We start from the raw sequence: 55485 nt of genomic DNA, 5'->3' as shown, positions 1-55485 counted from the left end.
ACGCCGCCTGTCACCCCGCCTGTTACTCCGCCTGCCCTAGCCTTCAACGACATTCGGGGCAACCGCTATGCGGCCGACATTACCCGAGCCGCTAGTTTGGGGGTGATATCTGGTTTCCCTGAGGACGGTACCTTTAGGCCCAACGCTCCCCTTACCCGTGAGCAGGCTGTCTCTGTGATGATGGAAACTGCCAGAGACGTGCTGCCGACTTCGGTGCTGGCCAACCTGCCCCAGTCGGTCTTTAATGCCCCCTTCTCTGATGTGGCTGCCAATCGCTGGAGTGCGGTCAAGATTCAGCAGGCCAAGCAACTGGGCATTGTTACGGGGGATGCTGGCACTGGCAACTTCCGGCCTACCGACAATGTCTCTCGGGCCGAGCTGATGGCGATGGTTTATAAGCTGGCCCTCGTCCGGGCGAACGCGGGCGCGGGCGATACCACCAACACCAGCCCGGTTCCGGGCATCGACCAGACCACCAGGGGCATCATTCCCAACATCAGCAACCCGCCTAACTTTACTGATATCAGCGGTCACTGGGGTGAGGCTACGATCAGGCAGATGGCGGCCTTCTGTGCGATCGCAACCCCCCTCAATGAAACCGGCACCAGCTTTGCGCCCAATGCCAATGCCCTGCGCGATTACACGGCGGCAGTAGCTGTGCGGGCCATCGACTGCCCCGCCGCTCGACCTCAGTAGGGCAACACCTGCTAGGGGCTGTCATCAGTTAACTGTTAAATGCCCAGAATCAAGGTTTACAGCCCCTAGCCTGTTCTTGAGGTCGGGCGTGGCAAGGCTTGACCTACCGGGCTTTTGGCCACAATTGGTGATACGCCCTAGGGCAGAGATAACGCGTTAAAGCTAGGGTGAACTCCTGTGGGGGTTCACCCTTTTTTGTTGGCGGCACCGCTAGCGCACTGCGAACAGCAGCCCGTAGCGAATCAAACCGCTCTGCAGCCCCTGGCGCATAGGACCCAGCGCCAGCGCTCCCTGCAAAGTACCCGGACCGGCCTTGATTAGCCCCGCCAGTCCCTCAGGCGTTAAAGCCGAGGCAATCACCTCATCCCAGAAAGGGGCCACCGCTAGCGACCAGTCGGCGCTGTGCAGGTGGCTAAACCCGCAGCTGTGCGCGATCGCCTCATAGTCAGGTAAAGCAATCACGTAGGGCAGGCCGTAGACCTGATAAATCCAGCTGAGCTGCTGCTGCTCTAGCCAGGTCAGTGGCCCCGCCAGCGAGTTAGTGGGGCGATGGCACCAGGTCGCCAGCAGCAGCTTGCCCCCGGGCTTCAGTACCCGGTAGCACTCCTGCAAAAAGGCCACCTTGTCGGGCATGTGCTCGCCACTTTCCATCGACCAGACAAAATCAAAGCTTTCGTCCGCAAACGGAGTGTGCAACGCATCGGCCACCTCAAAGCGGGCGCAGGGGGGCGTGTCCCCGCCCAGGTTTGCCGCTGCCGCTCGTTCTGTCGCTCGTCGGGCCTGAAGCGGGCTAAGGGTAATCCCCGTTACCCTGGCATCAAACCGAGTGGCTAATTCCAGCGCACTGCCGCCAATGCCGCAGCCGCAATCCAAAATATCCGCAGCCAGGTCAATGCCCGCCCAGCTCAGGCATTCATCAATCAAATCAATCTGGGCCTGGCGGCGATTTTTGCGCTGACGACCGTTGGCACCGTAGTAGCCGTGGTGCATGTGCTCGCCCCAGATCTGCTCCCACAGTCCCGACGAGTCGTCATAGAACGTCTGAATCTTTTTGTACAGCGCATTGGCCATGGTCACTCAAGCCTGAAAGAACACTGCTCCTGATCGGAGCTAGCGGTTAAATCTTGCGGCATAGTGGTCGAGAGCGTCAACTCGTGGAATTATAGGGTTGCCTCATCCCCCCTAGCTCCCCGGATGCCTTGCTCATGCAGATGACGGTTCCTCGCACCATATGTTTTGGCTTTCTCGTATTGATTACCCTCGGCACTCTGGTGCTGTTTCTACCTATATCTACCACCAATAAGGGGTGGGGTGACCCTCTAGTAGCGCTGTTTACAGCTACTTCCGCCGTTTGCGTCACCGGGTTAATTGTGGTAGATACTGGCACCTACTTCTCGGCCTTTGGCGAAGCAGTTATTCTGACGCTGATTCAGGTAGGGGGGCTAGGCTACATGACCGCCAACACCTTTTTGGTGCTTTTGCTGGGGCGACGACTGGGGCTGCGCGAGCGACTAGCCATTCAACAGTCGATGGATAACGCCGCCCTGGCCGGAGGCAAGTCGCTGATTATCTCTATCATCGCCATGACCCTTGTCTTTGAGCTAACCGGGTTGTTCTGCCTTTACCCAGTATTTAGCCGAGACTATGGGCCAGCTTATGGCCTGTGGTTATCGGCGTTTCACAGCATCAGTGCTTTTAATAATGCCGGTTTTAGCTTGTTTGAAGACAACCTGATCGGCTATGCTCTCAACCCCTGGGTCAACGCGATTATTACAGCTCTAGTCATCCTGGGCGGCATTGGCTATCAGGTAATTATGGAATTTCTCGCCTGGCTACGCAACCGGGTTCAGGGCAATCGCTGCCGAGGCCTATTTTCCCTTAACTTCAAAGTTGTTACCAGTACCACAGCGGTGCTGCTGGCCGTAGGCACGCTGGCCTTTTTCGTCATCGAGTACCAAAATCCAGGCACGCTGGGGCCCGTAAGCCCTCAGCACAAGCTGCTGATTGCCTGGTTTCACTCTGTGATTGCTCGTACCGCTGGGTTTAATAGCATTGACATCGGGGCGATGGGAAACGCCTCGCTGTTTATCATGATTGCCCTCATGTTTATTGGGGCCAGCCCCGGCAGCACGGGCGGTGGAATCAAAACCACCACTATTCGTATTTTGATTGCCTGTACCCGAATGGCCCTACAGGGCAAGGAGCAGGTGCTCTGTTTTAGGCGGCAAATTCCGACCAGTCGAGTGTTAAAAGCGATCGCGGTCGTTGTAGGGTCAGCCTTGGTCGTTGTTGTCGCCACTGCTCTGGTTGCCGTTAGCAACCCTACCCTAAACTTTATTGAGATTCTTTTTGAATCAGTTTCAGCCTTCGCTACCGTCGGAATTTCCACCGGCATTACCGCCGATCTGTCGGATATCGGCAAATACGTGATTATCTGCACCATGTATCTAGGCCGAGTAGGAGTGCTATTGTTTATGGCTGCTCTATTGGGCGACTCCAAACCCTCCGCCATTCAATACCCTGAAGAAGAACTTTTGATTGGCTAAAATCCCTCAGCCCTAAGCCGCAGCCTTAGCAAAAAGGGGAGCCATTGGCTCCCCTTTTTGTGTTTGTGGATGGGCTGGTGTCTGTTGCGAGCGATCGCTGAGGCGCTGGCGCAGGGTTTGCTGACGCTTTTGCAGCTGTCGCTGGCGGGCAGTGCCGCCCCGACCCTTATCGTTGCGGCCCGGCTTGCGAGGCGACTCCCATCGCTTTAGGTGTTGTGCCATAGCTAAACTCTGTACCTACAGCCTCAATGCTAACTTCCCCAACGGTAGTTGGCTACCCAAGGAGCCGGCGTCTGGGGTCGGGAAAGACCACTCATAAATGAAATGAAAAAGCAATGAAAAAGCTCCCCATGAAACCACGGGGAGCTGCTCAACACCAAGCCCTAACGGGCAGGCATGGAGTTACTTGACAGAGACCTTGCCGCCCGCTTCTTCGAGCTGCTTTTTAGCGTCTTCGGCATCTTCCTTGGTAACGGCTTCCTTAACGGCCTTAGGAGCCGCTTCCACCATTTCCTTGGCTTCCTTCAGACCCAGACCGGTCAGGCTGCGCACCACCTTAAGAACGGCAATCTTCTTGTCGGCGGGCACTTCTTCAAGCACGACGTCAAATTCGGTCTTCTCTTCCTCGGGCTCAGCTGCCGCTGCGCCGCCGCCACCCATCATGCCGGGGGCCATCATCATCATGCCGCCGCCTGCGGAAGCAGAGGCGTCAACACCAAAGGCTTCTTCAATCTGCTTAACAAGCTCAGAGGCTTCCAGCAGAGATAGAGACTTAAGCTGTTCGAGAATTTCGTCAGTTTTAGCAGACATAGTTACCGATTAACTCCTGGTTAGAAAAACAATCAAACGCAAAAAACGTAAGAGACGAACCTAGGCTGCATCTTTTTCGGATACCGCCTGAATAGCACGAGCCAGAGATGCAGGCACCTCTTTGACGCCCACTGCCAGTTGGGTCGGCACGGCATTGATGCCCACCGCCACGCGAGTCGGCATCGCCTTAATGGCCCCGGCCAGACGAGCCATAAGCTCTTCCTTGGTGGGCAGTTCGGTGATGGCCTTAATCTGGTCTTCACTGAGGGCTTGACCTTCCATGACACCGCCCCGGAGGGTCGTTTTTTTGGTGTCTTTTTGGAATGCCTGGTACTCCTTGATGGCTCCGCCAAAGTCTTCTTTGACCAGCACAAAGGCTGAAGAATCTTTGAGGAACTCGGTGATGGGCTGCCAGTTATCGTTGCCCTCAACCGCGATACGCATCAGCGTATTTTTTGCGATTTTGCACACCGCGCCCTTGGGCCGCAGCCGGTTACGCAGGTTGCTAATCTCAGCCACAGTGAGACCTTTGTAATCAATTACAAAGGCTAGCTGGGCGTCGTCAAGCAGCTCCTGAATCTCAGTTACCAGCTCTTTCTTGTCTGCTAGGGTTCTCCCCATATCGATCTCACCTCCTTTTGGTTGGGGATAGGGAAACTTAATTGCCCCATCCAGGACTTGGCTGTGCTGCTGTCAGCATTGACCAAAAATAAACCCCGACAGACATGCCGGGGTTAGACCAACGACCGGATGTGCTTTGCCCAGGGCAAAAGCACGTCGGTCATTACGTCAACCTCGGCAGGATTTATGCAGCGCTTGGCTAGCACCTGCTGTCTACGGTCGTCTATGCGGTTTTAGGGATTATTTCAGCCTTCTAGTCTCCTGGTTGGTCTGGGGTAAAACTTGGTTTGCCTGGGCTCGTTTTGTATGAATAGCTGCCTAGGCGGCGTCACTCATCTTGAAATCGCGCAGGGCGTTAACATCCAGGCGAATGGCAGGACCCATTGTAGAAGTAATGGCCACCGTACGCCAGTAGCGACCCTTGGCTCCAGAAGGCCGGTTGCGATCGACGCTCTCCTGGAGGGCTTTGAGATTGACCATCAGATCGTCAACGCTAAAGTCCGCCTTGCCAAACATAACATGAACAATCCCGGTTTTGTCAGCACGGTACTCTAACTTGCCGGCTTTAAACTCGCTAATCGCCTGGGGCAGATCAAACGTAACAGTGCCACCCTTGGGGGAGGGCATTAGGCCACGGGGGCCAAGCTGACGACCCAACTTGGCTACCTGAGGCATGACGTCGGGAGTGGCAATCAGGATGTCAAAATCCATCATGCCCTTCTGAATTTCGTCGATGAGTTCTTCAGAACCCACTAGGTCAGCCCCGGCAGCAGTAGCCTCAGCCACCTTCTCGCCCTTAGCAATAACGGCAACTCGAATCGTCTGCCCGGTTCCCTTAGGCAGAATAACCGTTGTGCGCAGCTGCTGGTCGGTGTACTTAGGGTCAATACCCAGACGAATGTGCGCTTCTGCTGACTCGGTAAACTTAGCGGTAGCCGTTGCTTTGAGCAGCTCCAGGGCTTCTAGGGGCTCGTAGAGACGGTCCTCTACTTTGGCCTGGGCTTCCCGCAGGCGCTTAGATACTTTAGCCATTGTGATCTCCTTGGGGTCAAACGAAGCACTGCCTCTTCCCCGTAATGTGAACAGTTAAACATTAGTTGAAAGCAAGGCTCGGCCTAGTCGCCGACGGTGACGCCCATGTTGCGAGCAGTACCTTCAACAATATTCATCGCGGCCTCAATGTCGTTGGCATTGAGGTCAGGCATTTTGGTCTCAGCAATTTCTTTGAGCTGGGCCCGGGTAATAGAGCCAACTTTTTTGGTGCGGGGCTCGCCCGAACCGCGCTCAATACCGGCAGCCTTTTTGATCAGAACCGAGGCAGGAGGGGTTTTGAGGATGAAGGTAAAGCTGCGGTCTTCAAAGACCGAAATCTCAACCGGTATCACTAGGCCCACTTTGTCCTGGGTTCGAGCGTTGTACTCTTTGCAGAACGCCATAATATTCACCCCGTGCTGACCCAGGGCTGGGCCGACAGGGGGAGCCGGGTTAGCCTTTCCGGCAGGAAGTGCCAGCTTAATCAGCGCTACAACTTTCTTAGCCATTAATTAACTCTCTTTTTCCACTTGGTTGAATTCCAGTTCTACTGGTGTGTCGCGTCCAAAGATGGACAGCAGCGCCTTGAGCTTGCTGCGCTCGGGGCTAACTTCCACCACCTCGCCCTCAAAGTCTTTGAAGGGACCCGAGAGGACGGTGATCTTGTCTCCAGGGGCCATATCGACCTTGACCACCGGCTTTTGCTCTTCGGTACGCTTGAAGATGCGCTTTACCTCACTCATACCGAGGGGCATGGGCTTGACGTGGCCACGACCGCGACCATAGGCCCGACGCTGCTCAGCACCGACAAAGTTGATGACGTGGGGAGTGTTTTTAACCACCGACCAAGCTTCATCATCCATGTACATGCGCACCAGAACGTAGCCAGGAAAGACTTTTTCGTCAATATTTTGACGGGTGCCGTCTTTGCGAAGCTTAATGGCTGGAGTTTGAGGAATTTCAACCTGAAAAATGCGGTTGACGACATCTAGGGTGTTGACGCGCTGTTCAAGGTTGAGTTTGACCCGCTTTTCACAGCCAGATGCGACCTGCACTGCATACCACCGAGCTTTGCGCTGGTAATAGCGGGTTGCCTCGCCTTCGTTGCCCTCTTCTGTGACAGGCCCAGCGCCTTCCGGCGATGATTCAACCTCTAGCTCATTATCTAAAGGCTCATCGAGAGGAGCATCGTCGTAGTTGAAATCTTCAAGCGCCATTAGAATACCTGCCCCGAAATCCATCCAAATAGTCGGTCAACCAGATAGATCAGGGTTGCGGAAAGGCTAACCATGAGAATGACGGCGGCAGACTCGCTAATCAGCTGCTGCCGACTTGGCCAAACCACTTTGCCCAACTCTTCTTTGGTGCCCTGCAGAAAGGTGCCGACGTTAAAGCCTTGCTCGGCAACCTGGGTATCTGCGGCCTTACCCTTAGACTCTATGGCAGTGTCTTTTTTAACCACTGGTTTGGCTCCTGTTGGCGCTTGTCCGAACTGTCTAACTAGAAGGATGAATTGGTCACGTTGACCTAACTAAGCAAAAGAGCGAATTTAGTAACTAAGCAGTAACTAAACTCCCTGGCCTGATTAACAGGTGTAAGGCAGTGACAATGCCCGCCGCCCTGGACCGTTTTAGAACAAAAACGCCAGCTACTTTAGGCATTGTCGTCGCCACACCTCAGCGCGCCCTGGAGGACTCGAACCCCCGACATCGGGTTTTGGAGACCCGCGTTCTACCAACTGAACTAAGGACGCATGGAGCCAGGTGTTAGGCACCAAAACTTAGCTATACCCAATTCTAGTTGATCGGGCGGTCAAAACGCTGCTTCAGGCGGGTAGCCTTACCAACGCGATCGCGAAGGTAGTATAGCTTGGCCCGACGAGCCTTGCCGCGACGCAGCACAGTGATGCTGGCCACTTTGGGGGCATGGAGCAAAAAGACTCGCTCAACGCCGACTCCCTGGAAAATCTTTCGCACCGTGATGGAGCGATTGATGCCGCCGTTGCGCATGGCAATGACGGTGCCCTCGTAGGGCTGGATCCGCTCTTTGCCACCCTCTTGAATGCGCACGCCAACACGAATGGTGTCGCCGACGTAGATGGTGGGTAGATCGGTCTTTAGCTGCTCCGTCTCAATTGAGCGGATGATTTCCTCTGCGTTCATAGGGCCTGCAAATGTGCACGGTCTACGATTATAGACCATGGGGGTATTTAAGTCATAGCCTGCCGAAATCTTTTTCTGTAGTTGATCTTTTGTTGCGCTGATTGGGGCATTGTCGGGTAGCTCTGGGCATAGTGTTTATAGAGCATACGCCCCCTTCTCTCGCCCCCTCTCTCTCCACTAGACATGTCTACCCCGCCCCTCGATTCTGTGCCTCCAAGAGAGCGGCCCAGCCTCGATTTCGCTGCCCACGCTCCTGGAGAGATGCCCTGGGAGATGCTAGATGCGATCGCGGCTCCGCTGTGGATAACTGATCAGCAGTATCGCTGGATTTTTCTCAATGCGGCCTGTACCCTGCTGGTGGGTAGCGATCGCTCAGCCCTGCTGGGGCAGCGGCAGATGGATGTGCTGCCGCTGGGGGTGAGCCAGGAGGTGATGGCGGCGGGGCAGCGGGCCATGGCCAGCGGCGAAGCACAGCCTTTTGCGGTAGAGATGACCGATGCCGCCGGCGACTACCGCCGCTTGACGGCGACGGCGTGGCGTTTTTTTGCCCCCAATGGAGAGCTTCGGCTCATGGTTAGTCTGCAGGACATTGCTCCGCTGCACCAGGTGGAGCAAACGCTGCAGCGGCAGTCGGAGCGAGAACGGCTGCTGGGAGCGATCGCCCAGCACCTCCTACAGTTTCTCAACTCTGAGGACCTGCTGCAGACCACGGTCAATGAGGTGCGCCGCTTTTTGCGCACTGATCGGGTACTGTTCTACAGCGTTGAGCCGGACTACAGGGGGGTAGTGGCTGAGTCAGCCCGCAGCACAATGGCTGGGTCGATGATGCCCCAGACTGATCTGAGCTTTACCACGGCTGACCTAGTGCGCTATCGCCAGGGGGAGATAGACATTGTCGATGACGTTGCCACCGCTCATCTGCCCGCCGCCGATTTAGCTAGGCTTGAGCTGGCTCAGGTTAAGGCCTGCCTGATTATGCCGATTGTGCAGGCGGAGTCGCTCTATGGCCTCGTGTGTGCTCTCAACGGCGGCCCCCGCCCCTGGGCGACGTGGGAAATTGAAACGCTGCGGGATGTGGCCACCCAGATGGCAGGGGCGATTAAGCAGGCTCGCCTCTACAACCAGGTGCAGCGGCTTAACACCGACCTGGAGCAGCAGGTGGCCCAGCGGACCGAGGAGTTGCAGACTGCCCTTGAGTTTGAGGCGACCCTTAAACGGATTACCGATCGGGTGCGTGACAGTCTGGATGTCAACCAAATTATGCTGACGGCGGTGAAGGAGCTGACCGAGGCCCTAGAGGTAAAGGGATCGAATACATCGCTCTACGACCTGGAACAGGGCACCTCAACCATCTATTACGAATACAACAGCTCCAGCCCGTCGTACCAGGGCCGCGTGGCTCAGATGGAAGCTTTCCCTGAGGTGTACCACCAGCTGCTGGACGGGCAGTACTTTCAGTTTTGCTCGGTGGAACCCAACCCGGTGCGGGGCTATGTGGCTATGCTGGCCTGCCCCATTGTGGATGATCGCGGCGTGCTGGGCGATCTGTGGCTGATCAACGGGCGCGACTACGGCTTTAACGATATTGAGATTCGGCTGGTGCAGCAGGTGGCTAACCAGTGCGCGATCGCGATTCGTCAGGCTCGGCTGTACCAGGCGGCCCAGTCGCAGGTGGCCGAGCTAGAGCGGCTCAATACCCTCAAAGACGACTTTCTCAGCACGGTTTCCCACGAGCTGCGCACGCCAGTAACCAGCATGCGGGTGGCGCTGCAGCTGCTGGGGGTGACCCTCAACCAGGAGTTTGACCTGACCGCTGATCTGCAAAAGCCGAGGGCCGAGCAAACGCGAATTGGCCGCTACTTCAGCATCTTGCAGGAGGAGTGTGAGCGCGAGATTAGCCTGATTAATGATTTGCTTGACCTGCAGCGGCTGGACGTGGGTAACCACCCAATCCAGCCGGAGCCGATTTTACTCGATACCTGGTTAGCGAACTGGATCGATAGCTTTGTGACCCGCGCTAAAAGTCGTGATCAGACCCTACGGCTGGTTGTCGCTCCGGCTATGCCAGTGCTGTACACCGACCTGGCGAGTCTGGAGCGAGTGCTGGCAGAGTTGCTCAACAACGCCTGCAAATACACCCCGCCTGGCGAACATATTACCCTTGACGTTTCGGCCCACCCCAACGCGCCTGGCGAGCAGGTGGTCATTGCCCTAACCAATACCGGGGTCACGATTCCGGTTGAGGAAATGCCCCGCATTTTTGACAAGTTTTACCGCGTTCCCAGTGCTGACCCTTGGAAACAGGGCGGCACGGGCCTAGGGTTGGCCCTGGTGAAAAAGCTGGTGGGGCACCTGGGGGGCGATGTGGAGGTCACCAGCGAGGGGAACCAGACCTGTTTTACGATTACGCTGCCCACCCAGCTCGCCCTAGCCCGGTAGGCCCTGGCTCCCTAACCCGGTAGGCTCTGACCCGATAGGCCCCAACCCGATAGGCCCCAACCCGATAGGCCCTAACTCGATAGGATATAAGCAAAGTTCCTCATCCTACGGTGAACGCTATGGATAGCGCTGTCAATGAAACTCCGGTAGTGTATTCGGGGCAGTTTGGCGACTACACCATTACCAAGGGCGATCGCCGCGGGGTGGTGCTCTATCGGGCTGGCCTGGTGGTAGCGGCGTTAACCTTTGGGGCTGGGGCTGCGATCGCGCTTTTCTTTCCCCACAACCCGACGCTAGTGCAGGCTATAAGCGTTCTCTACACGCTGTTTTGGCTGGGTCTGGGGTTGAGTTTAGCCACTATTCATATTTACCTGGTGCCCCTGCATCGGCTGCTGCAGGCGGTCTGGCTTGGGGGGGGAGTAGCCTCTCTCGTGCTCTCCCACGGCATCGACGGTCCTTTAGCCCAAACGGTAATGCAAAGGCCTGCGGTGTTGTGGGGGGTGGGCTTTACCTTCGTGGCCCTAACCGGCATTTTCTTCAAAGAAGCTTTTTGCTTTGACCGCCTTGAGACCAAGCTGTTGACGCCACTGGTGCCGCTGCTGCTGCTGGGGCATTTAGCGGGCTGGTTGCCCCTAGGTGTGGAGCAGGGACTGCTAGCGGCCTGGGCGGTTTTGTTTTTGGTCTTTGCCCTGCGCAAAGTCGTACAGCCTATCGTGCCCGATATTGGTGATAAGTCGGTGTTTACCTACCTGAAGCAGCAGCGCTCGGCTTCCCAGAGCCCTAGCTAAGGGGCTGCCAAGACAACAGGGTACCGCTTGTCGTCTGTTTGCTGGTGCACTGCTTGATATTGGCAGAGCCTCGCTTTGACGCTGTTCATTCCATGGAACTCCCCTACGGACTCACCGAGTTCGGTACGTTACTGCAACGCCCATTCCTGACCCCTTGGGTACGCCCCCCTCTTCGGTGATGGCGGTAATGGGCTGTAGAGAAGGCTCAACCCTATCACCCCCGCATTTATACTGAAACCAGGGCGCTGAAACAACTCTGGTGCATTGAGCATGGGTTCAGAGTTGTTTGGCTGTTGGTGGCCCTGGGCTACGGGATCCTTGCCCTGATCGTCACGACCACATTAAAGCACCATGAGCACTACTATCGGCCCAGAGGGGGCCTCAACCTCTGTTAACTCAGGGGCTAACTCGTCAGAACCTTGGAGCCTGGATTCGGCTTTCCCACGCCCTGCTGGTGACTCGCTCAATGCCGATCCCTGGGTCAGGGCGCTATTTACGGTTAGCCAGCGGGCTGCCGCTAAAAAGCGATCGCCCCGCCCCCTGCGATCCCATAGCGTTCTGGGTAGCGCTTCGAGTACTGGCGTTTATCCCAAAGCTGAAGCTGAGGGTGGGGCAGCGACACCGTCTCCCTACTCCCTGGCAAACGCAGCACCTCAGCTGGCAAATCCGCTGGCTCCCCTGCGCGATCGCGATCGCCAAGCCCTGGGCGATATTTTTGCCCATGACCAGATGGCGACCATTGAAGCCGACATTCTCAATCGGCTGAGTCAACTGGTACCGGAACCGATCTGGGATGTAGAACCCTACGAGTTTTTGAGAGAGTTTTTGCAGCCTTAACCGCGTCTGCTTGCCAAGGCCGCTGCCCTGCGTTGGCGATTGATACTAATCGTTTATACCTGAGGAATACTAGTCGATTGCAAAGCAGCGGATCGTTAGGGCATTCTGACAATGGCAAAATCACTTGTTTCGCCCAAGACTTATGGCCAACAACGGCCTTATTACTCCAAAGCCCTGAGACATTCCAATGCCCAAAAAGAGAACTCAAATAGAGAACTCAAATGTTGACATAAGAGTTCTTACATTAATGCCCCTTAAACTTTTCTAAACTTAACCTTACCGCTGGCATTAGGCTTTCTTAGGATTCGGGCTATACGCTCTCAAATGGCGAATTTGATAGTGTTTAGCACGCCACGGAGAGTGTTGTATGGTTCTCAATAGACAGAAGTTTAACCGCTATGCGCTAGCCGGGGTAGTTACCACTGCTGTGGTAGCGGGCATTGCTGCTCCCAGCGCGTTGTCTCAAAATTCAGTTATTCAAATCGACGGCTCTAGCACGGTCTTTCCCATCAGTGAAGCCATGGCCGAAGAATTTATGGCCGCAAACCGTGGTGCTCAGGTCACCGTTGGAGTGTCGGGTACGGGCGGTGGCTTCAGCAAGTTTTGTGCTGGTGAGCTAGATATTACCGGGGCATCTCGTCCGATCAAATCGTCTGAGATTGAGGCCTGTGCCGCCGGTGGGGTTGAGTACATCGAAGTGCCTGTAGCTACCGATGCGCTGACAGTTGTGATCAACCCAGAGAATACCTGGGCTGAGTCTATGACCGTTGAGCAGCTCGAAAAAATGTGGAGCCCCGAGGCTGACGGCACGGTGACTCGCTGGAACCAAATTGACCCCAGCTGGCCCGACGCGCCCATTGACCTGTTTGGCCCCGGTACCGACTCAGGCACCTTTGACTACTTTACCGAAGTAATTATGGGTGAATCGGGGTCTAGCCGCGCCGACTACACCGCCAGCGAAGACGACAACATTCTGGTGCTGGGTGTGTCTCGCGATGCCAATGCCCTGGGCTACTTTGGTCTGGCTTACTACCTGGAGAACCAGGACTCTCTCAAGGCTGTGGCGATCAACGGTGTTGAACCCACCCCTGAGAATGTGGAAAATGGCACCTACGCTCCCCTGTCTCGGCCTATTTTTGTTTACGTGAAAAAGGAGAGTCTGGAGAGCCGTCCTGAGGTGCGCTCCTTCGTTGAGTTTATGCTCGATAACGCCCGTGAAATTGTGCCTCAGGTAGGCTATGTGCCCCTGTCTGAGCAGCGCTACGAGTCGATTCTAGCTGAGCTGTAAGTTGCGCTAGCTTTGCCGCGATCGCTCCTCGAGGCAGGCTTTTAGCTGTCTCAGCTCTCGAAAAGCCCTTGGGAATTAACGCCATTCCCGGGGGCTTTGCGGCGACTAATCCCGCTGCACGGCACACCCCGCGACACCTTGCCGCAACACAGTTAGTCGCTGACGCCTCATTATCTACAAAAGCTATGACGATTAGGGAATCGGTTGAACCGCATCAACTGGCTGAGGTTGACTTGCCAGAACCGCAGCGACCCCGTCCACGCGGTACCAAGTACCTCACCCAGCTCAAACGTTTAGTGGCCCCTTTGCTGGGGCTATCCCTGGGGCTGCACGGGCTGGTGCTGTTTACCCCAGTGCCCTCTCGCCCTGAGCCAGCGGCAGAAGAGGCCCCTACCGAAGAAGAGTTCGTCGACTTGTTGAGTATCAGCAGTCTGCCGGAGGCTGCACCTGAGCCGGTAGAGCCACCCCCTGCTGCTGAAACAGCTCCACCACCGCCGCAGGCGGCCGCTCCTGCGGCCCCAACGCAGCCCGTCATTCCCGAGGTCTATCCCAGTTCTCCACTGCCTGTCGCCGACTTGGCCAATCCGCTCCCCCCGGCGGAGGATGCCTTTACGGCGGCACCGCCACCGGAGGAGCCAGCGGCTTCTGTGCCCGACGACGAGGTGGTGGACCTGCTTACCCGCCTCACGCGTGGTTCTGGAGAGAGCGATTTTGACTCGACGGAGACATCGTTTCCGGCGATCGCATACCTGACGCGGGGCGGCATTGGTGAATGGTCGTCTGCTGAGCAGAGCTGCTTTTTCACCCAAATTAGCGACGCTGACTATCGCCTGCTGCCCAACGCCGCCTCACTGCGGTACCTGACTCGCAACGTGCAGTTTATCGAAACGGAAGATATTCCTCGCACCTTTTCAGCACCGCAGTTTCAGGTGAGTAAGGTAGATGGCGGCTATTGCGATCGCCCTCTGTTTCAGGTGCTGCAAGAGGGTCAGCCCTATTTGTTTGTCTCGGTGGTGGGTATTGGGGTTGGCGCACCAGGGCGGCAGGCATCCGGGCTAGTGATTATCTGGGCCACCGATCCTAGGGCCGGTTAGCGAAGGTTTACGAGCAGCCTGGTGAAGACACCCCTGCCGTCCTGGCTCTATAGCTGAATAATAGGTAGTGAGCAAGATAACGTTCTCCTCTGGTTTGGTATGACTACTCGCTTTGCCCCACCCGATCGCGCTAGACCCCTGTGGCAGACCCTGTTAGCCCCCATGCTGTTGGCTTCGCTGGGGCTGCACGGGCTGGTGCTAATGCTACCGGCAGGTTCCAGCGGCGATGCGGTGATTCCGCCCCCCGACCCTGAGCAAGACAGCGTGGCAATTACCCGAGTGCCCCCCGCGGGGGCCCCTGAATTGGAGGCGGCAGCAGCCCCTACAACGACAACGCCTGTTCCGGCACGTCAGACTGCGCCAGCGGCTGTACCGCAGCCCCAGCCTCAGCCACGGGCGACGGTGCCCAGAGCGCGATCGCAGCCGCCTCAACCTCAGGCCCAAGCACAGCCCCGGCCGCAGGCCCAATCGCAGCCTCAAACCCAGTCCGGCTCAGCCCCTCAACCCGTTGCGTCCAGCCGCCCCGCCAGCCCCGATTCCCCCGCATCAACCGCCCCCGCATCAACCGCCCCCGACGCGTCCAGCCGTCCTTTGTTTGATGGCAACCTGGGAGAACAGTTACTGGCTCACGTTGCCGCCCTCGACCTGCCCCAAGCCCAAGTTGACCAAGCAGCAGAATCAATTCAAAACCGCTTTGCCTTCAATGCCGCCGCCGTGACCCGTGAGGCGTTTAATACCAATCAGCAGCGGTGGGAAGCCGCAATCCGTCAAGACAGCGATCTCGCTGATCTCTCTGCCGAGGTCAACCGCACCGAATTGTCGACCGTCTATCCCCAGCGAGTTTGCCTGACCGACGTGCCAGGAGAAATCAACATTGGCGCGGTGGTCAACCCAGATGGGTCCTGGCGAGGCGAGCCTACTCTGCTAAGGAGTTCGGGATATGGTGCCCTCGATCGCAAGGCCCTGCAGGAGATTCAAAACCACACCTTCCCTCCAGCCGATGGCCCAAAAGCCTACGTGCTAACGGTCGAAACCACTGTTGACTATGGCCCTCGCCCCTGTCTTGACCCCAACTCAGAGGCCTAAAGCCCTAGGGGCCGTCATCAATTAGCTGCTAAATGCCCAAAATCAAGGTTTACAGCCCCTAGCCTGTTCTTGGGGTCGGGCGTGGCAAGGCTTGACATACTCGGCTTTTGGCCATAGTTGATGACACGCCCTAGGAGGCCAGCACCAGGGGCACCTGGTTGCGATCGGTCAAAATCTCATAGCCGGTTTCGCCGACCAAGACTGTGTGCTCAAACTGGGCCGACAGCGAGCGGTCGACCGTTACCACCGTCCACTGGTCTTTTAGGGTGCGGGTTTGCTTTGAGCCAGCGTTGAGAATAGGCTCGATCGCCAGCGTCATGCCGGGCCGCAGTTTCATGTTGGGCAACTGTCGGGTGCGAAAATTAAACACCGAAGGTGCTTCGTGCAGGTTGCGGCCTACCCCGTGGCCAGTAAAGTCTTCTACGACGGCAAAACCGTAGCTGGCGACGCAGTCTTCGATCGCACCGGCAATGTCCAGCAGTGTGTTGCCGGGTTTGACCTGGGCAATGCCCGCGTAGAGAGCCGCCTCGGCTGCCGTCATCAGCTGCTTGGCCTGGGCCGATACCTCGCCTACCGCGATGGTGATGCACGAGTCGCCGTGGAAGCCGTTGAAGTAGGCCCCGGTATCGACCTTGAGCAGGTCGCCCCGACGAATCACCTGACGCCGATTGGGGATGCCATGTACCACCTGGTCATTGATACAGGCGCAAATCGAGGCCGGAAAACCGTGGTAACCCTTAAAGCTAGGGGTTGCGCCCAGCTCACGAATGCGGGTTTCGGCATGGGCATCGAGGTCGGCGGTGGTCATACCCGGCTGTACCAGCGCCTCGATCTCTTTTAGCACCGTGGCTACAATGCGAGCTGCCCCGCGCATAATCTCCAGCTCAGCTTCGCTTTTTAGCTCTACCCCCCGCACCCGGCGGCTGCGCTTGGGCAGGGTCGCCTGGTCGGCTCGACCGGGAATCAGATTGGTCAAAAAGTTCATAGATGGTTCGCAACGGGATCAAGGCATTTGCCCCTTTACCAGTGTAATCTGTCAACGCTCAGGATGAATCTGCCCCGCCTTTACGGAGGAGCCTAGAGTTCGTGAATAGTCATGTTTGCTTTGCCGAATTGCTATTTACCTAATAGGTAATCTCCTCCTCGGTGTACTCGCGGGGCTCGACGTGAATGGTAATTCGGGCTGGGCCATAGATCTGCTCTAGGCGGTCTTCAACCGCTTCGGTGACGGTGTGGGCGGCCCGCAAATCGGTGGGTTTGACTATCAGGTGCATGTCAATAAACACCTGTCGCCCCAGCAGCCCCCGTGAGGCAATGCTGTGGCAGTTGACCACACCGGGCACCTGCATGACCTGGGCGTGAATGGCCTCGGGGGCGATCGCCATTTCATCGACCAGCCAGGGCAGGTTTTCGCGCAGCACTTCCCACCCGCTCTTAAACACCAGCAGCGCTACCGGAAACGCCAGGGCCACATCTAGCCAGTCCAGCCCTTGCCATACGCCAATCAGCCCCGCCAATACGACGATGGTGGTCCAAATGTCGCTCATGGTGTGGCGGGCGTCGGCCACCAAAATTTTGCTGTTGAGCGTCTGCCCCACCCGCCGCTCGTAAAAAGCGACAAAAACATTGATGCCCAGCACAACGAGCATAATCCACAAGGCGGTGGCGCTCATGGTGACCGGGTTACCCCCTGAAATAACGCGCTCTACGGCACTTTTGAGAATTTCAAAACAGGCAATGCCCAGAAAGGCCGCCACGCCCAGGGCCCCGATCGCCTCAAATTTTTGGTGGCCATAGGGATGATCGCGATCGGGCTGGGGATCGGCCAGGCGATTGGTGGTCAGGCCCAGCACATTGTTGGCGCTATCGGTAACGCTGTGGAGCGCGTCGGCCAGCAAACTCAGCGACCCCGTCAGCCAACCTACCGTAGCCTTGAGCCCTACCACCGTTAGATTGAGGGCCAGGGTAACCAACAATACCCGCTGCACGGCCCGGCGATGGTCGAGGGTAGAAATGGGGGGGCGAACGGTCATCGGTAAACCAGCAGGCGGGTACTCATACTGCAGGAACACTTAAGCTTATCCCTGGGTCTACGTTACTGCTTTGGCGGGGCTTGAAATAGTTTAGTTCTGGCTGACCTGGATAAATTATGAGCCGCTACGAGCCGCAAAAGCTCAGTTTTCGGTTTCCTAAGAGCAGTCGCTTCACCCTAGGATGGGTAAAGTTTGCTTAAGGATTCCGTAAATACCCTGAGGTATCGGATTCCAAAGCCGGGGCGGCCCGACTAGTCTATGGGTAGCGTGCGCTGTGCGATCGCGGCAGTTTGCCACTGCCATCCCTAGGCCAGCGGCCAGACCTGCTCTCACCTCCCACTGCTCCCTTCTGTACTCCCATGCAATACTGGTCTGCAATTACCCTACCCACTCTAGGGTTGACGGTGGCCCTGGCTACGGTCGTAGCCCCAGGGCTGGCCGTAGCCGCAGACCCACTGCCCCCAGGGCTAATCGAGCTAGTCGACGGCAACTCAACCTACCAAGTTGATCTGCTGCGTTTTAGCGAAGACCAATCGTGGCTGGTAGACGGTGTCGAGACGATATTTACCGATCTGTATTTTCTCAATCTCGGCAACAGCGCTGCGCCGCGTGAACTGAGGCTTGAAGACCTGCGATCAATCGCGTTTAGCCAGCCCGCTACCAACCGTCTGAGCGCCACCTTCTCTACCTTTGGAGCCAACCTCAACTTTTCAATCGACTCTGTGCTGCTGGGGAACGTGCCGGGCAGCTACCGCGCTGCTCGGCAGGAAACAATTACCCTCACCAATACCGGTACCGACTGGCTCGACGTCAGCCTGTTTAAGTACATCGACTACGACCTTCAGTTCGATGGCGTACTCGACAACGACACTGCCTCCTTCTCAAACAACACCTTCACACAAACCGACTCTAGCGGTGCCCTCGCCACCATCAGCGTCGACCAGGTGCCAACCGCGGTGCAGATTAGTCCCTACGGTCAGCTGCTGGCCCAGCTATACAATTCTCCCGCCACTGGGCTGCAACCGAACTCCGGTCCCTTTGTCGGCGATGCCACCGCTGCCTTTCAGTTTGATCGTGGCCTGGCCCCTGGCGAGTCGGTGGTGTTTAAATTTTTGATGGAGGTACAGCGCCAGGCTACGTCAAAGGCCGTACCTGAACCAGGCACGGCCTTTGCTTTTGGTATTGTGGCGGCGGGGCTGGCGCTACTGCGCCGCCGAAGCTAGCTGGCTAAACGCCAGATTTAATACTTGTTGAGATTGATGCCGGCTTCTTTAGCCATGGCATCGAGACCCTTAGACTGCAGGGTTTTGATGGCTTTAGTCGACAGGCGCAGCTTGACCCAGCGCTTGCCCTGGGGCCACCACACCCGCTTCTCCTGCAGATTGGCCTCCTGCAGACGCTTGGTGCGACGGTGGGAGTGGGAGATCGAAAAGGCGTTGTTTGCTTTCTTTCCGGTCAGTTCACAATGACGGGCCATGGGTTATTCTCCGACGGTAATCAAACGGCACAATAGCGCAGCTTCTAATTGTAGCAGAGGTTTTCCGGAGGACGACAAGGAAGCTGGCGTTATTTAAGAAAGGGCGGGGCAGGACAGTCCAGGGTGATGACTACGGCACGCAGCAGGCCCATCTCGGCGGGGGTAACGTTGTTGTCGGCCAGCACGGTGTGGGCACAGGCGTCGACTATGGCCTGCTTGAGTTTGGGGCTGATCTGCTCTAGTCGACCCAGGCTCGCGTTGATGTCGGCACTGCTGATGGAGGGCAGCTGGTTAGGAGAGGGCTGCTTTTGGGCTCCTGGCAGTTGCGAAAGGCCTAGCTTCAGGGCGTAGAGGGCATCTTCAGGGCGAGTGTGACCAGCTCGAGCCAGCAGCGCCAGCAGCGTGAGGGCATCGCCCCAGCGATCGCTCAGGGTGTCGGTCGTCGTTCCGGTAGACTGGGCCGAGCCGTCAGATAGCCGTTTGCGCAGAATGAGCTGCAGCGGGTAGTTGGCTAGCAACAGCTGGCCGCCGGGCTGGCTGAGGGCTCGGGCCGTCTGCATAAACTGCTGCCCCGCCTCCGGATCGAGCTGCTTGAGGGCGGGGATCAGCGCCTCTAGCAGCAGCAGATCTTGCCCTGGTGCCAAAGCGCGAACGTAGTTATAAAGCTGCCCAACTCGCTGTTTACAGTCGGGGCCATAGGTGGCGGTCAAATACTCGATTTGCTGAGCTTGCCGGGCGGGCTTGGTGCGCACCAGCAGGGCGTACACCAGGTCGGCGGCGCTGCTGGGCTCCTGGAGGGCGGCTTTGACCGCGGGAGGTAGCTGGGTAAGCAGCGATCGCACCTGGGTGAGCCGTTGCGCATCGGTGGTGCCCAGGGCGGTGATGAACTGACCCGCCGAGGGGGAAGCGATCGCGGTAGCCTCCTGCCGGACGGCGGTTTTCGTACTTCCCTGTAGCCCCATCACCAGCGACTCTGCGGCGGTTGACGAGGTTGACAAAACCTCTACCAGGGAGGCCCCTGCAACAGGTACTTGACCCAAGCGCCGCAGCCGCTCACGCAGGGGCGGGTGGGTGGCAAACCACCCACCCAAAAACGAAAGGGTACCGTTGGCTTCACCAAAAAACAAGTGACTGGCGGTTTCAGCCATCGGTGAACTCACCGTAGACCCCGCCGAGAGTTGCCCGATTTTGCGCAGCGCTCCGGCAATTCCCTCGGGGTTGCGGGTGTACTGCACCGCCGCCGCATCGGCCAAAAACTCGCGCTCGCGGGATACCGCGCTCTTGATTAACCGCCCCCCCAGCACGCCCAGGTAGCCGATGACCAGCATGGCCAGAGCCGCTGCGAGAATCGCCCCACTGCCTTTGTCATCCTTCGAGCGGCGCGACGAGCCATCGAAGCAGTAGCCCAGGCGCAAAATCATGCGCCCGGTAATGTAGATCAGCAGCAGCCCGTGGATGACCCCAATCAGCTTGAGGTTGAGGCCCATATCGCCGTTGAGGATGTGGCTAAACTCGTGGCCAATCACGCCCTGCAGCTCGTCCCGGCTAAGCTGCTCCAGGCAGCCCTGGGTAACGCCAATCACGGCATTGCTGGGGGTATAGCCTGCGGCAAAGGCGTTGATGCCCGGCTCGTCGTCGAGCAAATAAATCGCCGGAATCGGGGTGCCCGAAGCCAGGGCCATCTCGCTGACGACGTTGACGAGGCGCTGCTCGGTGGGGTCTGTGGTCAGCGGATCGAGCTGCCGTCCGCCTAGCCCCCGGGCAACGCTGTGGCCCCCCTGGCTGAGCTGGGCCATTTTGACGGAGCTGCCCACGGCCATAAAAGCCACGGTACCGCTGGCGACCCAGAACAGGACTCCGAGTCGCCAAAGTGCGACGGGGCCAGTGGCTTCGGCGGTGAGAAGGGCGATCGCAACCCCGTAAAAAGCCAGAATTATGACGGCGATCGATAGCCCAAACAGCACCAGCAGCTTGGTGGTGTTGCGACGGGCCTGGTCTTGGTGCTCAAAAAAGTTCATGGCTAGCTAAACGAAACCCGGGGCACGGCCTTGACCTCTGGAGCACTCTCCTCCAGCAGTTGAGCGGGGTTAAAGTTGAAGCTGCCTGCGATCAGGTTGCCCGGAAACATCTCCCGCTGAGTGTTGTAGAGAGTGACAGCATCGTTAAAGGCCTGACGGGCAAAGGCAATCCGGTTTTCAGTCGAGCGCAGTTCCTCAATCAGCAGGGCCATGTTTTGGTTGGCCTTGAGGTCGGGGTAGGCCTCCGAGAGGGCAAAAAATCGCCCCAGGGTGCTGTCGAGTGCACCTTCCGCCACCGCTAGCTGCTGCATGGCACGGGGGTCGCCGGGGGCTTGGGCCGCCTGCCGACTGGCGCTCATAGCGGTATTGCGGGCGTTGATGACCGCTGCTAAGGTCTCTCTCTCGTGGGCCATGTAGCCCTTGACGCTCTCCACCAAATTGGGAATCAGGTCGTAGCGCCGCCGCAGCTGCACATCAATTTGGGAATAGGCATTTTGGTAGCGGTTGCGCCCCGTGACCAGGCGGTTGTAGAGATTGACAAAAAAGACCACCGCAATTAGCAGCACGGCCACCAGCAGTATCAGTACCCCCATGGGCGAGTCCTCAAAAACGGCATCGTACCGTTAGCTTGCCCAGGTGTCTGAGGCGGGTCGCAGGGGTTAAGAAAAGTTCTGGTGAAGGGTGCTAGCGGTATAGTTTTGGGGCCTTCTGCATCCTCGGCTCTCAGCGCTAGCTCCCAGGTCGGGCCAGGGGTTCGGTGGGGGGAAAGGGCAGCGGCTGGTACCACTGGGGTCGAGCCTGGGGAAAGGGGGACGGCTGACTGACCTGCTGTTTGATCTGGTTGAGGTCCTGGTTGAGCTCGCGAATGCGGCGCGAGAGCAGCCGGATGACGTTGACGGCAATACCCGGCGTTTCGTCGATCGCATCGTAGAGCTGCTGCTGGGTGAGCACTAAGCAGGCACAGGGGTCTAGAGTGGTCACCGAGGCCGATCGCGGCTCGGCATCAAATACCGACATCTCCCCAAAGCATTCGCCCTGCTTGAGCTGGGCCACCTGCTGCCCGCCAATGTGCACGCTGACCCGGCCCGACACCACAATGTACATCGATCGCCCCTCCTGCCCCTGGGTGATAATGGTGTAGTTGCCCTCGTAGAACACCTCATCCATTACCGAGGCCAGCCGCACCAAAAAGTCGTCCCGCAGCTCTTTGAACATGGAGACGTTGCGAATAAAGAGGAGTCGTTCGACGCTGTTTAACATACAGAGGGTGGCAGAAAAACCGGGCTAGCGGGATGGGCTCGGCTCCAAATTATAGGTGCTGATCAGCTGTTTGACCTGGGCCAGCACCAGGTGGTTAGAGTCTTGCTGCATAATCGGCAGCAGCTCTCGCAGGGCGCGGGGCGAGGCTACGGCCAGGTAGGCCAGCACCGCCTCGCGCACAAAGCCGGTGGGGTGTTGCAGCAGGGCCAGGGTGTGCTCAGCGGTCAGGTTCCACCGCTGCACCCGAGCCAGGTGAAAGCAGCAGGCCGTGGCCCAGTCGGACAAAAAGTTGCGCAGATCGAGCAGCTGCCGCAGTCGATCGCCCGGCGGCAGCGGTTGGTAGGCAATCAGCGGTGTAGATGTGGCCAACCGCTTGAGCTTTTCGGCGTCGGGGCGGCGATCGAGCAGCAGCAGAATCGATCGCTTGTTAGCCACATCCACTACGTTGTCAAGGATTTCAATGCCCCGCGCCCAGCTGGAGGCCGAGCCGCTGAGGCTAACCTGGGCAGCCTGGATGGCCTGGGCCGGTGACACAAATCGCAGCAGCATAAACAGGCGATCGGTGGCGTCGTTTTGCAGTCCGTTGAGGGCCTCGCGCAGCAGGTCGGCCTCCACGCCCGGCACCCGACCCGCCGCCAAATCGACCTTGGCCGCTAAAATTTGCCCGGCAAAGGCCAGCTCGGTGTTGAGCAGGTCTTCGATGCCGCCCCGCCCCAGCATGCGATCGAGGGCTCCATCAATCAGCGACGATCGCTTCACCCCCGACTCCTGGTAAAGGCTGAGCAAAATGCGCAGAATGTGGCGGCGGGTGCTGCCCCAGGTGGTAATCAGGTTTTGAATCAAAAAGTCGAGGGCGGGCAGGGTGCCAATGTTGCCAATCACCTGCCAGGCCTGGTTGCGCAGAACCTCGGGTCGATAGGTGTCGAGGGCTAGCTCTTGCAGCATGGGCAGGGCCTCGTTGCCCAGTCGGGTGAGGGCTGTAATGGCTGCCTCGCGGGTCGATTTGTACTGCAGCGCCTTGAGCAGCGACGGGTAATACTTCTTGTACTGGGTGGCGGCGATCGCCTCCAGTAGCGCCCGCCGCACCCGCAGCGACGGGTCTTGCAGCAGGTCGTCAATGTAGATGCTGAGCGATTCCATGTAGTCGGCTTCGCCTAGGGCGCGACAGCCCATCACCCGCTCGCGCTCCTCGTCGTGCACCAGCATTTTGCGCAGGGTCGCAGTGGCCTCAGCTCGCTCTTGCAGGTTGCCGCGCCGCAGCATTAGCGAAGCCGCCGTGCCTCGCACCACTGCATCGACCTCAGTCTGCAGATAGGGGCGCAGGTCGTTGATGTTGAAGGTTTCCTCCGCCAGCCACACATAGCGCAGCGCCAGGGCGAGGATTTCTGGGGCCTGGTGGGGCCGCTGCAGAACCTCCTGAACCTGGGCGGTGTAGGCTCCGCTGGGGTGCTCCAGCATAGCTTCTAGGCTCTGGCGCTGCAGCCCCGGGGGCAGGGTAGCGAGGCGCGGGGCCAAAATTTCGCCGACGTTTTTGGGGTCGATGTGGCTGAGCAGCTCAATGCACGATCGCTTGTTGGCCTCCAGACCGGGCTGCTCTAGCTGCTCAATAAAGGCGCGCTTGAGCACCCGCAGGTTGGCATCAGAGAAGGTTAGCAGACCGCGCTCGGCCCCCCGCACTAATAAGTTGAGGTAGCGCGATCGCAGCAGCACCATAATCGCAAACCACACCAGCGCTGCCACCACCGTACCCAGCAAAAACAGCCGCGCCTGCACCAGCCCCGCGCTGAGCCCAACGCGGTTGCATAGGGCAATGGTGAACAAAATTGCTATCCCTGTAGCTCCCATTGCCAGGGGCTCTGCAATGCCGCTCACCCACGACTGCACCGTACTGCGCACCTGGTCGGGGATGGGCTGAAACAAAATGGGTCGGGTGGTAGCGACCAGGGTGTAGCGCAGCCATTCATCAAAGAACTTCAGCACCACCAGCCCCACAAACAGAGCTGACACCGCCAGCCGGGTTGGATAACTCAGTACCAGGGTGACGAGTCCAATCACGACGATTACCGAGGGCAGCACCAGCGCTACCTTAAACACCCCCTCCCGCTCAATCAAACGGCTGGAGGTAAACCACTGGGTAAACAGCTCAATCAGCCCCAGCAGGCCGCTAAAGAAGCCCAAAAACGCGGCGATCGCAGCCACATCCAGGGTGGCTTCAAGCTGGTTAAAGAACTGAAACTCGATCGAAAACAGCAGCATCTGGGCCAGCACAAAGAACGAAAACAGCAGCACCACGTACTGCTGAATTGGCCCCTGCAGCCGCTGCCGCGATCGATAGCTTTCGACGGCCTCAGCATCTTCGGCCTGCCGCCGGGGTGAGTCGGGGAAGGCGTGCTCGTAGTTGCGGCTGAGGTGGTACAACGTGACCGCCCCGATCACCATCACCACAAAGGACAGCAGCAGCACGTTTTGCAGCCCAATCAGTCGCAGCAGCAGGTACACCGAGAAACCGCTGATCACGTCGGCGACCAGGTTGCCGCTGCTGATAATCGGGTAGGCCCGCTTAATTTCGCGAATGTTGAACAGCTGGTTGGCGGTTACCGACAGATTGAGGTCATTCAGCCCGTAGATGGCCTCAATCCACAACCGCATGGAAAACACCATGGGGGCGGCTAGCCAGGGCACCGTCAACCCCCAGCGAAACCCCAGGACGGGGATAGCCATCAGCATGGCGATGATCACAATCACCCGGCGCAGCGGAAACAATCGCTGCAGCCAGGAGTACACCACGCTCAGCCCCAGCCCTACCCCGGCGCTAAAAATATAGATCCAGGGCAAACTGGCCGCCCCGTAGGCCTCCAAAAATAGCGCTGCCGAGCTGACCTCAAGCCACACAATGCCCATTGAGGTAGCGGTGTAGAAGGCGAACATCAGTAGCGTGCGCTCCTCTTCCCCAGAGCGCAGATTAATGAGGTCGAGAAACCGCCCCCGCAGAGACTGGATGTCTTGAACCGGGCCAGATAAGCTCATGCAAAACGTCACGACATTGGGCTAGTGCCTCAAGGATACCCAATCTCAGGGCTGGGGGCGGAGTTTGAGGAGCTTGGGGGAGGGGTAGAGGGGATCTCTTTATAGTATTTGCCGCAGCTTTAAAGGCGGGAGCGTGAGGGCAGAGCTTTTCGAGATACCCGCTTTTCAAGATGCTTTTTCAAGATACTATTGAGGTTTGCTAGTTTTATCATGGTCATAGACCGGCGTTCGTGCTGGTGGCCTCTATAGCATTGCTCAGCATTCCCCATTTCCAGCCCTATGGTTAACCCCTCTACGCTTCCCGGTTCGGCTGTAGTCCCTCAGCAGGCCATCAAACACACGCTATCGGTACTGGTTGAAGATGAGGCTGGAGTGCTGAGCCGCATTGCCGGTCTTTTTGCGCGGCGCGGCTTTAACATCGAGAGTTTGGCGGTAGGGCCAGCGGAAACCTCCGGCATTTCTCGCATCACTATGGTCGTGCCGGGCGACGATGCGGTAATCGAGCAGCTTACCAAGCAGCTTTACAAGCTGATCAATGTGCTCAAGGTCAACGATGTCACCGATACCCCTTGCGTAGAGCGGGAGCTGATGCTGCTGAAGGTCAACGCCACCAGTACTAATCGGTCTGAGATTATTGAATTTGCCCAGATCTTTCGGGCTCGGGTGGTAGATGTGTCGGAGGATTCGCTCACCCTAGAGGTGGTGGGCGACCCCGGTAAGATGGTGGCGATTGTGCAGGTGCTCAATCGCTTTGGCATTCGTGAAATTGCCCGCACTGGCAAGATTTCGCTGCCCCGCGAGTCGGGAGTGAATACTGAATACCTCAAGTCGCTAGAGCGCAAGTTTCAGTGATTTGGGGCTGATGGCGGTTTGGATGTTGGCAGGGTTGAAACGGCTAACTTCTCAGCGTTCAGCGGTTTTAACGATTGATCTAGCCAGCGCGTGAGCGTTTTAACTTAACCGGTTTTTTTATGTCTACCCAATCCACCATTCCTGTTGTGGTCAACGGTGCCTGCGGCAAAATGGGTCGCGAGGTGATTAAAGCTGTGGCCCAGGCTGAGGATATGACCCTAGTAGGGGCCATTGACAAAAATCCTGCACAGCTGGGTGAGGACGTTGGTGAGGTAATTGGCTACCAGCCTCTGGAGGTGCCAGTCATGAACGACCTGGAGGCGACGCTGGTGGCGGCCCAGAGCGAGGGCTTAGCGGTGATGGTTGACTTTACCCATCCCGACAGCGTGTATGAGTCGGTGCGGGCCGCGATCGCCTACGGGGTGCGTCCGGTGGTGGGAACCACTGGCCTGACCAACGCGCAGATTCGTGACCTGGCCGAGTTTGCCGACAAGGCCAGTATTGGCTGCTTAATTGTGCCCAACTTCTCGATTGGGGTGGTGCTAATGCAGCAGGCAGCCCAACAGGCGGCCCAGTACTTCGACAATGTCGAAATTATTGAGCTGCACCACAACCAGAAAGCCGATGCCCCCAGCGGTACCGCTGTACAAACCGCCCAAATGCTGGCGGAGGCACAGAAATCCTTTAACGTTCCGCTGGTCAAAGAGACTGAGACAATCCCCGGTGCGCGAGGCGGGGCCACCGCCGAGGGCATTAACATTCACAGCGTGCGGCTGCCTGGGCTGATTGCCCACCAGGAGATCTTGTTTGGTTCGCCGGGGCAGCTCTACACCCTGCGCCACGACACCAGCGATCGCGCCAGCTTTATGCCGGGAGTATTACTCTGCATTCGCCGGGTGATGGCGCTCAAGTCGCTTATCTATGGATTGGACAAGGTGCTTTAGGGGGTATTGCCGACCTGAATCATGAATTTGAGGCATGAATTTCGGTAGGGTCAAACAGCTTTTAACCCTACGAGAGGCGTTGAATTTCTGATTCACACCTGTTTCCAGTAAGCGCCTTCAGGGCTGGTTGAGCTGGCGCTGCTGCCTGGACAGCTGGCGCGATCGCACCCGCCGAATCAGCGGCAGGCCGCCGAAGTAGCTCAATACCCCGGCTACGAGACCCACAACGGTGCTGCCCAGCATGAGTCGTACCGAAACCTCGGTGCCCATGTCCATCCAGCCCTTGAGGCTGTCTAGGTCTTGAAACGCCTCGGTGGCGTTGCCCCCGATTAGCCACAGCCCCACCTGATAGTTGAAGGCAAAGATGGGCACGTAGGTGAAGGGGTTGCTGACCCAGGTGGCTGCCGCCGCCATAATTCGGTTGCCCCGCAGGACTGTTGCGACCGCCACCCCGATGATGATCTGGAACCCAAACAGCGGGAAACAGCCGGAAAACACGCCTGACGCCAGCCCCCTTGCCAGCTGCTCGGGGCTGCCCTGAAGCCGCAAAAACCGCAGGTACACGTAGCGGAGCTGCCGCCGCCATTGAGGCTGAGTCATTTTGCGCATTGAGGGCTTGGAGCTAGGGATGAGTTCAATCGGGGTATCGATCGCGGCATCGGGCGTGGGCGTAGTAGTCATAGACGGGGTTACACCAGAGGCTAGGTTCCCTTGGGCGACCAGGGAAATTGAGACGAAAGGAGGGCAGGGTAGCTGCTACCGGTGGCTTGGTAGACTATCCCTGGGGGTTGGGCCAAAAAACTCAGCCGTAGAATCTTAGAAGCACGTAAAGATTTTTTTCTATTCTACCCATCAGACGAGTGCTTTATCAGGCTTACCCAGGGACTTCAGCATCACTTCATTGTTTAGAACAGGTGGCAGGATAAACGTATGGATGGCAGCAGTGCCCCCGCTCCGGCGGATTTGTTACCCCCAACGGCCCAGGGTGAGACCATTGCCGCGATCGCGACCGCCATTGCCCCTCAGCAGGGCAGTGTTGGCATTGTGCGGCTGTCGGGGGGCACCGCTGTAGCGATCGCTCGCACCTTGTTCTACGCCCCTGGACAGCAACCCTGGGAGAGCCACCGCATTCTCTATGGCTATGTGCGTAACCCTCCTACGCAGCAGACTGTAGATGAAGCGCTGCTACTGCTGATGCTGGCTCCCCGCTCCTACACCCGCGAAGACGTGGTGGAGTTTCACTGCCACGGCGGGTTGATGGCGGTGCAGCAGGTGCTTCAGCTCTGCCTGGAGCAGGGGGCGCGGCTGGCCGAACCCGGGGAGTTTACCCTGCGGGCTTTTTTAAACGGGCGGCTCGACCTGACCCAGGCGGAGGGGGTGGCCGATCTGGTGGCGGCCCAGTCTACCCTGGCGGCCAAAACGGCGCTGTCGGGCGTGCAGGGCAAGCTCGCGCAGCCGATTCGCCAGCTGCGATCGACCTGTTTAGACGTGTTGGCCGAGGTTGAGGCTCGCATTGATTTTGAAGACGACCTGCCGCCGTTGAATGAAGCCTTGGTGCGTCAGCAGATTGACCAAGTGCTGAGCGATGTTGATCGCATTTTGGCGACGGCCGAGTCGGGCGAACTGCTGCGCACGGGCCTAAAGGTGGCGATTGTGGGCCGCCCCAACGTGGGCAAGTCGAGCCTGCTCAATGCCTGGAGCCGCTGCGATCGCGCCATTGTCACCGACCTGCCCGGCACTACCCGCGACGTGGTGGAGTCGCAGCTGGTGGTGGGCGGCATTCCCATTCAGGTGCTGGATACGGCGGGTATTCGCGACGCCAGTGACCCGGTGGAGCAGTTGGGCATTGCGCGATCGCGCCAGGTAGCGCTGGGAGCCGACCTGGTGCTGCTCACCGTCGATGCCACCGCCGGGTGGACCGCCGCCGACAGCGTGCTGTACGAGACGGTCCGCGAGGGCCAGGGCTCGGCTCGGCAGGGCCATCGGCCGCTGATTTTGGTGGTCAACAAGGTCGATCTGGTGTCGGCTGAGGTGTTAGCTCGCCTGGACCTGCCGGTACTGCCTACGGTGCACACGGCCGCTGCCCAGCAGCAGGGCATAGATGCTCTAGAAACGGCAATTTTGACGGCCATTCACGCCGATCAGCTGACCCCAGGCAACCTGGAGTTTACGGTCAACCAGCGGCAGGCGGCGGCGCTGACCCAGGCCCGCAACGCGCTACACCAGGTGCAGCAAACGATCGACGATCAGCTGCCGCTGGACTTTTGGACCATTGACTTGAGAGCTGCGATCGCAGCGTTGGGCAGCATTACCGGCGATGAGGTCACCGAATCGATGCTCGACGAAATTTTCAGCCGATTTTGCATTGGTAAGTGAGACAAAATCAGTAGGGTAACTCCACTTGAAAGCAGGTTCCCTGGCCGACTTCGCTGCTGACGTAAATGTCGCCGCCGTGGGCCTGCACGATTTGTCGGGCGATCGCCAGCCCCAGCCCCAAACCTCCGGTGGCCTTAGAGCGCTGCTTATCTACCCGGTAGAAGCGCTCAAAGATATGGGGCAAGTCGGCTGCCGGAATGCCGATGCCATTGTCAGCAACCTGAATCCAGGCGCTGCGTGCCCCTTTCGACAGGCTAATGTTGACCCAGCCGCCCTCGGGGGTGTATTTGCAGGCGTTTGAGAGTAAGTTAGCAATCGCCTGATGCAGCAGGTCTGGTTCTGCCTCAACCAAAACCGGGGTATCGGGCAATGTCGCCGACAGGGCAACGGCCTGAGCCGCGGTACGGATTGGGTCAGACGCTATTAGGTCTTTGATCAGGAGGTTCAGATCTACGGTCTGAAGGGTTTGGGCATCTAGGGAGTTGCTGTGCCGGGCCAGCAGCAGCAGCTGGCTGACCAGTTTGTTCATAGACAGGGTGGCGGTGACAATTTTCTCCAGGCGCTGGTGTTTCTCAGAGGTGCGATCGCCCGGGGCCAGCAGCCCCACCTGGGCATTGCTCAAAATGGTCGCCAGAGGAGTTCGCAGCTCGTGGGAGGCATCGGCGGTGAACTGCTGGAGCTGCTGATACGACTTGCGAATGGGCCACATGGCCAAGCCGCTTAGCCCCCAGCCCGCCAGGCTAATAACCCCCAGGGCGATCGGCACAGTGATGGCAAACCCCATCAGCGTCTGTCGCAGGCTTTCCTGCACTGGGGTCATCGGGGTCGCCATTTGCAGGTATCCAATCACCTGCTCCCGGTGGTAAACGGGTAGGGTAATTTGTCGCAGTTGGATTGGCACATGGGTGGCCGCACTGTTGAGCAGCAGGGGCCTAGAGCCGATATCGGCAGGCCACTGCAGCGTCTGAAACGCAGGCCCCGGCTCTAGCTGCTCGGGCGGCAGGGGACCAAAAAAATGGCTGAGCTGCCCCGTTGGCCTGTACCAGCGGGCGTAAAAAACCTCTGTATCAGTGGGGGGCGGCGTGTTACCCAGCAGTGGTGTGTTGTCGAGAACCGGCTCAGTCTCTGCTGTCGCTTCTTTGTATTCAATACTGGCGGCGATGACGCGGGCTTTTTTGTAGAGAATGCGGTCAACGGCCTCCAGCTGATACGCCACCCGCTGATAGTAAACAACCCCCGAAAATATCAGCAAAATGCTGCCCATCGACAGGGTAAACCACCAGGTTAAGTTGCGACGACTGTGAGTGAACATTACGACCGGCTTAATTGGGACAGATGCGGTAGCCCATTCCATAGATGGTTTCAATCCAGTCGGCGGCCTGTAGCGGGCTGAGCCGATGGCGCAGACGACGCACCAGGGTGGTAATGGCGTTGCTTTCGGGTTCGTCGCCCCAGGCCCAGAGCGCCTGCTCTATCTGGTCGCGCGACAGCACCTGGTGAGGGTGGCGCAGCAGATATTCCAGCAGCTGAAATTCGCGGCTTGACAGCTCGATAGAAGCGCCGCGTCGTTCTACCGTCAAATTGGTCAAGTGCAGTGTGAGATCGCCCAGGGTTAAGGTTTCTTTTTTGCAGGCTAGCGGACGTCGACCCAGGGCACGCACCCGCGCCAGTAATTCGATTAAGTTGGTGGGTTTGACCAAATAATCGTCGGCCCCGGCGTCTAGGCTTGCCACTTTGTCGCCGATCGCATCTCTGGCGGTCAGCATTAGCACGGGGGCTGTTTTGCCGAGGGCCCGATACTGACAGCACAGGCTGAGGCCGCTGACGCGAGGCAGCATCCAGTCTAGAATCAGCAGATCGTAGTCACGCTGGGCAATCATCCGTTGCGCTATATCTCCATCCTGCAGGCCGTCAACAATGTGTCCAGCCTGGGAGAGTGCTGTCTGCAATGGCTCTAGCTGCTCTGGATCATCTTCAACCAGCAGTATTCGCATCGATCTAACCTACCCGGCTCTGTCGTTTCGAACCGTAGCCGATCGCCGGGGGCTGCACCTCTGGCCTGGGTTAGATCTTGGTCGCCTGCGGGTCGCCTGAACGGGCTAGCCTGGCGGCAAAGGACTACAGAATATCGTCTAAACGCTCGTTCAAGTAGAGCATGCGCACCGTAATCAAGACCATCACAGTAAAGGGGGTGGCCACCAGTACGCCTAAAATGCCGAAGACAATGCCCATCGCCAGTACGGCCGACAGGCCCAGGGCTGGAGGTAGCGATACCACCCGCTGCTGCACGATGGGCGTCAATATATTGCCCTCAAGCTGCTGCAGGACCAGGTAGAACAGGGCCACGTACAGCGCCTTGACGGGGCTTAGGGTAAAGGCAATTAAAATGCCGGGCACTGCCGCCAGCACCGGCCCCAGCACCGGAATAAACTCCAGCAACGCCGCAATGAGCCCTAGCACCAGGGCCAGGGGAATGTTTAAAAGCCCCAGCCCCAGACTGGTTACCAGGCCAACGACAACCATAGAGATTACGCGCCCCAGCAGCCAGGCCCGCAACCCCTGCACGATGGCATTGATCACATCATTGGCCCGGTTGCGCCCCTGGGGGGGAATCAGACTGATGATGCCGCGCCGGTACAGGTAAGGATCAAAGGCCACAAACAACCCGGTAAACAGGACAAACAGGCTGTCTCCTAAAATGCTGAGGGTCAGCGTCAGGGTATCGAACACCTGGGGAAACCAGTAGTTTAGGGAGAGGCGTTGGCCGTTGAGGCCCTCGATAACGTTGTAGAGGCCTTCCTCGCCCAGGCGCTCTACGGCGATCGCCTCTAGCTGCTCGATGCCAATTTCAACCTGTTCTATCAGTTGGCTAGCCTGGGCAATAATTTCTGGCACTAGCAGCCAGCTAAGTCCTGCCAGCACCAGCACCAGCACTAGCACCACAACCCCCAAGGCCGATTTTTTCGACAGGGGTGTTCTACGGGCGATGGGCGCTGCCAGAGTGCGCAGCATGACGGCCACCAGCACTCCCAGCCCGCCCAGCAGCAGGACATCGATCACCGCCCAGGCAAACCAGGCCACCACGAGCACCAGCCCCACCAGGCTGATAACTAGCAGTACTCGACTCACAAAGGTTTGGCGATTAGGTTGGCCCATGACATTGTTTTAACCGCGATCTGACCCTGGGCGCATTCTGGGTGCATCCTGGGCGCACTCTGTACCCTTGGTGTTGAGACTTCCGTTGCTGGTCCTTAGCGGCTGGCGGATTGGGGCTAGCGCGGTTTAGACGACAACAACCCCAGCAGGGGGCCAAGGGCCAGGCCTACCACAAACCCGCCAGCATGGGCCCAGTAGGCCACGCCGCCAGTTTCTACGGTGGTGGTGTGCAGACTGGCAAAGCCGTAGAGAAACTGCTGAAAAAACCAAAAACCCAGAAAAAACAGGGCGGGAATGCGAAAGGTGGTGATAAAAAAACCTAGGGGCACCAGGGTAAGAATGCGAGCTTTGGGAAAGCGCAGAATGTAGGCCCCAAGGACGCCCGCGATCGCACCGCTGGCCCCCACCGCGGGAATGCTAGACTGCATGGCTACCCCCCACTGAGCCAGCGCCGCCAGGGCCCCACAGGTGAGGTAAAAAAACAGGTAGGCCATTCGCCCCAGTTTATCTTCAATGTTGTTGCCAAATACCCAGAGAAACAGCATGTTGCCGCCCAGGTGCAAGAACCCGCCGTGGAGAAACTGAGAGGTAATCAGGGTTAGCGATTCTCCCCCAAGTTGCGCTGGGTTGCCGCTTTGAAAACTGGCCGTAAGCTGCTCGGGCACCACTGCAAAGGTTTGAAAGAAATTCTCTAGCTGGCCGGGTGGCAGCATGAGCATGTACCCAAAAACCAGAACGTTGGCCACAATTAGCCCGTAGTTGACCCAGGGGGTAATTTCGGTGGGGTTATTGTCGTGTAGAGGAACCACGGTAGCTGTCCTGAAAAATGGGCTGCTTCGATCGTGGTCACCAAATATGACTGAAAGGTGACAACCCTTTGATCGCCCGTCAGGCTGCCCTATGTCCTTCCCCAGCTAGATTGCGGTCGGTTACTCTACCGCTACGGTAAGAACGAGCAAGGAGCAACGCCCATGTCACTACGTTCATCGGTACAACCCTTTCAGGTGCTGGGGGTAACGTTTTGGCTGCTGCTGCCTGTGGTCGGCCTGGTGTTTTGGGTGGTGGGAGCGTTGATGACAGATCGAGTGCTTTACCAAGCGGCCAGCGGTCTTCAGCAGATCCAGTCAGACGATGTGCCCGTGGGTAGCCAGGACAATGCCATTCGCCTCATTCAGGCCAGGGTAGATCGAACCCAGGGAAAGACTGATGTGGTGGTAAAACCCATGGATCTATCTGCCCGTGAGATTGAGATAGAGCTAGCTACCACCCGACTAGATGATATCGAAGCGCTGATTGCCAAAGAGCTTGATATTTCCCCCGCTGTAGTGCAGCGCCTGACCCACTACACCATTCGCGAACCTGTAAAAGCCCAGCTTGAGCTATTGGTGAACTAGGGCGTGTCGTCAATTGTGGCCAAAAGCCTGGCATATCAAGCCTTGCCAAGCCCGACCCCAAGAACAGGCTAGGGGCTGTAAACCTTGATTTGGGCGTTTAGCAGCTAATTGATGACAGCCCCTAGCGATTGGTGCTGATCTTTTCGATCGCACGGTTTCTTCCCACTTCGCCACTGGGGTTGATCTGTCGATTTTGAATCCAGCCAAACAGGGCCGCAGCGGTCACAAAAATTGCCGTGATTGTAGTCACCAGTTGCAGCATAATGCTGTATCGCATAGGCAGCCTCTCAAACTAGGTTGTAGTGTTCCATGTGGACGTGGGTAACTGGCACATGCAGGGTGTGTAGGGCTCGCTCCACCTGATCCATCATTTTGGGGATAGCGCAGATAAAGTAGTGGCGACTGCCCCGATGGGTAGGAATATAGCGCTCTAGCAGCGCCTGATCGACGTAGCCCGTTTCCCCAGACCAGTCATCGGGGGCCTCCCGCAGCACATGCACCAGGGTTAAATCGAGCTTGTCTTTCAGCCTGTCCAGGTCTTCTCGATAGGTAATGTCGTCCCAGGAGCGGCTGGCGTAGATGAGCAGAAAAGGGCGATCGTCTTTGCGATCGGCGGCGGTACGCAGCATGCTCATAATCGGCGTAATGCCAATGCCACCAGCAATCAGCACAAAGCCAGCGGCATCCCAGTAGCGCTCAATGGTAAAAACGCCGTAGGGGCCGTCTAAAAAAGCAACGGTACCGGGTTCTACATCCTTAATGCTGTTAGTAAAGTCGCCCACGGCCTTGATGCCAAATTCTAAGCAGTCTAAATTGTCGCCGCTAGAGGCGATCGAAAAAGGATGTTCTCGCATGCGAAAGGGCGAAATCGCCAGCGTGAGCCAGGCAAACTGGCCCGACTGAAAGGCAAGCCCCGGATGGCCCCTGGGCCGCAGAACCAGCGTCCACACATTGCCTCGCTCGGGCACAACTCGCTCGACCAGGTAGGGGTGCTGGCTCATCTGCCAAGGCTTGACCAGGCGCACAAAAACCAGCAGCCACAGGGCCACCAGCCCAAACAGCAGCCACAGCCCGCGCTTCCAAAACAGGCTCAGGTAGTTAGCGACCCCAAAGGCGTGGGCTAGCCCCAGCCCTACAGCAGTAGCGGCAAAAATGCCGTGCCAGAGCCGCCAGGGCTCGTAGGGAATGTTAAGCCGCTGCCGCCAAACGGCGGTAACAATTAGCAGCATTAAGGCCAGGGTGGCGACGACAGCCGCTCGGGCGCGCCAGGGAGCCTCCAAAAAATTTAGCAGCTGTAGGGTGTCTGGGTCGGTCACAAACAGAATAGTCGGGTGCACCAGGATGAGGATAAAAGCCACAATCGAGGTGTAGCGGTGAAACTGCAGAATGATGTCGATACCATAGGCAGCTTCAATGGTGCGAATGCGGGCGGTTAAGGCAAACTGCAGCACCATCATAGCCAGGCCGATGAAGCCCAAAGAAACAGAAAACTCTAGCCAAAACCCCCGCCCCGGCGACGCCGGATACAGCAGCAACGTTAGCAGTGGGGAAAGAATGATCAGCAGGTAGACACCAATCCAGGCGGTAGCGATCGCGATCGGGCTCTGCATCAACAGACTTCTCATCCGTTCCCTCCAATCCCCTTAAATTCTCAATCTCTTGTTTTTAGTTTTTCGGTCAAACGTGACCAGAAAGTGACAGCCCTGAGCTAGTTTCTGCGTCTTTCCATCCTGCAGTTAGCCAGGATTTCTGTCATGTTTGAGTCACATTTAGCCGCAACCCTAGATATAGCTAACTTCCCACCCGTATTTAGGAGAATAACTGTGGCCTATTCGACTCGAAAACTGTTGAGCTTATCCGCACTGTTGCTGGCTCTACCCATTGGAGCAGCTTGCTACCCCAATACAGCTCAAGCCCCGCTAGAGACCACGCCCGAGGTGGGCCAGGCTCCCACCACGACTGACTCTACTAACCCTGCTACGACGGCAACAGGCACAGAAACCATTGCCGAAGTCGCCGCCAACGATAGTTCTCTATCTACCTTTAACCAGGCTGTTGAAGCAGCTGGCCTGTCAGAAGCCCTCAGCGAACCTGGTCCTTACACCGTATTTGCCCCGTCCGATCAAGCCTTTGAGGCTCTTCCTCCAGAAGCTCTGCAACAATTGCTGCTACCAGAGAACCGCGATCAGCTCAGACAGCTCCTGTCTTACCACGTGGTACCTGAAGCGCTACCAGCCGATCAACTGCAGTCGGGAGAAGTAGACACCCTGGCTGGCGCTCCCCTGACGGTTGACGTTGACTCTAACATCCAGGATGTTTCAATCAACAATGCCGTAGTGACCCAACCCAACCTTCAAGCCAGCAACGGCATTGTCCACGTAGTAGATCAGGTAATTTTGCCCCCGACGAGCAATCTGTAACGGCAACTCCAAGCTGTTTTTACAGCGCCTATACCAAATTTGACTTGGTAAACCCCAACTTATAATCGGGAACCCCGCAGGGGCGTAGCACGCTACGCCCCTGCGACTTGGGAATATTCATTCTAAAGCGATCGCCCCCGCTGGAGCGATCGCTTTAGCTTGGCCTGCGCTAGCCCAGCAGCCTATATCAATTTGAGTTGATTGATGTAGCGATGGCCATCGCGCTTAGAACATCGGCCTCCTTCAGTAGCGACTGGGACAGCGCTATGGTGTACAGCCATCGCCAGAACGGTTAGGACATGATTTGTGCCCTCTGGAGCGATGGCTATACACGGCAGGGTTTCCCGTCGGCTAGCGAGTATTTCTGTACAAATAGCGTGAGCCTCTGCGCCGAGACGACCCCAGCATCACGGGAATACCCCAAATGCTAAAGCTCGACCCCACGGTTTGATCGCTCTGGCTGGCGGTGCCTGGAGCCTGAAGCGATCGCAGACCATGTAGATCTAAAAAGCTAAAGCCAACCTTAGAGAAGAAGGGCAGAATGCAAAACAGCAGCGTGTCGGTCGTTTGGTTAATTAGCCCAATCCCAGAGGGGCCAATGATCCACACTGTGGGGTAGCCAATCCACAGCACCGTAAAATACAGCAGCAGCTTGTCGTACAAGTCAGATAACCCCTGCCCCTGCGATCGCGTCTTAGCGCGCAGCGGGTTCCAAATTCCCCAGAGCACGACTAAAAAAGCGGCTACCCCGCAGAAGTACCACAGGTAGCGCACCGCATCTCGCTCAGACAAGTCGGCAATTAATCCGGTCCCAATCACCACCACCTGGGTGCCCATCAGTGTTCCAATCAGGGTCCAATCCTTCTTGGGCATAAACTGCATCGCTGTCCAGGAAAGCGCCAGCAACAGCAAAGGAGTCGTTACAATCCAGTCCAGATAACGGGCATAGTGAGCTAACTGTCCGGCCGCTTCGACTTTGCCCTGATCCAGCGCCATGGCCATATAGGCCAGCCCCGACCAGATTGGGATAAAGATGGCCACCAAATATTCATACTGCGGCACCCCTTTTGGGTTACGGCTGAGCGACCAAAAATGCAGCGCTCCGATCGCCATACCAGCTACGTACAGCCAGTGCAAAATAGTCTGCCAATCCATAAAACCCTCTCAAAAAGGAACTTGTCCCTTCAACATCAGAGGCAAATATGACAGGGAAGTGACATCTATACGGGATGTGGCATGTTTTGCTCGAAAGTGAGCGCAGGACTGCCCTACAGCGCTTGAAGCTTGTTTGTAACGATAGGACGGGTACCTGACTTTAGGTGTCTCATCTGTACGGGTGCACAACTTATACGGGTCTTCTAACCTATGTCGTCTGCCCATCCATAGATGGTGTAGTCGTAAAGCTCTGCGCCAAGATTTGGTTAAAAACCCTACGTGAGAATAAGAAAGTAGGAATGCACAATTAAGTACAAAACCTGCGTAAAACGGGCAGAGCAGCAAGCCCATTATCAAGGAGACGGAGGGCGATGGAACTTTGCACCGCAATGCCCCTGCAACTTGAAGGCGGCCAGAAAAACGTCGAAATGAGTTTAAACAATAAAAATATGAAAGCCATAGGATTTCATGCTCCTTAAAGTTGCGCTAGCGCCAGAAGTAACTACGTTAAAAATCATGACTTTACGCCCCAGGAGTTGACGTTCTTAAGGCGATATTGCAATTATTATGAGGCCTGCAATTCGCTTAATAGATAGCGCTGGTCAGAGAACTTTAAGTTGTTTTGAGCATTAAAAGAGTGGGGCTGAGGCACTGTCAGGTGGGCATTGGCGCTGGTGCAGTTCACTAAACAACGCCTAGCCCCAACTGTGGCTCAATTAGACCCGCTGGTTTATACAAAAACGTTTGGTGATTTTATGGCTTCATCTCGTTTTGCTGCGGTTACTACGGCAGCCGTTACTGTTCTTATGGGAGCTACGGCCTGCGTTACCCCGACTGCAGGGCCGGAGGTGCCGCCTTTAACTGGCAGCATTTGGGAGCTACAGCAAATTCAAATGAGCGACGGCACCTTGCTAACCGCTGACCCGGCGCAAAATTACACCGCTGAATTTGCTGACAATGGCCAGGTGTTTGTGCGGGCTGACTGCAATCGCGCCATTGGTGAGTTTGAAGCCGCCGCCGATGGGCAAATTTCGGTCAATTTGGGTCCTACTACTCTGGCTGCCTGTCCTGAGGGCAGCATTGGCTCTCAGTTTTTGCAGGCAATGAATAATGCCAGCTTTTACTTCTTTCAAGATGAAGATTTATTTATCGATCTGACCTTTGACAGCGGCACCATGCAGTTTTCAAGCACCTCGGCCCCGGCCTTAATTGGCACCCTGTGGAAGCTACAGCAAATCCAAATGGGCGATGATACGCTGCTGGTACCCGACCAGCCCGAGCACTATACCGCCGAGTTTTTAGAAGATGGCACGCTGCTAGTACGCGCCGACTGCAATCGGGGCCGAAGCCAGTTCTCGACAAACGACGATCGCAGCCTTGAGGTTTCCCCCATTGCCACAACGTTGGCGGCTTGCCCGGAAGGCTCAATCGGCAACGAGTTTGTTCAAGCCCTCAGCAACTCGGCCACTTACTTCTTCCAAGACGGCAACCTGTTTATTGACCTGGCCTTCGACAGTGGCACCATGCAGTTCTCCGCCGATTAAAGCCTTGTTGGTAAAATACGCATCGCCTGAGGTCTAGATCACGCAGTTTTTGGCTGGCTAAGCTCCACGCTGTACTCCCTCGCTAGGGGGGCAGGGCGAGATTCTCACGATGTACTTCACCTGAGTAAAATCTGCTATGGATGATGCTCTGCCCTGGTTATGACTCGACGGGAACAGCGGGCAGTTCTAAACAGTACCCGGCCCCGTAGACCGTTTTGATAAATTTGGGATGCCGGGGATCGGGTTCTAGCTTGGTGCGCAGGTGCCGGACGTGAACTCGAATCGTTTCGATATCGTCGTTGGGCTCGTAGCCCCACACCTCCTGCAAAATTTGGCTGGGCGATACGGTTTGCCCGTGGCGTTGAAGCAGACAGTGCAGCAGCTCAAACTCCAGGTGGGTGAGCTTTACGGTGCCATCAAACCAGATGGCTTCGTAGCGCTCTGGAATTAGGGTAAGGGGACCGTAGTTGAGAATTTCGCTGTGCTTGGCGGCCTGGGGAATGCGATCGGTGCGGCGCAGCAGGGCTCGCACGCGGGCCAGCATTTCGTCGAGCTCAAAGGGCTTAGTCAAATAGTCATCGGCCCCGGCATTAAAGCCATCGACCTTGTCCTGGGTTTGCCCCAGAGCGGTCAGCATCAGCACGGGAATGTCGGCGGTGCGACGATCGCGGCGAATGCGCTGACATACCGTCAAACCATCGACCTTGGGCAGCATCAGGTCGAGCATAATCAGGTCTGGCAGCAGTTGTACCGCCAGGGCCTGGCCCTTAATACCATCTCCAGCCTGGTTGACGTCGTAGCCTGCCATTTCCAAATTGACGGCAACAAGCTCCGCGATCGCAGGATCATCATCAATGACAAGAATACGAGGCATTACCAACTAAACTTGACGACCCGAAAACACACCAGCCCGGCATAACAAGTTGCAAAGCTTTGAGTAGCCTAGCATTCCAACGTAAAGAGCCGTGTCGGAATAATACAATTCCTCGATAAATTATAAGCAGAAGCCCTAAATTTTCCTGAGCAAATAGGCTACAGCTCTTTGAGCTTAAGGTTTTCTTTAGAATTGAGCGCTAGCACAGCTCACGGCGACGCTAGCCCATTTCACACAGATCCATATATATTGTGCACTTACTCTATAGAAGCAGTTGCATTCACTCTATAGGAGTCACGGCTTTCTAATATTGTTCAGACTTAAAAACTCCCCAGGTAGGATTCGAACCTACGACCAATCGGTTAACAGCCGACCGCTCTACCACTGAGCTACTGAGGATTACGCGCAGAACTTATACTAGCGATAAGTGTGTAACTTTGACAACCCTTTAGAGAAAAATTCGGTAGAACGTTCTGGAGATAGCCCCAACGCTCCGCCTCGAAAGTGGCTTTGGGGCGATCTGGGGTGCCGTCTTGACCAATTTCTATTCCGCGATCGCGGAGCAATCGTGATATAGTCTAAGACTGTGTCGAAATTGTGGTAACCATGCCCAAGCTTAAGTCCCGCAAAGCTGCCGCTAAGCGCTTTCGCCGCAGTGGCAGCGGTAAAATCATGCGTCGCAAGGCGTTTAAGAACCACTTGCTGCAGCACAAAAATGCTGAGCGTCGCTCTCGGCTGTCTAAGGCTGCTGTGGTGTCTGAAGAAGACGCTCCCAACGTAGAGCTGATGCTGCCCTACCTCTAGGCCAGGGCCTTTCTGTCGGTCGGCAGTCACTTCGTAAAATTTACTAGTCCCAAGGGTTAAACAGTCATGGCACGTGTCAAGCGCGGCAACGTAGCACGCAAGCGCCGCAACAAAGTTCTCAAGTTGGCTAAAGGGTTTAGGGGGTCGCACTCTAAACTGTTTCGCACCGCTAACCAGCAGGTGATGAAAGCTCTGCGGTACGCCTACCGCGATCGCCGCAACCGCAAGCGCGATTTTCGTCGCCTCTGGATTACTCGCATCAATGCGGCTTCTCGCATGCACGGATTGAGCTACAGCCAGCTCATTGGTCAGCTCAAGAAAGCCAACATTGATCTAAACCGCAAAATGCTGGCTCAGATGGCCGTGCTTGACCCCAATGGGTTTGCCAAAGTAGTTGAAGTCGCCAACCAAGTTTAGAGGTTGACCCTAGACGTTATGCCAAGTCCAGCTTGGGATCTGGAGTTTTCCCATCGGCAAAACTCTGCTTCTCGCCTTGGATCTGGCTTAGTAGGGGCGGTCGTAGCGTAACGCGGCAGCACCATGGCATGGAACTGGCTTGGGTTTGGTTTGGTACTGGGAGCGCAGATGGCTGTGCTCCCAGTTTTTGCTGCGGATTTAGATACAATTCGCGCCCGTGGACATTTGGTTGTGGGTGTGCGGGAGAGCTGGCGACCGCTGAGCTTTCGCGATCGCGACGGTGAGCTGGTAGGCCTTGAAATCGATATCGCTCGGGGTTTGGCCACGGCAATTTTTGCTGACCCGACCGCCGTTGAGTTTAGGGTGGTGCCCAACCGCGATCGCCTGTCGGCGGTACTCGAAGACCGGGTCGATGTCGCGATCGCCGGGGTGACCCAGACCACGGGGCGGCAGCGTTTGGTCAGCTTTAGCCCGCCCTACTACCTAGATGGGGTCGGCATACTGGTGCGCGACCCTCAGTATCAGCGCCTAGAAGACCTGCAGCGGCGACGGCTAGGGGTTTTGCAGGGAACAAGTACTGTAGCAGTAGTGCGCTATCTGCTGCCCCTTAACCCTCTGACCCCCCTGCAGAGCTATCAGGAGGCCCTCAGCCGCCTCAGCAGCGGCCAAATTGACGGCTTTGCCGGAGATGTAACGGTGCTGGCGGGCTGGCAGCAAGACTACGAGGGCTATTACCTGCTGCCCAGTCTGCTCTCGGCGGAGCCGCTGGCGATCGCGCTGCCCAAGGGCACCCAGTACACCGGCCTGCGCACTTTAATTCATGAAACCGTGGTTCAGTGGCACCAAAATGGTTGGCTAGAAGATCGAGCAACCTTTTGGGGGTTGCCCTAGCCATGGCAAGATAGGTTTAGACCTCAAGAGCGAAACGAAGACCGGATGGAAAACAGCAACCTGCTCCTTATATACCTGGGTATTCTGCTGGCCTTGCTGAGCGTTGCCGCCTTTTTTGTCGTGCGCCAGGTGCTCAAGACCCGCCGCATTGAGGGTACCCTGTCGCGGCTGCAGTCGCGCCTGACTAAAGAAAAGGGCACCGCTCAGGAATACTACGAGCTGGGCAGTCTGCTGCTCGACAAAAAGCTCTACACCCAGGCCGCCCTGTACCTGCAGCAGGCCCTCAAACAGCTGGGCGATGACGAAGCCGAAAACGCCGCCGTAATTTACAATGCCCTGGGCTACTCCTACTTTGCCCAGGAGCAGTACGACCTGGCCATTCGCAACTATAAAGAAGCGCTGAAAATATCGCCTGAGTACGTCACCGCCCTCAACAATTTGGGCCACAGCTACGAACGTAAGCAGCTCACAGCTCAGGCCCTGGAGATGTATGAAACGGCTCTGTCCCTAGAGCCTAAAAACGCGACCTCCCGTCGTCGCGCCGACTCACTCAAAAAGCGCCTAGCTCCGTCGCCTGGAAAGTAGCGGCGATGCCGTGATAGGCACTAGGGGCTGTCAACAATTCACTGCTGCTGACCTGAAAATTTAGCGGTTACAGCCCCTGGCCTGTTTGGCTGGGTCGGGCGTGGCAATGCTGATGGGAGCAGGGCTGTAGCGAGAAGTGATGGATGCACCCTGGGATTTTAGCCATTGGCTATGAGCCCATGACCTAAAACCGCTGCTTATGGGGTATATAGAGATTAATGGTCACTCCATTAGGAGTGACTAGCTATACCCGTGAATCTACCGCTTTTTGACTGTTATTGTTGCTCATGGAGTGGTTTATGCGCCTCGACGACTCTAGTGATTTTGGATCGCAGTTTTTCTCGACCCTGGTGGCGATCGCGGCCCTAGCAGCGGTTGCTTTTATTGGTTGGAAGGCCTTTGATACCTGGCGGTCTGACCCTGCTGTAGAAGGTATTCAGCAGATTTTGCAGCAGCAAAAGTAGCTTTATAGAGGCCCCTCAGTGGCTCTCTTGCCTAACTCTGCCTGATATCCCCCCTGCCTGGTAGGATGTGGGGGTTCTGTCTAGTGCCGTTTTTATGCCGGAGTTGACCGGGCTGCCCAGCCGAGCCGATGCTGCCGTCTACCGCATTCTCGATGCCAACCTGGATCGAGCAAGGGAGGGGCTGCGAATTATTGAAGAATGGTGCCGCTTTGGGCTAAACAACTCGGGCCAAACAGAGCGGTTTAAGCAGTTGCGGCAAACCTTGGCTCAGTGGCACGCCCCCGAGCTGCGTTTGTGCCGCGACACCCCCGGCGACCCTGGCACAGCCCTCACCCACCCCCAAGAGGCTGAACGCGCCAGCATTACAGCGGTGCTGCAGGCCAATTTTTGCCGGGTGCAGGAGGCGCTGCGGGCTCTCGAGGAATATGGCAAGCTCTACCGTGCCGACCTGGCAGCGGGGGCCAAGGCCATGCGCTACCAGGTTTACACCCTGGAAAGCGAAATCTTGGGCGGGCACCGACTACAGCGACTGCACCAGGGGCTGACCTACCTGGTAACGTCCCCCAGCGATCGCCTGCTGCCCATCGTTGAGGCGGCGCTGCAGGGGGGCATTGCCCTGGTGCAGTACCGCGACAAGCACACCGATGACCACCTGCGACTAGAGCTGGCTCAACAGCTTAAGGACCTGTGTCACCGCTACGGAGCCCTGTTTTTGGTCAACGATCGCGTCGATTTGGCCCTGGCCGTCGAGGCCGACGGTGTGCACCTGGGGCAAACCGACTTACCCATCGCCACGGCCCGTCAGCTTCTGGGCAGCCAGCGGATCATTGGCCGCTCGACCACCAACCCCGACGAGATGCAGTGCGCGATCGCCGAAGGGGCTGATTACATTGGCGTTGGCCCCGTGTACGCGACCCCAACCAAACCTGGTAAAGCCGCTGCTGGTCTGGAGTACGTGCGCTACGCCGCCGAGCATGCCACGGTGCCCTGGTACGCGATCGGCGGCATTAACACCGAAAACTTGAGCGAAGTGCTCCAGGTTGGGGCTGAGCGAGTAGCGGTCGTGCGGGCCATTATTGAGGCCGAAAACCCCACCCTCATTGCCCAGTATTTCGTTGCTCAAACTAACCACCGCCACACCTTTCACACGGTCGCAGCACCCGTTGGTTAACCCTAACCCTGCCTGTGGGAGGCGATCAATGGTCTTGAAGCATAAGGTTTAAGGCGCTGAGTTTCGGGCCTTAGGCCGTTCCTGACCCCCAACCCTAACTTTTCTCCCTTCCCTTTCTGTGCCATGTTTGACCCCAGTGCCGATACCTTTTCCGTTCTGGTCAATGGAGAATCGCAATCGTGCCGGGCTGGCACGTTGTTACCTGTGTTCCTAGAGTCTTTGGGCCTCAACCCACGCCTAGTGGCGGTGGAGTACAACGGTGAAATTCTTCACCGGCAGCTGTGGGAGTCTACTCGTCTGCGTCCCAATGACAAGCTGGAGATTGTTACCATCGTAGGCGGCGGATAGGGCGGGTCATCAATTCTGGCCCAAAAGCCTGAAGAGTTAGCTTGCCACGGCTGACCCAACCAATAAGCTAGGGGCTGATGTCCTCTGATTCGAAGCTATGGGACGGACAGTTGATAACGGCCCCTAGCAGCTTTTAGTACGGCTTTCCGCCATTAATTTACGTCTTTTGGCAACGGCAGCCAGGGCACTTCGCGTTAAATTAAAGACATAAAACACCCACGTTAGCACTTCGGTTGTACTCGATGGTTAAACAATTCTTTCAACGCCTAAAGCCGTTTCTTAAGCCTCTGATGGCTGTCGTCTTGGCCGTGGTTTTGGTCTTTGGTACCGCCGATGGTGCCTGGGCTGCTGCGGGTGGACGAATCGGTGGCGGTAGCTTTCGGGCCCCTGCCCCTCGCATGAGCCCTACCCCTCGCACCTATGCTCCCGGCGGCGGTGGCTACTACCCTGGCGGTGGCTTTGGCTTTCCCTTCTTGTTTCCCTTCATTGGCATTGGGGGCGGGTTTGGTGGCCTGTTCACCCTGCTGATCTTTATTGCGATCGCCAATGTGGTGGTGCGCGGCCTGAGGGGCGCAACCGCTGGCGACGACTACGATTATGCGGCCACGGGCGGCAGCAACCCTCCCGTATCGATCGCCAAACTGCAGGTGGGCCTGTTGGCCGAGGCTCGCGGTTTGCAAGACGACCTCAACCGACTGGCAACCACTGCCGACACGGGCACCTCCCAGGGCTTAGCCAAACTGCTGCAGGAGACTACCCTGGCTCTGCTGCGCCACCCCGACTACTGGGCCTATGCCACCAGCGAAGACAAGCAAACCCTCCTGCTCAGCGCCGAGCAAGAGTTTAACCGCTACACGCTCTCGGCCCGCAGCCGGTTTAGCGCCGAAACGCTTTCCAACGTCAACAACCAGCTCACCCAGGCTGAAATTCAAGCGAAGCTGCCGGGTGACGCTGACCAGGCTCCTGGGGAGTACATTTTGGCTACCGTCGTTGTGGCGACCCAGGGCAAGCTCGATCTGCCCGATATCTACTCCTCCGCTGACCTGCGTCAGGCGCTTAGCCAAATCGGTGCGGTCTCTGGCGAAAACCTACTGGCCGTGGAAGTGCTCTGGACGCCGCAGCAGTCGGGGGAAACCCTAAGCGGTGATGAGCTGATCGCTCAGTACCCAGAGCTGAAGCTGATTTAGATCCTTTGAATTACAAGCGCTATGAAAAAGGCCCCTTGGTTAACAAGGGGCCTTTCTTTAGGAGTCTGCGGTAGCCGGTGGCTGAGCGGAGTCGAAGCCACCGGCCAAGCTCAACGAAACCAGTTTTGGAGAAGTTCGGGCGATCGCCACAGCAAATATCCCGCCAGGCCAAAGGTGCCGGTAATTAGCCCCGTGGCCACGTAGCCAAAAATCATCATCACCCCGTCGGCTTCGAGGGTGGCCACCACAAAGATCAAAATGCCGACGGTGGGGATGGGATTAGTCATAGGGATCGGGCTCATCAGCAACAGGGTCAGCCAGCTAATGCAGACGCCATTGATGTGCCAAACTGAGCGGTTATTGGCTAGCCCAGGCAATCGGGGCCGCACAAACCGTTCGGTCACCCGCGTCACCCGCTTTAGGTTGCTCAGCACGGTTTTGGCCAGCACCGCCGGGAACTGAAACTGAGCTACTCGACGGGGCAGCCAGGGCGATCGCCGCCCTACCGCCATCTGCAGCGACAGCAGCAGGCAGGCCGACCCCAAAATGGTGGTAAACCCCGGCGGCATCGGGAACAAAAACGGCAGCACTAGCAGCCCAATCACCAGGCAAAAGCCCCGCTCGGCGGTTTCACTGAGTACGTGGGCCAGGGTCAGCGGCTGCTGGGCAATGCGCTCTAGCAGGGCTTTGATCTCCTGGGAAAAGCGGGGCTGGGGAGAGTCAGAATCCATAGGGGTGAGAAAATTAAGCGGGATTAGAGCACGTGTTTAGACCCATTGGGCAAGCCTGGCTGCTTGCGCTGTAAATTCAGCTGAATCACCAGTTTTTCGGCCTCTAGCCAGGCAAACATCAGAGCGCTGAAACCAAAGCAAATGGCCAGTTCTACCGCCGATAGCGGATGCAGCCCAAAAAACTGCGCCAGGGGGGAAACGTACAGTAACAACACCTGCAGTCCAGTGGTGAGCAAAACCGCACCCCACACGTAAGGATTTGACAAAGGATTGAGCTGGGCTGTTAAGCGGGTGTCTGAGCGGGCCGCTAGGGCGTGGCCCATCTGGGCTAGGCACAGGGTAGTGAATACCATAGTCTTCCAGGTGTCGGGGTGGCCGGGGTAGCCGGGGGCGGTGGTATAGCGGTAGGCCCAGCCCATCAGCCCAATGGTGAGCACCGCCAGCAAAATGCCCACCCGCACCATGTAGGAGCCGAGGCCGCGGGCAAAAATGCTCTCGCGCGGGTTGTGGGGCGGACGCCGCATGACGTTAGGTTCGGCAGGCTCCATGGCCAGGGCCAGGGCGGGCACGCCGTCGGTGACCAGGTTCATCCATAGAATTTGCAGCGGGCTGAGGGGCACGCCGCCCAGGCCCATGATGGGGGCGGCGGCGATGGTGAGCACTTCGCCAATGTTGCTGCCCAGAATGTATTTGATGAAGCGGCGGATGTTGTCGTAGACCACGCGGCCCTCTTCGGTGGCGGCGACGATGGTGGCAAAGTTGTCGTCGAGCAGCACCATATCGCTGGCCTCTTTGCTAACGTCGGTGCCGGTAATGCCCATGGCAATGCCAATGTCGGCCTGCTTGAGGGCGGGGGCATCGTTGACGCCGTCGCCGGTCATGGCAACAAATTCGCCTTGCTTTTGCAGCGCCTGCACAATGCGGAGCTTGTGCTCGGGGGCGACACGGGCGTAGACGCTGACCTGGGGAACGGTGCGCTCCAGTTCCTCGGGGGAGAGGTGGCTCAGCTCGCGCCCGGTCAGAATGGTGTCGCCGGGTTGGGCAATGCCTAGGGTTTCGGCGATCGCCCTAGCGGTCAGCGGGTGGTCGCCGGTAATCATTACCGGGCGAATACCGGCCCGCCGACAGTCGATTACGGCGTCGCGTACTTCGGGGCGGGGGGCATCGAGCATGCCCACCAGACCCAGCCAGATCAGGTTTTGCTCCTCGGGTTCTAGATTGCCGCTGGGGTTGACTACGTTTGTGGGCTTCATCGCGAGGCCCAGCACCCGCAGGCCGCTGGCGGCCATGGCGTCGTTTTGGGCCAGAATAGCCTGCCGCTGGGCCTCGGTAAGCGGTTCGGGCTGCCCCTCGCCCTGGCTGGTGCTACAGCGTTCTAGCACCAGTTCGGCGGAACCTTTGGTGAACAAGACCTGGGGGGCTAGGGGCCAGGCGGCACGGGCCTGCACCACAACGCTCATGCGCTTGCGCTCTGAGGTAAAGGGCACCTCGCCGATGCGATCGCTCTGCTGCCCCAGCGTCGCTTGATCAAACCCACCTTTGCCCGCCACCGCCAGTAGGGCACCCTCGGTGGGGTCGCCCAGCAGGGTCCAAATGCTGCCGGACTGGCTGAGGGTGGCATCGTTGCACAGGGCGCAGGCCATCAGCAAGGCCTGGAGGGCCGGGTCGGCCTGGGGGGCGATTGCCGTCCCGTTTTCTAACAGGTTCCCCACGGGGGCATAGCCTTCGCCCGTGACCTCGTACTGGTGATCTACGGTCTTGACCTGCTGCACCACCATCTTGTTTTGAGTCAGGGTGCCGGTTTTGTCGGAGCAGATGGTGGTGACGGAGCCTAGGGTTTCTACCGCCGGCAGTTTGCGAATCAGGGCGTGGCGGCGCACCATGCGCTGGGTGCCCAGGGCCAGGGTAACGGTGATCACGGCGGGTAGGCCTTCTGGCACCACGGCGACCGCCATGCTGAGGGAGACTTCTAGCAGCTCGTCAAACAGGCTGAGATCGCCGGTGCGCAGCAGCCCCGCCGCTACCACCAGAGCCACCAGCACCAGGGACCCGGTTACCAGCACGTTGCCCAGCTGGGCCATGCGCTGCTGTAGGGGCGTAGGCTTAGACTCTACTGACTGAATCAGGGTAGCAATGCGGCCTAGCTCGGTGGTCATGCCCGTTTGGGTAACCAGCACGGTGCCGCGCCCTTGCAGCACTTCGGTGCCCTGATAGACCAGGTTGAGGCGATCGCCTATGGCAGACTCTTCCTCTAGAAGCAGCTCTGGCTGCTTAATCACCGCCTCGGCTTCGCCGGTCAGGGCGGCTTCGCGCACCTGCAAATTGGCAGCGCTCAGCAGGCGGCCATCGGCGGGCACCTGTACCCCTGCTTCAATCAGCACAACGTCGCCCGGCACCAGGGCTTTGGCGTCAATTTCTTGCTCCTGGCCCTGACGAAGGGTGCGCACTCGGGGGGAGGTCATGTTTTTGAGGGCGGCCAGGGCTTTTTCGGCTTTGCTCTCCTGCAGGTAGCCCAGCAGACCGTTGAGCAGCACAATGGCAAAGATCGCGATCGCATCCTTGGGAAAGCCCCCCTCTCGCAGATCGAGCACCAGCGACACCAGGGCCACCGCGATCAGCATCAGCAGCATGATGTTTTTGAACTGGTCCCACAAAATTTCCCAGGGGCTGCGGGTGGCTCCCTCCTGAAGCTCGTTGGGGCCGTAGACCTGCTGCCGATGCTCAGCTTCGCTGGGGCTTAGCCCCTGGGGGCTGCTTTCTAACAGCGCGATCGCCTGTTCAGGGTTGAGGGTGTGCCAGAGGGTAGTAGGCGCAGGGGCGGCAGCGCTTTTGCTGGGGAGAGTACTGTGGGCCACGGTTAGAATTTACCTCAAAAAAATCGAGTGCTACTATTCGAGAGTGCCTAGCCCTCATTTATAGCACTAAAAAATAGTGCTACGCCGTTACGATGCTCAATCCGTTTGTGCCCCAGTCGCTGATTTGTCGAGAAAGCGAGCTGGATCAGGTCTGCGCCCTGCTGCGTCGAGACAGCGATTTTGTGGTGGTCGGAGTACCGGGCATTGGTCGCCGCACTCTGATTCGCAATGCTGCCCGCCAGGAAAAATCGCGCTGCCTCGAAATCGATCTGCTGCGTTGCCGAAATGCGGGTCAGTTTCTGCGTTTTTTGGCCGACGGTATTGTAGGTGCGTTCTCAGAGCCGAAAGAAATTGCCCAAATTCAGCAGTGGAGCCTGAATCAGCCCCTGAGCGTCGATTCCACCTTGGGTTCTGAGGCGCGGCTGGTCTGGCCCAAAACCCTGGGCAAAGAATGGCCCCTGTTTGAGGGCTTGCTGGCGCTGCCCCAATACCTGGCGGAATGGCTCGATTGTCAGGTGGTGATTATGTTTCACAACTTTCCCCACATTCGCTCGTGGGATCGGCAGGGCCGATGGGAAAGTTATCTGCGCCGGGAGATTGAGCACCAGAGCCGGGTTAGCTACGCTTTGATTGCCACAGTGGCCGAACCCTGGATGACTGCCAGCCAGCTCCCGGTGATTGCGCTCACTCCCCTCAGCGATCGCGACCTTCAACCCTGGACCATTAGCACCATGGCCACGGCAGGCCTCAAGTTTGACCCCGAAAGCCAGGCCCTGGAGCTATTTCTCAGTTACGTTCAGGGTCACATGAAAGATGCCATTACCCTGGCCCAGCGCCTCTGGCTAAACTGCAGTGCGATCGCCTCGCCAACGCCAGAGCTGATTCAGGCGCACCAGGTGCACAGCACTATGCTGGGCCTGGCGCAGGATATGGCGGTTGTCTTCGAAGCGCTGCTGCTGCTGCTGCCCCCCACCCAGGCCCGCGTGCTCGAAAGTCTGGCCCTTGACCCCACCGATAGCCCCCAGTCCAGCGCCTATATTAAAAAACACCAGCTCTCTCGCGGCGGCGGCCTGCAGGGCGCGCTCACCAGTCTGGAGCAAAAGGGCCTGATCTACGGCCCTCAGTTTGGCTACCGAATTGCGCTACCGCTGCTCGATTTTTGGCTCCGGCAGCGGCTGCGATAGGGGGTTGGCTTACAAATCTTCGGTGGTGGTTACCAACTCAAAGCAGCCCGATACCGAGGCGGGAATGGTGCGGGGGCGATGGCTAACGGCATCGACGAACACCCACTCGGTGGCACCAGTGGCGAGCACGGCCTCGTCGCTGAGGCGCAAAAATTTGTACTGACGAGTGCTGCGGGCTTTGCGCAGGGTGGTGACCCAGGTGGTGAGGCGCAGGCGATCGCCCCCAAAGGCGGGGCGCAGGTAGGTAATCTGGTGCGACCTGGCGACCCAGGTGGCCCCCAGAGTCCTGGTTTCGGCGGTGCAGCCGACGCTGGTGGCGTGGGCGATCGCGACGTCCTGCATCCACTGCACGTAGGCGACGTTGTTGACATGGCCGTTACCGTCGACAACCTCAGTCGGCACAACAAACTCACGGTGGTAGAAGGCTTTCATAGAGTGGCCGAATGGACGGGAGGGCAGTGTTGTTCAGTGATGGCTAATGTACTACCCAAGCTACACCAGACTGGTGAAATCGCTATTAGAACGTGGGGAAATTTGCTGGGCGGTGGCGATCGCATCTAAAGTGAGCCGCAGGCCAGAAACGGAGCTAGGTCAAGGCCTGACTGCTATACCTTTGCAACGGATGGGCATACCCTTAGTCACAACCCATCAACCCTACCGTTTGCAGTAGGGCCGCTGTCGAAACATCGAAACGAGCATCGTTGGCTCTTCTCAGCGGCTCTTCTCAGCATAGACAACCCAGGTATTTCGCCCCTTTCTTTTTGCTATATAAAGAGCTTCATCAGCTTGATCAATTAGGTTATGAATCGTACTCTCAGAATTTGGAACTTGGACGGCGATACCCAGGCTGACTGTGACAAACGGTGTTGGTGGGGGAAAAGGTTCTGGCACTGAGATCGCTAGTTTTTGGACCGCTTGCTGAATGTTTCTAACAATGTGGGTTGCCCCCTGGTGATCGGTCTCCGGCAAAATGACGGCAAATTCTTCGCCGCCGTAGCGGCACAGTTCGTCTACCGGCCGTTGAAGAACATCTTTAACCGCTTGGGCAATCGACTGGAGACAGCGATCGCCCGCTAGATGACCAAACCCGTCGTTGAAGCGTTTGAAGTAGTCAACATCGATCATGATCAGGGCAAGGGGCTGCTGATTCCGCTGTAATCTGGTCCACTCCTGCTCAAGTTTGCTGTTAAAGTACCGCCGATTGGGAACTTGGGTCAAAGCATCTAAATGGCTGAGCTGTTCGAGTTGGCTATTGACTACTTCTAGCGATCGCACCGTTTGGGTCAGCTGGTCAGCCTGACTTTTGATCTGAGCCAGCATAGAGGCATGTTCTAAGGCAACGGTAAATTGGGCCGCGAGTTGACGAACAAACTGCAGATCGGAGGCTATCCAATCCCGTGGGCCACGGCACTGATGAATACACAGCAAACCCCACAAAACACCGCGCTGCGTCAGCGGTATGATGATTTGAGCCTTGACCTGAAATTTTTCGAGAATTGAGATATGACAATCAGACAGGTTAGCGCTATAAACGTCGCTTAAAACCTGCATTCGCCCCTTTTGATAGTTAACAGCGTACCGTTCACCAAAACATCGATCTTGGATTCGAACGGCGATCGCTGAGTCATATTCGGGTAAAACATTCTCTGCCACAAACTCCCCAGTGCAGTAGTGGCTACCAGCTTCAAACTGAAAAATACCGACGCGATCGGTTCTCAAAACCTTTCGCACTTCTTTAACAGTAGTTTTGAATAAAACATCTAAATCCAAGGATTCTCGAATTTCAGCGATAAGATTTAGCAAAATTTCTTGCTGATCGCTAATAGCCTGAATCTCTTGGGCCTTTTGATGGGCCTGGGCCAGTAGATTGGCTTGTTTGACGGCAAACCCAAGCTGGGTAGCAACTTGAGACAGAAATTGAATCTCCAGCTCTGTCCAGTGTCGAGGCCCAAAATGCTGGTAGGCTCCCAAAATACCCCACAGCTTCTGGCCTACAAAAATAGGAGCTGTGGCAAAAGAGTTAATATGATACTGAATTAAGATGTCGAGATGGCACTGGGACAGGGTGCAGTTGTGGACATCATCTATAAAAAAGGGCTCGTTGCGGGCATAGCGTCCTCCTTTGTGGTCTTGCAGGTAGGTGTCATCCCAAACAGTCTTTTGATCCCAAACCTCATCCCAACTGGGCTCTGAGAATTCAAAATCATGAACGAATTCTCCGCCCCAATTATCATCAAAACGGTAGACCGCTATTCGATCGGTTCGCAACAGCTTGCAGGTCTCTTTGGTCGTTGTTTGAAAAATAACATCTAGATCTAAAGAGGCTCGAATTTTGCTGATTACTCGATACAGAGATTGCTGCTGCTTTTCACGACTTTGAAGTGTTTGCTGATAAGCCTCTACCTGAGCCTGCAGTTGACGGCGACTAGGAACCCGAGAAAAACGATGTTTGAAATAGTGAAGCCATTCAACAAACCACATTTTATTTGTTTTTGTTAAGAAAGTGCTTTACGAGTTCGGATGAGCCACATTTTATAATGGCACTTGAGCACTACTCCCATGTAGGTTAATCCTGATCAAGGGGAAACTCGCCCCATATTTTTGTAGGGGTAGTTAGGCCGAAATTTGTCATCCTAATATCACTGCGGAGATCGATTGGGTTGAAAAATGTCAGCCTAATGCCTTATGGAAGCGTTTGGGTGCGAGAAATTTAGTATACCCACCTCATCATTAATGGGTAATGAGCGCGTAGATTCTCTTCATAATTGTAAGCAACGGCTTTGTTAAGGCGCTTGTGTACCCAATTGTGTCTTTGTGTGGATGGTGATACAAGTAGTGGCCCGCCGTTGGCAAGAGTAGGGAGAATCGTCCCTCTGGCGTGACCACCCTAGAATAGAACCAGCGCTATTCTCGGCAATTTTATGGCGAAACTCTGGCCCTATGCCACCCCCGGCATTCCCGACCATTTGTTTGAGCAACTGCCTGGCATTCCCCTCAGCAGTCGGGAGGTGCGGCTGCTGCTGCTGGGCTACCTGCGGCTCAAACCCAAAGATGTGCTGTGGGATATTGGCGCGGGCACCGGCACCCTGGCGATCGAGGCGGCGCTGATGATTCCGGCGGGCAAGGTGGTGGCGGTCGAGCGCGACGAGGATGTAGCTGAGCTGGTACGGCGCAACTGCGATCGCTTTGGTCTCTCCAACGTGCAGGTGATTCAAGGCAGCGCCCCCGACTGCCTGGGCAAACTGCCCCACCACCCCGACTGCATCTTTGTGGAAGGGGGCCGCAACCTTAGAGAGATTTTGCTGGCCGCCTGGGACTACCTGCCGTCGCTGGGACGAGTGGTGGTGACAGCGGGCAACCTCGAAACCCTCTACGTGGTGTCAGAGACCTTCGCCCACCTGCGCGTGCGCAATATCGAAGCTGCCCAGCCCGCCGTCAACCGATTGGAAACCAAGGGCAACTACCAGGTGTTTACAGCCGTGGACCCAATCTTCATTCTCAGCGGCGAAAAATACGAGTGATGCCTTGTTTGAGCAATGCGCCTTGAAACCTGGTGTGCTCCGCCGGGAGCCACCAGAACCGACCCACAAATCGCAGATAGGTTACGGAATCCGCAAAAACTAGGCTTCTAGCACTCTCTGAATCCGGCGCTCTAGCTGGTCGAGGTCGAGTCCGCCCTCGTCGCGGCTGATGCGGCGCACCGTCGAGTTGACCTTCGACAAATCCTCGAGCAGGTCGGTCAAAATCTCCTGCTGCTGCCGCGACTGAATGACTTCTCGCGGCTCCTGCACTAGATCGCGCACGATGGTGTCTTCTGCCCGAGATGCCACAACCGGGTCGGTGTGCCCTTCTAGATACACAAAGGTTCGTCGTCCTGGTCCGCGCTCTTCCTCGACTGGCTGAAGCGATGTCACCTGGTCCGATCGCACATATTTGCCAAAGCCTAAATGTACCAATACCGACGACTGAATCTTCATACTGCTAACTACGTCTACTACCGTTATATTCCTATGATAAATAGCTGGCAGAATCCCTAGAAGCAAGGTTGTGAGAGGATTCTACGGTATTTTAGGTAGGGGTTTACGCGGCGGTTTTAGCGGTGGCAGGCTGCCCCCAATTTGCTGGGGCAGAAGAGGATAAAACCTTGGCGATCGCCGCATCAGACCTGTTGCTAAACTCAAGGCAAAGTTGTCTATGATTCCAACCTTAGAATGCCTCATTCAATGCTGCATCCCAGCCGCCACGTATGGGATTTTTGGTACCACTTCGATCGCAAAGCCAAGCTCTTTCACATTTTTTATCTAAATGCCGATAGGGCCTTGGTTTCCTCTAGCCAGCATCACTTTGCCTCTGCCGTAGGCCATGCGACCACCCCAGATTTTGACAGTATTGATTGGGGCGACGAAGACAGTTTTAGCATTCTCAAGCCGTCCCCAGACCACTGGGCAAACACCTCGATTTGGAGCGGCGATGTCATTGAAGTTAAAAACGGCTATTTAATGTTCTATACCTCCCGTGACGGCAGTCAAGATGACGGCCTGACGCAGAGTATCGGTGTTGCCTACACAGACGATTTATGGTCTACCCAGTGGCAGGTTCTCGACACACAAATTAAGCCAGGCTCTGTGTACCAAACCAAGAGCCTGAGCGGCGATTTAACCTTCCACGCTTGGCGCGATCCGTTTGTGTTTCGGTTGCCAGAGCAGAACCAAGCTTACATGCTGATCTCAGCTAAACTATCCGACGGTTCTATAGGCCACAATGGCGCGATCGCGGTCTTGCAAGTCGCCGATCAAGACTTCCCCAATGCCGTCAGTGGCAAGAGCGCATGGGAGTACCTGGCCCCCGCATCACAGCCCGGTTGTTACGCCGAAATGGAAGTGCCGCAGCTTTACAAACATCCCCAGGGTAGTCATGAA

56 protein-coding genes, 2 tRNA genes and 1 other annotated feature (2 of these 59 running past the window's edge) are annotated in these 55485 nt (G+C 57.1%); of the genes, 26 read left to right on the top strand and 32 right to left on the bottom strand.

Translation table 11 applies throughout. The annotated features are described in order from the left end of the window. Positions 1–696: the 3' portion of a DUF3747 domain-containing protein gene (locus IQ265_RS18265; RefSeq protein ID WP_194056168.1), read on the top strand. It extends 612 nt beyond the left edge of the window; 696 of the gene's 1308 nt are visible here — the last part of the coding sequence; its start codon lies off the left edge, out of view; its stop codon occupies positions 694–696. Positions 697–906: 210 nt separating this feature from the next. Here IQ265_RS18265 and IQ265_RS18260 read toward each other — a convergent pair whose 3' ends face one another. Beyond that, positions 907–1767: a methyltransferase domain-containing protein gene (locus IQ265_RS18260; RefSeq protein WP_194056166.1), complete on the bottom strand. Its 861-nt coding sequence runs from the start codon at positions 1765–1767 to the stop codon at positions 907–909. Positions 1768–1907: 140 nt separating this feature from the next. Here IQ265_RS18260 and IQ265_RS18255 point away from each other — a divergent pair, with 140 nt between their 5' ends. Further along, on the top strand, positions 1908–3242 hold the full coding sequence (locus IQ265_RS18255; protein WP_194056164.1) for a TrkH family potassium uptake protein: 1335 nt from the start codon (positions 1908–1910) through the stop codon (positions 3240–3242). Between the two features lie 12 nt (positions 3243–3254). Here IQ265_RS18255 and IQ265_RS18250 read toward each other — a convergent pair whose 3' ends face one another. The 9 genes from IQ265_RS18250 to rplS all read right to left on the bottom strand — a co-directional run bounded on the left by IQ265_RS18250 (position 3255) and on the right by rplS (position 7867). Beyond that, complete coding sequence (locus IQ265_RS18250) at positions 3255–3464, bottom strand: hypothetical protein (protein ID WP_194056381.1); 210 nt, start codon at positions 3462–3464, stop codon at positions 3255–3257. Positions 3465–3644: 180 nt separating this feature from the next. Beyond that, positions 3645–4052: a 50S ribosomal protein L7/L12 gene (gene rplL, locus IQ265_RS18245; protein ID WP_194056162.1), complete on the bottom strand. Its 408-nt coding sequence runs from the start codon at positions 4050–4052 to the stop codon at positions 3645–3647. A 60-nt stretch (positions 4053–4112) separates the two neighbouring features. Then, positions 4113–4673, bottom strand: coding sequence for a 50S ribosomal protein L10 (rplJ, locus tag IQ265_RS18240; RefSeq protein ID WP_194056160.1), 561 nt, complete (start codon positions 4671–4673; stop codon positions 4113–4115). 78 nt (positions 4674–4751) lie between these two features. Continuing rightward, positions 4752–4910, bottom strand: a sequence feature (ribosomal protein L10 leader region). A gap of 81 nt (positions 4911–4991) precedes the next feature. Beyond that, the gene (gene rplA, locus IQ265_RS18235; protein WP_194056158.1) at positions 4992–5705 is read right to left on the bottom strand and encodes a 50S ribosomal protein L1; all 714 of its coding nucleotides are present in this window, start codon (positions 5703–5705) and stop codon (positions 4992–4994) included. Between the two features lie 83 nt (positions 5706–5788). Further along, positions 5789–6214: a 50S ribosomal protein L11 gene (gene rplK / locus IQ265_RS18230; protein ID WP_017297707.1), complete on the bottom strand. Its 426-nt coding sequence runs from the start codon at positions 6212–6214 to the stop codon at positions 5789–5791. 3 nt (positions 6215–6217) lie between these two features. Next, complete coding sequence (gene nusG, locus IQ265_RS18225) at positions 6218–6922, bottom strand: transcription termination/antitermination protein NusG (RefSeq protein ID WP_194056156.1); 705 nt, start codon at positions 6920–6922, stop codon at positions 6218–6220. Next, positions 6922–7146: a preprotein translocase subunit SecE gene (secE, locus tag IQ265_RS18220; RefSeq protein ID WP_194056368.1), complete on the bottom strand. Its 225-nt coding sequence runs from the start codon at positions 7144–7146 to the stop codon at positions 6922–6924. Before secE ends, nusG begins: the two co-directional genes overlap by 1 nt. Before the next feature lie 239 nt (positions 7147–7385). Further along, positions 7386–7458: transfer RNA gene (locus IQ265_RS18215), tRNA-Trp, on the bottom strand. A 43-nt stretch (positions 7459–7501) separates the two neighbouring features. Continuing rightward, positions 7502–7867: a 50S ribosomal protein L19 gene (gene rplS / locus IQ265_RS18210; RefSeq protein ID WP_194056154.1), complete on the bottom strand. Its 366-nt coding sequence runs from the start codon at positions 7865–7867 to the stop codon at positions 7502–7504. Between the two features lie 183 nt (positions 7868–8050). Here rplS and IQ265_RS18205 point away from each other — a divergent pair, with 183 nt between their 5' ends. From IQ265_RS18205 to IQ265_RS18180, 6 genes are all read left to right on the top strand, one after another. Then, on the top strand, positions 8051–10306 hold the full coding sequence (locus IQ265_RS18205) for a GAF domain-containing protein (protein WP_194056152.1): 2256 nt from the start codon (positions 8051–8053) through the stop codon (positions 10304–10306). A 119-nt stretch (positions 10307–10425) separates the two neighbouring features. After that, positions 10426–11094 (top strand): DUF2301 domain-containing membrane protein, encoded by a 669-nt coding sequence (locus IQ265_RS18200; RefSeq protein ID WP_194056150.1) that lies wholly within the window; start codon positions 10426–10428, stop codon positions 11092–11094. 351 nt (positions 11095–11445) lie between these two features. Further along, complete coding sequence (locus IQ265_RS28835; RefSeq protein WP_228038069.1) at positions 11446–11931, top strand: hypothetical protein; 486 nt, start codon at positions 11446–11448, stop codon at positions 11929–11931. A 367-nt stretch (positions 11932–12298) separates the two neighbouring features. Next, the gene (locus IQ265_RS18190) at positions 12299–13219 is read left to right on the top strand and encodes a PstS family phosphate ABC transporter substrate-binding protein (protein ID WP_194056148.1); all 921 of its coding nucleotides are present in this window, start codon (positions 12299–12301) and stop codon (positions 13217–13219) included. Between the two features lie 185 nt (positions 13220–13404). Continuing rightward, the gene (locus IQ265_RS18185) at positions 13405–14313 is read left to right on the top strand and encodes a hypothetical protein (RefSeq protein ID WP_194056147.1); all 909 of its coding nucleotides are present in this window, start codon (positions 13405–13407) and stop codon (positions 14311–14313) included. Positions 14314–14412: 99 nt separating this feature from the next. After that, a complete protein-coding gene (locus tag IQ265_RS18180; RefSeq protein ID WP_194056146.1) occupies positions 14413–15399 on the top strand; it encodes an energy transducer TonB in 987 nt (328 codons plus the stop codon). A 130-nt stretch (positions 15400–15529) separates the two neighbouring features. On the opposite strand, the gene map is transcribed toward IQ265_RS18180, so the two are convergent. Beyond that, a complete protein-coding gene (gene map, locus IQ265_RS18175) occupies positions 15530–16384 on the bottom strand; it encodes a type I methionyl aminopeptidase (RefSeq protein ID WP_194056145.1) in 855 nt (284 codons plus the stop codon). A 139-nt stretch (positions 16385–16523) separates the two neighbouring features. Beyond that, positions 16524–17432 (bottom strand): cation diffusion facilitator family transporter, encoded by a 909-nt coding sequence (locus tag IQ265_RS18170; RefSeq protein ID WP_194056144.1) that lies wholly within the window; start codon positions 17430–17432, stop codon positions 16524–16526. Between the two features lie 359 nt (positions 17433–17791). Here IQ265_RS18170 and IQ265_RS18165 point away from each other — a divergent pair, with 359 nt between their 5' ends. Next, the gene (locus tag IQ265_RS18165) at positions 17792–18655 is read left to right on the top strand and encodes a PEP-CTERM sorting domain-containing protein (RefSeq protein ID WP_194056143.1); all 864 of its coding nucleotides are present in this window, start codon (positions 17792–17794) and stop codon (positions 18653–18655) included. Positions 18656–18672: 17 nt separating this feature from the next. Here IQ265_RS18165 and rpmB read toward each other — a convergent pair whose 3' ends face one another. The 5 genes from rpmB to IQ265_RS18140 form a co-directional block, all read right to left on the bottom strand. Beyond that, complete coding sequence (rpmB, locus tag IQ265_RS18160) at positions 18673–18909, bottom strand: 50S ribosomal protein L28 (protein WP_194056142.1); 237 nt, start codon at positions 18907–18909, stop codon at positions 18673–18675. Positions 18910–18998: 89 nt separating this feature from the next. Next, positions 18999–20927: a M48 family metallopeptidase gene (locus IQ265_RS18155; protein WP_194056141.1), complete on the bottom strand. Its 1929-nt coding sequence runs from the start codon at positions 20925–20927 to the stop codon at positions 18999–19001. Positions 20928–20929: 2 nt separating this feature from the next. Further along, positions 20930–21520, bottom strand: a complete 591-nt coding sequence (locus IQ265_RS18150; protein WP_194056139.1) for a LemA family protein — start codon at positions 21518–21520, stop codon at positions 20930–20932. 136 nt (positions 21521–21656) lie between these two features. Continuing rightward, on the bottom strand, positions 21657–22187 hold the full coding sequence (locus IQ265_RS18145) for a cyclic nucleotide-binding domain-containing protein (RefSeq protein WP_228038068.1): 531 nt from the start codon (positions 22185–22187) through the stop codon (positions 21657–21659). A 24-nt stretch (positions 22188–22211) separates the two neighbouring features. Beyond that, on the bottom strand, positions 22212–25214 hold the full coding sequence (locus IQ265_RS18140; RefSeq protein ID WP_194056137.1) for a HEAT repeat domain-containing protein: 3003 nt from the start codon (positions 25212–25214) through the stop codon (positions 22212–22214). 330 nt (positions 25215–25544) lie between these two features. On the opposite strand from IQ265_RS18140, the gene ilvN reads away from it, so the two are divergent. Next, a complete protein-coding gene (ilvN, locus tag IQ265_RS18135) occupies positions 25545–26066 on the top strand; it encodes an acetolactate synthase small subunit (protein WP_106869186.1) in 522 nt (173 codons plus the stop codon). Between the two features lie 119 nt (positions 26067–26185). Beyond that, on the top strand, positions 26186–27010 hold the full coding sequence (gene dapB / locus IQ265_RS18130; protein WP_194056135.1) for a 4-hydroxy-tetrahydrodipicolinate reductase: 825 nt from the start codon (positions 26186–26188) through the stop codon (positions 27008–27010). 117 nt (positions 27011–27127) lie between these two features. Here dapB and IQ265_RS18125 read toward each other — a convergent pair whose 3' ends face one another. Then, entirely contained in the window at positions 27128–27691 is a 564-nt protein-coding gene (locus IQ265_RS18125) for a DUF2062 domain-containing protein (protein WP_228038066.1), read from the bottom strand. A 249-nt stretch (positions 27692–27940) separates the two neighbouring features. Here IQ265_RS18125 and mnmE point away from each other — a divergent pair, with 249 nt between their 5' ends. Then, a complete protein-coding gene (gene mnmE / locus IQ265_RS18120; RefSeq protein ID WP_194056133.1) occupies positions 27941–29386 on the top strand; it encodes a tRNA uridine-5-carboxymethylaminomethyl(34) synthesis GTPase MnmE in 1446 nt (481 codons plus the stop codon). Between the two features lie 7 nt (positions 29387–29393). Here mnmE and IQ265_RS18115 read toward each other — a convergent pair whose 3' ends face one another. From IQ265_RS18115 to IQ265_RS18100, 4 genes are all read right to left on the bottom strand, one after another. Beyond that, positions 29394–30698: a HAMP domain-containing sensor histidine kinase gene (locus IQ265_RS18115; protein ID WP_194056131.1), complete on the bottom strand. Its 1305-nt coding sequence runs from the start codon at positions 30696–30698 to the stop codon at positions 29394–29396. 10 nt (positions 30699–30708) lie between these two features. Next, positions 30709–31380, bottom strand: a complete 672-nt coding sequence (locus tag IQ265_RS18110) for a response regulator transcription factor (protein ID WP_194056129.1) — start codon at positions 31378–31380, stop codon at positions 30709–30711. Positions 31381–31504: 124 nt separating this feature from the next. Then, positions 31505–32542 (bottom strand): AI-2E family transporter, encoded by a 1038-nt coding sequence (locus IQ265_RS18105; RefSeq protein ID WP_194056128.1) that lies wholly within the window; start codon positions 32540–32542, stop codon positions 31505–31507. 116 nt (positions 32543–32658) lie between these two features. Then, positions 32659–33351 carry a rhomboid family intramembrane serine protease gene (locus tag IQ265_RS18100; protein ID WP_194056126.1) on the bottom strand — a complete coding sequence of 231 codons (693 nt, stop codon included), beginning with the start codon at positions 33349–33351 and terminating at the stop codon, positions 32659–32661. A gap of 162 nt (positions 33352–33513) precedes the next feature. On the opposite strand from IQ265_RS18100, the gene IQ265_RS18095 reads away from it, so the two are divergent. Beyond that, on the top strand, positions 33514–33936 hold the full coding sequence (locus tag IQ265_RS18095) for a hypothetical protein (protein ID WP_194056124.1): 423 nt from the start codon (positions 33514–33516) through the stop codon (positions 33934–33936). Positions 33937–34057: 121 nt separating this feature from the next. Here IQ265_RS18095 and IQ265_RS18090 read toward each other — a convergent pair whose 3' ends face one another. Both IQ265_RS18090 and IQ265_RS18085 read right to left on the bottom strand, forming a co-directional pair. Beyond that, positions 34058–34213 carry a hypothetical protein gene (locus IQ265_RS18090; RefSeq protein ID WP_194056122.1) on the bottom strand — a complete coding sequence of 52 codons (156 nt, stop codon included), beginning with the start codon at positions 34211–34213 and terminating at the stop codon, positions 34058–34060. 10 nt (positions 34214–34223) lie between these two features. After that, the gene (locus IQ265_RS18085) at positions 34224–35561 is read right to left on the bottom strand and encodes a ferric reductase-like transmembrane domain-containing protein (protein ID WP_194056120.1); all 1338 of its coding nucleotides are present in this window, start codon (positions 35559–35561) and stop codon (positions 34224–34226) included. 198 nt (positions 35562–35759) lie between these two features. Between IQ265_RS18085 and IQ265_RS18080 the strand changes: the two genes are divergently transcribed. Further along, entirely contained in the window at positions 35760–36356 is a 597-nt protein-coding gene (locus IQ265_RS18080) for a fasciclin domain-containing protein (RefSeq protein WP_347404982.1), read from the top strand. Positions 36357–36707: 351 nt separating this feature from the next. On the opposite strand, the gene IQ265_RS18075 is transcribed toward IQ265_RS18080, so the two are convergent. Further along, on the bottom strand, positions 36708–37511 hold the full coding sequence (locus IQ265_RS18075; RefSeq protein ID WP_194056116.1) for a bacteriorhodopsin: 804 nt from the start codon (positions 37509–37511) through the stop codon (positions 36708–36710). 755 nt (positions 37512–38266) lie between these two features. Here IQ265_RS18075 and IQ265_RS18070 point away from each other — a divergent pair. After that, the gene (locus tag IQ265_RS18070; protein ID WP_194056114.1) at positions 38267–39055 is read left to right on the top strand and encodes an META domain-containing protein; all 789 of its coding nucleotides are present in this window, start codon (positions 38267–38269) and stop codon (positions 39053–39055) included. 157 nt (positions 39056–39212) lie between these two features. On the opposite strand, the gene IQ265_RS18065 is transcribed toward IQ265_RS18070, so the two are convergent. Together IQ265_RS18065 and IQ265_RS18060 are read right to left on the bottom strand one after the other, a co-directional pair. Beyond that, complete coding sequence (locus IQ265_RS18065; protein WP_194056112.1) at positions 39213–39929, bottom strand: response regulator transcription factor; 717 nt, start codon at positions 39927–39929, stop codon at positions 39213–39215. Between the two features lie 327 nt (positions 39930–40256). Further along, positions 40257–40328 (bottom strand) — tRNA-Asn (locus tag IQ265_RS18060). 207 nt (positions 40329–40535) lie between these two features. Here IQ265_RS18060 and rpmI point away from each other — a divergent pair. The 8 genes from rpmI to IQ265_RS18020 all read left to right on the top strand — a co-directional run bounded on the left by rpmI (position 40536) and on the right by IQ265_RS18020 (position 45796). Continuing rightward, positions 40536–40733 (top strand): 50S ribosomal protein L35, encoded by a 198-nt coding sequence (rpmI, locus tag IQ265_RS18055; RefSeq protein WP_106871004.1) that lies wholly within the window; start codon positions 40536–40538, stop codon positions 40731–40733. A gap of 66 nt (positions 40734–40799) precedes the next feature. Beyond that, positions 40800–41150 (top strand): 50S ribosomal protein L20, encoded by a 351-nt coding sequence (gene rplT, locus IQ265_RS18050; RefSeq protein ID WP_194056110.1) that lies wholly within the window; start codon positions 40800–40802, stop codon positions 41148–41150. A 123-nt stretch (positions 41151–41273) separates the two neighbouring features. Beyond that, positions 41274–42041: a transporter substrate-binding domain-containing protein gene (locus IQ265_RS18045; protein ID WP_194056108.1), complete on the top strand. Its 768-nt coding sequence runs from the start codon at positions 41274–41276 to the stop codon at positions 42039–42041. Positions 42042–42086: 45 nt separating this feature from the next. Beyond that, on the top strand, positions 42087–42626 hold the full coding sequence (locus tag IQ265_RS18040) for a tetratricopeptide repeat protein (protein ID WP_194056107.1): 540 nt from the start codon (positions 42087–42089) through the stop codon (positions 42624–42626). Between the two features lie 287 nt (positions 42627–42913). Beyond that, complete coding sequence (locus IQ265_RS18035) at positions 42914–43090, top strand: hypothetical protein (RefSeq protein WP_194056106.1); 177 nt, start codon at positions 42914–42916, stop codon at positions 43088–43090. Between the two features lie 94 nt (positions 43091–43184). Continuing rightward, on the top strand, positions 43185–44261 hold the full coding sequence (locus IQ265_RS18030; RefSeq protein WP_194056360.1) for a thiamine phosphate synthase: 1077 nt from the start codon (positions 43185–43187) through the stop codon (positions 44259–44261). A 123-nt stretch (positions 44262–44384) separates the two neighbouring features. Next, on the top strand, positions 44385–44609 hold the full coding sequence (gene thiS, locus IQ265_RS18025) for a sulfur carrier protein ThiS (RefSeq protein ID WP_194056105.1): 225 nt from the start codon (positions 44385–44387) through the stop codon (positions 44607–44609). A gap of 242 nt (positions 44610–44851) precedes the next feature. Further along, positions 44852–45796 carry a DUF1517 domain-containing protein gene (locus tag IQ265_RS18020; protein ID WP_194056104.1) on the top strand — a complete coding sequence of 315 codons (945 nt, stop codon included), beginning with the start codon at positions 44852–44854 and terminating at the stop codon, positions 45794–45796. Between the two features lie 110 nt (positions 45797–45906). On the opposite strand, the gene IQ265_RS18015 is transcribed toward IQ265_RS18020, so the two are convergent. Continuing rightward, entirely contained in the window at positions 45907–46527 is a 621-nt protein-coding gene (locus IQ265_RS18015) for an exopolysaccharide biosynthesis protein (RefSeq protein WP_194056103.1), read from the bottom strand. Between the two features lie 23 nt (positions 46528–46550). Continuing rightward, a complete protein-coding gene (locus tag IQ265_RS18010; protein ID WP_194056102.1) occupies positions 46551–49382 on the bottom strand; it encodes a cation-translocating P-type ATPase in 2832 nt (943 codons plus the stop codon). A 92-nt stretch (positions 49383–49474) separates the two neighbouring features. Between IQ265_RS18010 and IQ265_RS18005 the strand changes: the two genes are divergently transcribed. Continuing rightward, positions 49475–50566, top strand: a complete 1092-nt coding sequence (locus IQ265_RS18005) for an ATP-binding protein (RefSeq protein WP_194056100.1) — start codon at positions 49475–49477, stop codon at positions 50564–50566. A gap of 9 nt (positions 50567–50575) precedes the next feature. Here the strand turns inward: IQ265_RS18005 and IQ265_RS18000 are convergent, their stop codons facing one another. Beyond that, positions 50576–50998, bottom strand: coding sequence for a thioesterase family protein (locus IQ265_RS18000; protein ID WP_194056098.1), 423 nt, complete (start codon positions 50996–50998; stop codon positions 50576–50578). Positions 50999–51277: 279 nt separating this feature from the next. Next, positions 51278–53047, bottom strand: coding sequence for a diguanylate cyclase (locus IQ265_RS17995; protein WP_194056096.1), 1770 nt, complete (start codon positions 53045–53047; stop codon positions 51278–51280). Between the two features lie 440 nt (positions 53048–53487). On the opposite strand from IQ265_RS17995, the gene cbiT reads away from it, so the two are divergent. After that, positions 53488–54087, top strand: coding sequence for a precorrin-6Y C5,15-methyltransferase subunit CbiT (gene cbiT, locus IQ265_RS17990; RefSeq protein WP_194056094.1), 600 nt, complete (start codon positions 53488–53490; stop codon positions 54085–54087). Between the two features lie 99 nt (positions 54088–54186). Here cbiT and IQ265_RS17985 read toward each other — a convergent pair whose 3' ends face one another. After that, entirely contained in the window at positions 54187–54543 is a 357-nt protein-coding gene (locus IQ265_RS17985) for a hypothetical protein (protein WP_194056092.1), read from the bottom strand. Between the two features lie 246 nt (positions 54544–54789). Between IQ265_RS17985 and IQ265_RS17980 the strand changes: the two genes are divergently transcribed. Then, on the top strand, positions 54790–55485 hold the 5' portion of the coding sequence (locus IQ265_RS17980; RefSeq protein WP_228038065.1) for a glycoside hydrolase family 68 protein. Its footprint extends 309 nt past the window's final position; 696 of the gene's 1005 nt are visible here — the first part of the coding sequence; the start codon lies at positions 54790–54792; its stop codon lies beyond the right edge, outside the window.

The sequence above is a fragment of the Nodosilinea sp. LEGE 06152 genome (assembly GCF_015207525.1).
In the GTDB taxonomy this organism is placed as follows: Bacteria; Cyanobacteriota; Cyanobacteriia; order Phormidesmidales; family Phormidesmidaceae; genus Nodosilinea.
This window is presented reverse-complemented; position numbering and strand designations above follow the sequence as displayed.

Excerpts from the sequence above, each read along its gene's own strand:
- IQ265_RS18260 (WP_194056166.1), bottom strand. The coding sequence starts at position 1,767 with ATGGCCAATGCGCTGTACAAAAAGATTCAGACGTTCTATGACGACTCG.
- IQ265_RS18255 (WP_194056164.1), top strand. The coding sequence starts at position 1,908 with ATGACGGTTCCTCGCACCATATGTTTTGGCTTTCTCGTATTGATTACC.
- IQ265_RS18250 (WP_194056381.1), bottom strand. The coding sequence starts at position 3,464 with ATGGCACAACACCTAAAGCGATGGGAGTCGCCTCGCAAGCCGGGCCGC.
- rplL (WP_194056162.1), bottom strand. The coding sequence starts at position 4,052 with ATGTCTGCTAAAACTGACGAAATTCTCGAACAGCTTAAGTCTCTATCT.
- rplJ (WP_194056160.1), bottom strand. The coding sequence starts at position 4,673 with ATGGGGAGAACCCTAGCAGACAAGAAAGAGCTGGTAACTGAGATTCAG.
- rplA (WP_194056158.1), bottom strand. The coding sequence starts at position 5,705 with ATGGCTAAAGTATCTAAGCGCCTGCGGGAAGCCCAGGCCAAAGTAGAG.
- rplK (WP_017297707.1), bottom strand. The coding sequence starts at position 6,214 with ATGGCTAAGAAAGTTGTAGCGCTGATTAAGCTGGCACTTCCTGCCGGA.
- nusG (WP_194056156.1), bottom strand. The coding sequence starts at position 6,922 with ATGGCGCTTGAAGATTTCAACTACGACGATGCTCCTCTCGATGAGCCT.
- rplS (WP_194056154.1), bottom strand. The coding sequence starts at position 7,867 with ATGAACGCAGAGGAAATCATCCGCTCAATTGAGACGGAGCAGCTAAAG.
- IQ265_RS18205 (WP_194056152.1), top strand. The coding sequence starts at position 8,051 with ATGTCTACCCCGCCCCTCGATTCTGTGCCTCCAAGAGAGCGGCCCAGC.
- IQ265_RS18200 (WP_194056150.1), top strand. The coding sequence starts at position 10,426 with ATGGATAGCGCTGTCAATGAAACTCCGGTAGTGTATTCGGGGCAGTTT.
- IQ265_RS28835 (WP_228038069.1), top strand. The coding sequence starts at position 11,446 with ATGAGCACTACTATCGGCCCAGAGGGGGCCTCAACCTCTGTTAACTCA.
- IQ265_RS18190 (WP_194056148.1), top strand. The coding sequence starts at position 12,299 with ATGGTTCTCAATAGACAGAAGTTTAACCGCTATGCGCTAGCCGGGGTA.
- IQ265_RS18185 (WP_194056147.1), top strand. The coding sequence starts at position 13,405 with ATGACGATTAGGGAATCGGTTGAACCGCATCAACTGGCTGAGGTTGAC.
- IQ265_RS18180 (WP_194056146.1), top strand. The coding sequence starts at position 14,413 with ATGACTACTCGCTTTGCCCCACCCGATCGCGCTAGACCCCTGTGGCAG.
- map (WP_194056145.1), bottom strand. The coding sequence starts at position 16,384 with ATGAACTTTTTGACCAATCTGATTCCCGGTCGAGCCGACCAGGCGACC.
- IQ265_RS18170 (WP_194056144.1), bottom strand. The coding sequence starts at position 17,432 with ATGACCGTTCGCCCCCCCATTTCTACCCTCGACCATCGCCGGGCCGTG.
- IQ265_RS18165 (WP_194056143.1), top strand. The coding sequence starts at position 17,792 with ATGCAATACTGGTCTGCAATTACCCTACCCACTCTAGGGTTGACGGTG.
- rpmB (WP_194056142.1), bottom strand. The coding sequence starts at position 18,909 with ATGGCCCGTCATTGTGAACTGACCGGAAAGAAAGCAAACAACGCCTTT.
- IQ265_RS18155 (WP_194056141.1), bottom strand. The coding sequence starts at position 20,927 with ATGAACTTTTTTGAGCACCAAGACCAGGCCCGTCGCAACACCACCAAG.
- IQ265_RS18150 (WP_194056139.1), bottom strand. The coding sequence starts at position 21,520 with ATGGGGGTACTGATACTGCTGGTGGCCGTGCTGCTAATTGCGGTGGTC.
- IQ265_RS18145 (WP_228038068.1), bottom strand. The coding sequence starts at position 22,187 with ATGTTAAACAGCGTCGAACGACTCCTCTTTATTCGCAACGTCTCCATG.
- IQ265_RS18140 (WP_194056137.1), bottom strand. The coding sequence starts at position 25,214 with ATGAGCTTATCTGGCCCGGTTCAAGACATCCAGTCTCTGCGGGGGCGG.
- dapB (WP_194056135.1), top strand. The coding sequence starts at position 26,186 with ATGTCTACCCAATCCACCATTCCTGTTGTGGTCAACGGTGCCTGCGGC.
- IQ265_RS18125 (WP_228038066.1), bottom strand. The coding sequence starts at position 27,691 with ATGACTACTACGCCCACGCCCGATGCCGCGATCGATACCCCGATTGAA.
- mnmE (WP_194056133.1), top strand. The coding sequence starts at position 27,941 with ATGGATGGCAGCAGTGCCCCCGCTCCGGCGGATTTGTTACCCCCAACG.
- IQ265_RS18115 (WP_194056131.1), bottom strand. The coding sequence starts at position 30,698 with ATGTTCACTCACAGTCGTCGCAACTTAACCTGGTGGTTTACCCTGTCG.
- IQ265_RS18110 (WP_194056129.1), bottom strand. The coding sequence starts at position 31,380 with ATGCGAATACTGCTGGTTGAAGATGATCCAGAGCAGCTAGAGCCATTG.
- IQ265_RS18105 (WP_194056128.1), bottom strand. The coding sequence starts at position 32,542 with ATGGGCCAACCTAATCGCCAAACCTTTGTGAGTCGAGTACTGCTAGTT.
- IQ265_RS18095 (WP_194056124.1), top strand. The coding sequence starts at position 33,514 with ATGTCACTACGTTCATCGGTACAACCCTTTCAGGTGCTGGGGGTAACG.
- IQ265_RS18090 (WP_194056122.1), bottom strand. The coding sequence starts at position 34,213 with ATGCGATACAGCATTATGCTGCAACTGGTGACTACAATCACGGCAATT.
- IQ265_RS18085 (WP_194056120.1), bottom strand. The coding sequence starts at position 35,561 with ATGAGAAGTCTGTTGATGCAGAGCCCGATCGCGATCGCTACCGCCTGG.
- IQ265_RS18075 (WP_194056116.1), bottom strand. The coding sequence starts at position 37,511 with ATGGATTGGCAGACTATTTTGCACTGGCTGTACGTAGCTGGTATGGCG.
- IQ265_RS18070 (WP_194056114.1), top strand. The coding sequence starts at position 38,267 with ATGGCTTCATCTCGTTTTGCTGCGGTTACTACGGCAGCCGTTACTGTT.
- IQ265_RS18065 (WP_194056112.1), bottom strand. The coding sequence starts at position 39,929 with ATGCCTCGTATTCTTGTCATTGATGATGATCCTGCGATCGCGGAGCTT.
- rpmI (WP_106871004.1), top strand. The coding sequence starts at position 40,536 with ATGCCCAAGCTTAAGTCCCGCAAAGCTGCCGCTAAGCGCTTTCGCCGC.
- rplT (WP_194056110.1), top strand. The coding sequence starts at position 40,800 with ATGGCACGTGTCAAGCGCGGCAACGTAGCACGCAAGCGCCGCAACAAA.
- IQ265_RS18045 (WP_194056108.1), top strand. The coding sequence starts at position 41,274 with ATGGCATGGAACTGGCTTGGGTTTGGTTTGGTACTGGGAGCGCAGATG.
- IQ265_RS18040 (WP_194056107.1), top strand. The coding sequence starts at position 42,087 with ATGGAAAACAGCAACCTGCTCCTTATATACCTGGGTATTCTGCTGGCC.
- IQ265_RS18035 (WP_194056106.1), top strand. The coding sequence starts at position 42,914 with ATGGAGTGGTTTATGCGCCTCGACGACTCTAGTGATTTTGGATCGCAG.
- IQ265_RS18030 (WP_194056360.1), top strand. The coding sequence starts at position 43,185 with ATGCCGGAGTTGACCGGGCTGCCCAGCCGAGCCGATGCTGCCGTCTAC.
- thiS (WP_194056105.1), top strand. The coding sequence starts at position 44,385 with ATGTTTGACCCCAGTGCCGATACCTTTTCCGTTCTGGTCAATGGAGAA.
- IQ265_RS18020 (WP_194056104.1), top strand. The coding sequence starts at position 44,852 with ATGGTTAAACAATTCTTTCAACGCCTAAAGCCGTTTCTTAAGCCTCTG.
- IQ265_RS18015 (WP_194056103.1), bottom strand. The coding sequence starts at position 46,527 with ATGGATTCTGACTCTCCCCAGCCCCGCTTTTCCCAGGAGATCAAAGCC.
- IQ265_RS18005 (WP_194056100.1), top strand. The coding sequence starts at position 49,475 with ATGCTCAATCCGTTTGTGCCCCAGTCGCTGATTTGTCGAGAAAGCGAG.
- IQ265_RS18000 (WP_194056098.1), bottom strand. The coding sequence starts at position 50,998 with ATGAAAGCCTTCTACCACCGTGAGTTTGTTGTGCCGACTGAGGTTGTC.
- IQ265_RS17995 (WP_194056096.1), bottom strand. The coding sequence starts at position 53,047 with ATGTGGTTTGTTGAATGGCTTCACTATTTCAAACATCGTTTTTCTCGG.
- cbiT (WP_194056094.1), top strand. The coding sequence starts at position 53,488 with ATGGCGAAACTCTGGCCCTATGCCACCCCCGGCATTCCCGACCATTTG.
- IQ265_RS17985 (WP_194056092.1), bottom strand. The coding sequence starts at position 54,543 with ATGAAGATTCAGTCGTCGGTATTGGTACATTTAGGCTTTGGCAAATAT.